Annotated in this window: 55 protein-coding genes, 1 tRNA gene, 2 pseudogenes and 1 riboswitch (1 of these 59 running past the window's edge); of the genes and pseudogenes, 22 read left to right on the forward strand and 36 right to left on the reverse strand. The window is 59.5% G+C overall.

All coding sequences use genetic code 11. The annotated features are described in order from the left end of the window. The 11 genes from AC2FLX_RS13755 to AC2FLX_RS13805 form a co-directional block, all read right to left on the reverse strand. A partial coding sequence (locus AC2FLX_RS13755) for a phage tail tape measure protein (protein ID WP_496875447.1) occupies nucleotides 1-360 on the reverse strand: 360 nt, incomplete at its 3' end. After that, complete coding sequence (locus AC2FLX_RS13760) at nucleotides 347-556, reverse strand: rcc01693 family protein (RefSeq protein ID WP_496809671.1); 210 nt, start codon at nucleotides 554-556, stop codon at nucleotides 347-349. The genes AC2FLX_RS13755 and AC2FLX_RS13760, both read right to left, overlap by 14 nt. Next, the gene (locus AC2FLX_RS13765; RefSeq protein WP_480748316.1) at nucleotides 553-873 is read right to left on the reverse strand and encodes a gene transfer agent family protein; all 321 of its coding nucleotides are present in this window, start codon (nucleotides 871-873) and stop codon (nucleotides 553-555) included. Before AC2FLX_RS13765 ends, AC2FLX_RS13760 begins: the two co-directional genes overlap by 4 nt. Nucleotides 874-877: 4 nt before the next feature. Continuing rightward, nucleotides 878-1,291: a phage major tail protein, TP901-1 family gene (locus AC2FLX_RS13770; protein ID WP_480748315.1), complete on the reverse strand. Its 414-nt coding sequence runs from the start codon at nucleotides 1,289-1,291 to the stop codon at nucleotides 878-880. Nucleotides 1,292-1,316: 25 nt separating this feature from the next. Next, nucleotides 1,317-1,730, reverse strand: coding sequence for a DUF3168 domain-containing protein (locus AC2FLX_RS13775; protein ID WP_480748314.1), 414 nt, complete (start codon nucleotides 1,728-1,730; stop codon nucleotides 1,317-1,319). Then, nucleotides 1,727-2,065 (reverse strand): head-tail adaptor protein, encoded by a 339-nt coding sequence (locus tag AC2FLX_RS13780; RefSeq protein WP_480748313.1) that lies wholly within the window; start codon nucleotides 2,063-2,065, stop codon nucleotides 1,727-1,729. Before AC2FLX_RS13780 ends, AC2FLX_RS13775 begins: the two co-directional genes overlap by 4 nt. After that, complete coding sequence (locus AC2FLX_RS13785) at nucleotides 2,062-2,661, reverse strand: head-tail connector protein (RefSeq protein ID WP_480748312.1); 600 nt, start codon at nucleotides 2,659-2,661, stop codon at nucleotides 2,062-2,064. The genes AC2FLX_RS13780 and AC2FLX_RS13785 overlap by 4 nt, the downstream gene beginning before the upstream one ends. Before the next feature lie 170 nt (nucleotides 2,662-2,831). Beyond that, nucleotides 2,832-4,010 carry a phage major capsid protein gene (locus AC2FLX_RS13790; RefSeq protein ID WP_496875448.1) on the reverse strand — a complete coding sequence of 393 codons (1,179 nt, stop codon included), beginning with the start codon at nucleotides 4,008-4,010 and terminating at the stop codon, nucleotides 2,832-2,834. A 34-nt stretch (nucleotides 4,011-4,044) separates the two neighbouring features. After that, complete coding sequence (locus AC2FLX_RS13795) at nucleotides 4,045-4,590, reverse strand: HK97 family phage prohead protease (RefSeq protein ID WP_496810700.1); 546 nt, start codon at nucleotides 4,588-4,590, stop codon at nucleotides 4,045-4,047. Between the two features lie 26 nt (nucleotides 4,591-4,616). After that, nucleotides 4,617-4,835: a GTA head formation protein, RCAP_rcc01685 family gene (locus tag AC2FLX_RS13800; protein ID WP_480748309.1), complete on the reverse strand. Its 219-nt coding sequence runs from the start codon at nucleotides 4,833-4,835 to the stop codon at nucleotides 4,617-4,619. Beyond that, nucleotides 4,828-6,000, reverse strand: coding sequence for a phage portal protein (locus AC2FLX_RS13805; RefSeq protein ID WP_496810699.1), 1,173 nt, complete (start codon nucleotides 5,998-6,000; stop codon nucleotides 4,828-4,830). Before AC2FLX_RS13805 ends, AC2FLX_RS13800 begins: the two co-directional genes overlap by 8 nt. Before the next feature lie 167 nt (nucleotides 6,001-6,167). Here AC2FLX_RS13805 and AC2FLX_RS13810 point away from each other — a divergent pair, with 167 nt between their 5' ends. From AC2FLX_RS13810 to AC2FLX_RS13845, 8 genes are all read left to right on the forward strand, one after another. After that, nucleotides 6,168-6,503: a hypothetical protein gene (locus tag AC2FLX_RS13810; protein WP_496810698.1), complete on the forward strand. Its 336-nt coding sequence runs from the start codon at nucleotides 6,168-6,170 to the stop codon at nucleotides 6,501-6,503. A 184-nt stretch (nucleotides 6,504-6,687) separates the two neighbouring features. Further along, complete coding sequence (locus tag AC2FLX_RS13815; protein ID WP_480748306.1) at nucleotides 6,688-8,022, forward strand: adenylate/guanylate cyclase domain-containing protein; 1,335 nt, start codon at nucleotides 6,688-6,690, stop codon at nucleotides 8,020-8,022. A 286-nt stretch (nucleotides 8,023-8,308) separates the two neighbouring features. Further along, on the forward strand, nucleotides 8,309-8,815 hold the full coding sequence (locus tag AC2FLX_RS13820) for an Lrp/AsnC family transcriptional regulator (RefSeq protein ID WP_496810697.1): 507 nt from the start codon (nucleotides 8,309-8,311) through the stop codon (nucleotides 8,813-8,815). A gap of 147 nt (nucleotides 8,816-8,962) precedes the next feature. Continuing rightward, nucleotides 8,963-10,105 (forward strand): glycine cleavage T C-terminal barrel domain-containing protein, encoded by a 1,143-nt coding sequence (locus AC2FLX_RS13825; protein WP_496810696.1) that lies wholly within the window; start codon nucleotides 8,963-8,965, stop codon nucleotides 10,103-10,105. A 24-nt stretch (nucleotides 10,106-10,129) separates the two neighbouring features. Next, complete coding sequence (locus AC2FLX_RS13830) at nucleotides 10,130-10,630, forward strand: OsmC family protein (protein WP_496810695.1); 501 nt, start codon at nucleotides 10,130-10,132, stop codon at nucleotides 10,628-10,630. Further along, nucleotides 10,617-11,402, forward strand: a complete 786-nt coding sequence (locus tag AC2FLX_RS13835; protein ID WP_496810694.1) for an enoyl-CoA hydratase — start codon at nucleotides 10,617-10,619, stop codon at nucleotides 11,400-11,402. Before AC2FLX_RS13830 ends, AC2FLX_RS13835 begins: the two co-directional genes overlap by 14 nt. 4 nt (nucleotides 11,403-11,406) lie before the next feature. Next, nucleotides 11,407-13,041 (forward strand): acyl-CoA synthetase, encoded by a 1,635-nt coding sequence (locus tag AC2FLX_RS13840; RefSeq protein ID WP_496810693.1) that lies wholly within the window; start codon nucleotides 11,407-11,409, stop codon nucleotides 13,039-13,041. 168 nt (nucleotides 13,042-13,209) lie between these two features. Further along, the gene (locus AC2FLX_RS13845) at nucleotides 13,210-15,072 is read left to right on the forward strand and encodes an adenylate/guanylate cyclase domain-containing protein (protein WP_496810692.1); all 1,863 of its coding nucleotides are present in this window, start codon (nucleotides 13,210-13,212) and stop codon (nucleotides 15,070-15,072) included. 37 nt (nucleotides 15,073-15,109) lie between these two features. On the opposite strand, the gene AC2FLX_RS13850 is transcribed toward AC2FLX_RS13845, so the two are convergent. The 16 genes and pseudogenes from AC2FLX_RS13850 to fabD form a co-directional block, all read right to left on the reverse strand. Further along, the gene (locus AC2FLX_RS13850) at nucleotides 15,110-16,480 is read right to left on the reverse strand and encodes a DNA-packaging protein (protein WP_496810691.1); all 1,371 of its coding nucleotides are present in this window, start codon (nucleotides 16,478-16,480) and stop codon (nucleotides 15,110-15,112) included. Continuing rightward, nucleotides 16,389-16,733 carry a hypothetical protein gene (locus tag AC2FLX_RS13855; RefSeq protein ID WP_496810690.1) on the reverse strand — a complete coding sequence of 115 codons (345 nt, stop codon included), beginning with the start codon at nucleotides 16,731-16,733 and terminating at the stop codon, nucleotides 16,389-16,391. Before AC2FLX_RS13855 ends, AC2FLX_RS13850 begins: the two co-directional genes overlap by 92 nt. Before the next feature lie 453 nt (nucleotides 16,734-17,186). Further along, nucleotides 17,187-17,697 (reverse strand): annotated as a pseudogene (locus tag AC2FLX_RS13860) (ABC transporter ATP-binding protein); the annotation flags it as partial. Next, nucleotides 17,694-18,743: a FecCD family ABC transporter permease gene (locus AC2FLX_RS13865; RefSeq protein WP_496810689.1), complete on the reverse strand. Its 1,050-nt coding sequence runs from the start codon at nucleotides 18,741-18,743 to the stop codon at nucleotides 17,694-17,696. The gene AC2FLX_RS13865 and the pseudogene AC2FLX_RS13860, both read right to left, overlap by 4 nt. Next, on the reverse strand, nucleotides 18,740-19,750 hold the full coding sequence (locus AC2FLX_RS13870) for an ABC transporter substrate-binding protein (RefSeq protein ID WP_496810688.1): 1,011 nt from the start codon (nucleotides 19,748-19,750) through the stop codon (nucleotides 18,740-18,742). Before AC2FLX_RS13870 ends, AC2FLX_RS13865 begins: the two co-directional genes overlap by 4 nt. A gap of 149 nt (nucleotides 19,751-19,899) precedes the next feature. After that, nucleotides 19,900-20,092: riboswitch (cobalamin riboswitch) on the reverse strand. 42 nt (nucleotides 20,093-20,134) lie between these two features. Further along, complete coding sequence (locus AC2FLX_RS13875; RefSeq protein ID WP_496810687.1) at nucleotides 20,135-21,871, reverse strand: Mur ligase family protein; 1,737 nt, start codon at nucleotides 21,869-21,871, stop codon at nucleotides 20,135-20,137. A gap of 9 nt (nucleotides 21,872-21,880) precedes the next feature. Then, a complete protein-coding gene (cphA, locus tag AC2FLX_RS13880; RefSeq protein ID WP_496810686.1) occupies nucleotides 21,881-24,685 on the reverse strand; it encodes a cyanophycin synthetase in 2,805 nt (934 codons plus the stop codon). 23 nt (nucleotides 24,686-24,708) lie between these two features. After that, entirely contained in the window at nucleotides 24,709-25,596 is an 888-nt protein-coding gene (locus AC2FLX_RS13885) for a cyanophycinase (RefSeq protein WP_496744056.1), read from the reverse strand. Between the two features lie 54 nt (nucleotides 25,597-25,650). Next, nucleotides 25,651-26,817 (reverse strand): beta-aspartyl-peptidase, encoded by a 1,167-nt coding sequence (gene iadA / locus AC2FLX_RS13890; RefSeq protein ID WP_496810685.1) that lies wholly within the window; start codon nucleotides 26,815-26,817, stop codon nucleotides 25,651-25,653. A 316-nt stretch (nucleotides 26,818-27,133) separates the two neighbouring features. Next, a complete protein-coding gene (gene mltG / locus AC2FLX_RS13895) occupies nucleotides 27,134-28,294 on the reverse strand; it encodes an endolytic transglycosylase MltG (protein ID WP_496744052.1) in 1,161 nt (386 codons plus the stop codon). Then, entirely contained in the window at nucleotides 28,295-29,560 is a 1,266-nt protein-coding gene (fabF, locus tag AC2FLX_RS13900; RefSeq protein ID WP_480748289.1) for a beta-ketoacyl-ACP synthase II, read from the reverse strand. 336 nt (nucleotides 29,561-29,896) lie between these two features. After that, nucleotides 29,897-30,640 carry a 1-(5-phosphoribosyl)-5-[(5-phosphoribosylamino)methylideneamino]imidazole-4-carboxamide isomerase gene (locus tag AC2FLX_RS13905; protein WP_480748288.1) on the reverse strand — a complete coding sequence of 248 codons (744 nt, stop codon included), beginning with the start codon at nucleotides 30,638-30,640 and terminating at the stop codon, nucleotides 29,897-29,899. Nucleotides 30,641-30,763: 123 nt separating this feature from the next. Beyond that, nucleotides 30,764-31,303 carry a GNAT family N-acetyltransferase gene (locus AC2FLX_RS13910; RefSeq protein ID WP_496744048.1) on the reverse strand — a complete coding sequence of 180 codons (540 nt, stop codon included), beginning with the start codon at nucleotides 31,301-31,303 and terminating at the stop codon, nucleotides 30,764-30,766. Between the two features lie 143 nt (nucleotides 31,304-31,446). Continuing rightward, nucleotides 31,447-31,680, reverse strand: a complete 234-nt coding sequence (locus tag AC2FLX_RS13915; protein ID WP_480748286.1) for an acyl carrier protein — start codon at nucleotides 31,678-31,680, stop codon at nucleotides 31,447-31,449. Between the two features lie 205 nt (nucleotides 31,681-31,885). Continuing rightward, nucleotides 31,886-32,623: a 3-oxoacyl-[acyl-carrier-protein] reductase gene (gene fabG, locus AC2FLX_RS13920; protein WP_480748285.1), complete on the reverse strand. Its 738-nt coding sequence runs from the start codon at nucleotides 32,621-32,623 to the stop codon at nucleotides 31,886-31,888. Nucleotides 32,624-32,680: 57 nt separating this feature from the next. Further along, complete coding sequence (gene fabD, locus AC2FLX_RS13925; protein WP_496810684.1) at nucleotides 32,681-33,619, reverse strand: ACP S-malonyltransferase; 939 nt, start codon at nucleotides 33,617-33,619, stop codon at nucleotides 32,681-32,683. A gap of 158 nt (nucleotides 33,620-33,777) precedes the next feature. Here fabD and AC2FLX_RS13930 point away from each other — a divergent pair, with 158 nt between their 5' ends. After that, nucleotides 33,778-34,995: a cytochrome b/b6 domain-containing protein gene (locus AC2FLX_RS13930; RefSeq protein WP_496810683.1), complete on the forward strand. Its 1,218-nt coding sequence runs from the start codon at nucleotides 33,778-33,780 to the stop codon at nucleotides 34,993-34,995. 79 nt (nucleotides 34,996-35,074) lie between these two features. Here the strand turns inward: AC2FLX_RS13930 and AC2FLX_RS13935 are convergent, their stop codons facing one another. Further along, on the reverse strand, nucleotides 35,075-35,647 hold the full coding sequence (locus tag AC2FLX_RS13935) for a YceI family protein (RefSeq protein WP_480748282.1): 573 nt from the start codon (nucleotides 35,645-35,647) through the stop codon (nucleotides 35,075-35,077). Nucleotides 35,648-35,774: 127 nt separating this feature from the next. Next, the gene (locus AC2FLX_RS13940) at nucleotides 35,775-36,293 is read right to left on the reverse strand and encodes a hypothetical protein (RefSeq protein ID WP_480748281.1); all 519 of its coding nucleotides are present in this window, start codon (nucleotides 36,291-36,293) and stop codon (nucleotides 35,775-35,777) included. A 272-nt stretch (nucleotides 36,294-36,565) separates the two neighbouring features. On the opposite strand from AC2FLX_RS13940, the gene rpsF reads away from it, so the two are divergent. From rpsF to AC2FLX_RS13970, 6 genes are all read left to right on the forward strand, one after another. After that, a complete protein-coding gene (gene rpsF, locus AC2FLX_RS13945; RefSeq protein ID WP_480748280.1) occupies nucleotides 36,566-36,919 on the forward strand; it encodes a 30S ribosomal protein S6 in 354 nt (117 codons plus the stop codon). A gap of 28 nt (nucleotides 36,920-36,947) precedes the next feature. Continuing rightward, nucleotides 36,948-37,175 (forward strand): 30S ribosomal protein S18, encoded by a 228-nt coding sequence (gene rpsR / locus AC2FLX_RS13950; RefSeq protein WP_005608650.1) that lies wholly within the window; start codon nucleotides 36,948-36,950, stop codon nucleotides 37,173-37,175. A gap of 13 nt (nucleotides 37,176-37,188) precedes the next feature. After that, a complete protein-coding gene (gene rplI / locus AC2FLX_RS13955; protein WP_496810682.1) occupies nucleotides 37,189-37,797 on the forward strand; it encodes a 50S ribosomal protein L9 in 609 nt (202 codons plus the stop codon). A gap of 162 nt (nucleotides 37,798-37,959) precedes the next feature. Then, nucleotides 37,960-38,451 carry a transglycosylase SLT domain-containing protein gene (locus tag AC2FLX_RS13960; protein WP_496810681.1) on the forward strand — a complete coding sequence of 164 codons (492 nt, stop codon included), beginning with the start codon at nucleotides 37,960-37,962 and terminating at the stop codon, nucleotides 38,449-38,451. A gap of 268 nt (nucleotides 38,452-38,719) precedes the next feature. After that, the gene (locus AC2FLX_RS13965) at nucleotides 38,720-39,421 is read left to right on the forward strand and encodes a helix-turn-helix transcriptional regulator (RefSeq protein ID WP_480748277.1); all 702 of its coding nucleotides are present in this window, start codon (nucleotides 38,720-38,722) and stop codon (nucleotides 39,419-39,421) included. A gap of 95 nt (nucleotides 39,422-39,516) precedes the next feature. Beyond that, complete coding sequence (locus AC2FLX_RS13970) at nucleotides 39,517-40,380, forward strand: acyl-homoserine-lactone synthase (RefSeq protein ID WP_496747288.1); 864 nt, start codon at nucleotides 39,517-39,519, stop codon at nucleotides 40,378-40,380. A 385-nt stretch (nucleotides 40,381-40,765) separates the two neighbouring features. Here the strand turns inward: AC2FLX_RS13970 and tig are convergent, their stop codons facing one another. The 3 genes from tig to AC2FLX_RS13985 all read right to left on the reverse strand — a co-directional run bounded on the left by tig (nucleotide 40,766) and on the right by AC2FLX_RS13985 (nucleotide 43,928). Beyond that, entirely contained in the window at nucleotides 40,766-42,097 is a 1,332-nt protein-coding gene (tig, locus tag AC2FLX_RS13975) for a trigger factor (RefSeq protein WP_496810680.1), read from the reverse strand. 190 nt (nucleotides 42,098-42,287) lie between these two features. Continuing rightward, complete coding sequence (locus AC2FLX_RS13980) at nucleotides 42,288-43,388, reverse strand: porin (protein WP_480748274.1); 1,101 nt, start codon at nucleotides 43,386-43,388, stop codon at nucleotides 42,288-42,290. Nucleotides 43,389-43,841: 453 nt separating this feature from the next. Further along, nucleotides 43,842-43,928: transfer RNA gene (locus AC2FLX_RS13985), tRNA-Leu, on the reverse strand. A 142-nt stretch (nucleotides 43,929-44,070) separates the two neighbouring features. On the opposite strand from AC2FLX_RS13985, the gene AC2FLX_RS13990 reads away from it, so the two are divergent. Then, nucleotides 44,071-44,727: a DsbA family oxidoreductase gene (locus tag AC2FLX_RS13990; RefSeq protein WP_496810701.1), complete on the forward strand. Its 657-nt coding sequence runs from the start codon at nucleotides 44,071-44,073 to the stop codon at nucleotides 44,725-44,727. Between the two features lie 45 nt (nucleotides 44,728-44,772). Continuing rightward, entirely contained in the window at nucleotides 44,773-45,456 is a 684-nt protein-coding gene (gene lipB / locus AC2FLX_RS13995; RefSeq protein ID WP_496747276.1) for a lipoyl(octanoyl) transferase LipB, read from the forward strand. A 352-nt stretch (nucleotides 45,457-45,808) separates the two neighbouring features. Here the strand turns inward: lipB and AC2FLX_RS14000 are convergent, their stop codons facing one another. The 3 genes from AC2FLX_RS14000 to AC2FLX_RS14010 all read right to left on the reverse strand — a co-directional run bounded on the left by AC2FLX_RS14000 (nucleotide 45,809) and on the right by AC2FLX_RS14010 (nucleotide 49,275). Beyond that, complete coding sequence (locus tag AC2FLX_RS14000) at nucleotides 45,809-46,729, reverse strand: cation diffusion facilitator family transporter (protein ID WP_496810679.1); 921 nt, start codon at nucleotides 46,727-46,729, stop codon at nucleotides 45,809-45,811. An 80-nt stretch (nucleotides 46,730-46,809) separates the two neighbouring features. After that, a complete protein-coding gene (locus AC2FLX_RS14005; RefSeq protein WP_496810678.1) occupies nucleotides 46,810-47,226 on the reverse strand; it encodes an HIT family protein in 417 nt (138 codons plus the stop codon). A gap of 165 nt (nucleotides 47,227-47,391) precedes the next feature. Next, nucleotides 47,392-49,275, reverse strand: a complete 1,884-nt coding sequence (locus AC2FLX_RS14010) for a tetratricopeptide repeat protein (protein ID WP_496747270.1) — start codon at nucleotides 49,273-49,275, stop codon at nucleotides 47,392-47,394. Between the two features lie 303 nt (nucleotides 49,276-49,578). On the opposite strand from AC2FLX_RS14010, the gene ctaD reads away from it, so the two are divergent. The 3 genes from ctaD (at nucleotide 49,579) to AC2FLX_RS14025 (ending at nucleotide 54,708) form a co-directional block, all read left to right on the forward strand. Next, nucleotides 49,579-51,237: a cytochrome c oxidase subunit I gene (gene ctaD, locus AC2FLX_RS14015; protein ID WP_496747268.1), complete on the forward strand. Its 1,659-nt coding sequence runs from the start codon at nucleotides 49,579-49,581 to the stop codon at nucleotides 51,235-51,237. 258 nt (nucleotides 51,238-51,495) lie between these two features. Further along, a complete protein-coding gene (locus AC2FLX_RS14020) occupies nucleotides 51,496-53,265 on the forward strand; it encodes an adenylate/guanylate cyclase domain-containing protein (RefSeq protein WP_496875449.1) in 1,770 nt (589 codons plus the stop codon). A gap of 183 nt (nucleotides 53,266-53,448) precedes the next feature. Beyond that, nucleotides 53,449-54,708, forward strand: a complete 1,260-nt coding sequence (locus tag AC2FLX_RS14025) for a hypothetical protein (protein WP_496810676.1) — start codon at nucleotides 53,449-53,451, stop codon at nucleotides 54,706-54,708. Between the two features lie 605 nt (nucleotides 54,709-55,313). Here the strand turns inward: AC2FLX_RS14025 and AC2FLX_RS14030 are convergent. After that, nucleotides 55,314-55,997, reverse strand: a complete 684-nt coding sequence (locus tag AC2FLX_RS14030) for a TetR/AcrR family transcriptional regulator (protein ID WP_496747265.1) — start codon at nucleotides 55,995-55,997, stop codon at nucleotides 55,314-55,316. Between the two features lie 158 nt (nucleotides 55,998-56,155). Between AC2FLX_RS14030 and AC2FLX_RS14035 the strand changes: the two genes are divergently transcribed. Beyond that, the gene (locus tag AC2FLX_RS14035; RefSeq protein ID WP_480748266.1) at nucleotides 56,156-56,377 is read left to right on the forward strand and encodes a hypothetical protein; all 222 of its coding nucleotides are present in this window, start codon (nucleotides 56,156-56,158) and stop codon (nucleotides 56,375-56,377) included. Between the two features lie 21 nt (nucleotides 56,378-56,398). Then, nucleotides 56,399-56,630, forward strand: a pseudogene (locus AC2FLX_RS14040) (sulfatase-like hydrolase/transferase) (its annotated part continues 134 nt past the right edge of the window); the annotation flags it as partial.

Genomic DNA, 56,630 nt, shown 5'->3' on the forward strand with positions numbered 1-56,630 from the left:
GGCAAAGGGCAGAATGCCCTCGACCAGACTGTTCACACCCGAGGCCAGCAAGCCGCCGAAATGATCCGTCACCGGCTTGATCGCGGCCGAATAGGTGGTCTGGATCATCGACTGCGCCACCGTTTCCAGCGCGTCCGACAGCTTCATCCCGTCAAACACCACGCCATCGAACGCCCGCCGCAGCCCCTTGGACAATCCCCGTTCCAGCGTCGCCACATCCTTGCCCGTTTCCGCCAGCGCCGAACGCACGCGCTGCAGCTCGCTGTCGAACCCTGCGGCCATGGCCGCCGCGTCGCCCAGCGCATCTCCCAGCGCCTCGCTGCGCGTTTCCAGATCGTCGAACCCGTCACTCTCCGTCATCGCTTACTCCTTGTGTCTTGTCCGGAAAGGCCGCCAACAGCGCCTCCAGACCCTTGCGGCTCATCGGCGACTGCCCCGCACCCTGCCCCAGCATCAGCCGCAACTCAGCCGGGGTCAGACGCCAGAACTGCTCCGGCGTCAGCCGCAGGCCCGAAAGCCCGGCCCGCATCAGCGCGGACCAGTCGAACCGGCTCATGCCTCGCCCGGCAGCATGAAGGCCCGCGCCAGCAACTCAGCCGCAACCCTCGCCGCCGCCATCGGTCCGCCCTCGATCTCGGCCCGCAGCAGGTCGGTGCGGCTCACATCCGCACCGCCGCCGCGCAATCCGGCAACCACCAGCGCCAGCACGTCGCGGCTGGAATAACTGCCGCCTTCGAACCGCTGCACCAGATCCACCAGCGATCCGGCCTCAAGCGCCTGCTCCAACTCGGCCAAAGCGCCCAGCGTCAGCTTCAGCACCCGCCGCTGCCCGTCGATGGTCAATGCCACCTCACCCGTCCACGGATTGGCCATCGCGTTACAGCGCCGTAAAGGTCAGCGCCCCGGCACTTGCCAGGCTCATCTCGTATGTCGCCTCGCCATTGTGCGAACCCGCATACTCGATCCCGGTCACCTGGAACGGTCCCTCGACAATGCCGAAATCGGGTATGATCACCTGAAAGGCAGGTATCTCGCCGTCAAAGAACAATTGCCGCGCGCGCTCGTCCGTGCCGGCATCCCTGAACACGCCCGAGCCCGAGATCGCGGCAGACTTCACCCCCGCTCCCGACAGCAATTCACGCCAGCCACCCTGGCTTTCCAGGCTGGTCACATCCACGCTTTCCGCGTTGAAGCTAATCCGCGTGGCACGCAGCCCCGCAATCGTCTCGAACAGGCCCGTGCCGTTCATGTCCACCTTGACCAACAGGTCTTTTCCGTTCTGGGCACCCATATGCTCTCTCCAAAAGTTTGATTGCTCAGTTGTCTTCCACGCGGGCGCGGAATCTCAGATCGATCTGGCGCATCGCGCCACCCGTTCCGGTGCGCCGGGCCGAGGCCTTTTCGAACCACAGTCCCACCAGCCGCCCCCGGCTCAGGCTCAGCGGCGGCGCCTCAAGCGCATCGCAGATTGCCCCGGCCACAGCCTTGCCCGTTGCAAATCCAGATGCCTCGGACACCACCGAAATCGTCAGGCGGTGCAGCGCTCCCGCGCCGGATTTGTCCGACGCCTCGCGCACCTCTTCCGGTCCCAGCGTCACATAGGTCTCGGGCACCGTCCCCGACGGCACCACGTCGAAGATCGCGCTTCCAACCAATGCCGCAACGCCCACGTCCGCCAGCAGATGCTGATACACCGCCGCCTGCAGCGGGGCTGCCATTCCATAACTCATGCCGCCACCTCCTCATCTACGAAACAATTCAGAAAACGCCCCTGCGCGTCATGTTCGGCCACCGCCCGGATCACGAACAACCGCGCGCCATCGCGGAACCGCTGGTCGGGCGCCGGTCGCATGCTTGACCCCTGCGGCGCGGCCCGCACCACGATGCGGTAGCCGACGCGCGATATCGCGGCCCCACCCACCGGGCGTTCGGCCCCGGTGCGGGCAGTCACCTCGGCCCAGACCGTGCCCTGCGCGATCCAGCGCTCCGTAAACCCGCCCGCGCCATCCGGGCTGCGCAGCGGCGCCTCCAACACCAGCCTTCGGTTCAGATGCGGCAGCCTCATTGCAGCACCCCCGCGCCAAACCGGACCATGCGATAGCGCTGGATCAGGCTGGTGACCCCAAAGGGCATGCACCCGTCACCCAACGCGGTCTCATGGCGGTATTCATAGTAATGCGCCGCCAGCATCAGTATCGCCTGCACCAGATCGGCAGGCAGTTCACCCCAATCCGGGGCCATCCCGGCGGTAAAGGTGATCCGGACCGACCCTCCGGTTGCGACAACGGGCAGATACGCCCCCACCGGGCACAATAGCGGCCTCTGAGTGTCCTGCACCAAACGGTACCGTGCGGCGTCCACCACCGTCTCGACACCCGCCGCATCGATCAGCACCACCGCTTCGACCGATTGCACCGGCGCGGTTGGCAATACTTCGCGGTTCCGATCCCGCCAGCCGGTCAGCGTCCAGGAAAACTGGCGCGCGATCAGCACCTTGCCGGTGCGTGCCTCAATTGCGGCAATGGCCGCACGCAGAAAACCTTTCAGCACCTCGTCCTGCACGTCGCCCTCGGCAAACCCGGTGCCCAGCCGCAGATGCGCCTTGAACTGATCCACCGGCAGCGCCGCATCCGCGATGGCGGTTTCTTCGATCAACATCATCCATTCACTCCGCAATCTCGGACCCCACCGGGGCCTCAGTCAGGAAAATGACGGGCACGCGCCGCCCCACGTTGCTCGGACGGAGGGGAGCAGCTAGACAACGCGAGGGATCTCACCCCGGCCCGCGCCCGCCACCCGAGGCAGGTCACCCCGCCCCGGCTTCGACGCGGTTACGCGGCGCCGAATTTCACCAGCTTGATCGCGGCAAAGTCGCTTACATCGCCGCCGACGCGTTTGGTCGCGTAAAACAGCACATGCGGCTTGGCGCTGAACGGATCGCGCAGCACGCGCAGATCAGGGCGTTCGGCAATGGTGTAGCCTGCCTGAAAATCACCGAAGGCGATCGAAAAGCTGTCAGGGCCCGCATCCGGCATATCCTCGGCGATCAGCACCGGATACCCCATCAGACGCGCAGGTTCGCCCGCGGCCAGACCATCCGACCACAGGAATCGGCCATCGGCATCCTTCAGCTTGCGGATCAGGCCCGCGGTTTTGGAGTTCATCACGAATGTACCATTGACCCGGTATTGCGCACCCAGCGCATAAACCACGTCGACAATCGCATCGGCGTCGACACCGCCCGCGATCCCGGTCGGCACATAACCAATGTTGCCCCAGGCCCAGACGTCATTGTCGACCGCCGGATGGTTCAGGATGCCCGTGGGCTTGTCCGCGCCATCCCCATTGATAAAGGCCGACGCCTCGGCCCGGGCGAACTTGTCGGCAATCCGCCCCGCCAGCCAACCCTCGACATCGAACGCGCTGTCATCCAGCAAACGCTGCGACGCCTTGGGCAGCGCACTCAGTTCGTTCAGCGGGATCGAGATGCGTTCGATCGACGGCGTCCCGGTCTCGGAGGTGACCGCGCTTTCATCGGCCCAACCCGCACCCAGATCGGTGTGATCGATCAGCACGTCGAACGAATTCGCCTCGACATTCACCACCGACGCGATCGACCGGATCGAGGCGGTGGATTTCAGCACCGACTTGATGATCTCGGCGGTTTGCGGATCGATCAGATAACCACCATCGCTGTTAACGGCGGTGGACAGAGATTTCGCCTCCATCTCAAGGCCGCGCAGCCCGTCATCGTCGCCCGACCGCACATAGGCGTCAAAGGCTTTTTGATGTGGCGCTCCTTCGTCGCCAAAGGCCGCCAAATGCGGGCGCGCCGCCTTGTTTGTTTTTCGATCCAGCATGGTCAGTCGCTCTTCTGTCTGTTGCAATCTCGTTTGAACTTCAGCCTTCAGCCCCTTGAATTCACTCACGAAGCCAGCCATTGACCGCTTCACCTCCTGAACCAGGGGCACACCCTCTCCGGCCAAGGCCGGGGTTTCGGTCTTGCTCATCAGCACTTCCTTTTCTGGGGGTGGTCTTACGGCGCTAGGGTCGCGCCAGCTCCAGCCGGGCATCACGGAACACCTCGGCAATCTCGCGCCAGGTATCCCCGGCCTCGGGGTCCGCTCCCTTGGCGGCAACCCGCGCGCTGGGCAACATCGGAAAGGTCACCAGCGACACCTCCCACAGCTCCAGCTCGGTCAAAAGCCGCTGACCCTTGTCATCTTTCGCGGCCCGCTTGGTTCGAAAGCCGATCGACAGGCCGTCGATTGCGCCCGCACGGATCAGTTCCGCTGTCTCGCGTCCCTTCTGTGTGCTCTCCAGCAGCCGCCCCTTGACCCGCAGTCCCTGCGCATCCTCGCGCACCTCGTCCCAGACGCCGATCGGTTGCGCGGGGTCGTGCTGCCACAGCATCTTGACCCGCCGGCCCGCCGCCGCCAACGCCGCAAGCGAGGCGCAATAGGCGCCCTTCTGCACCACATCGCCGCCTTGATCCACCTGCCCGAACAAGCTGGCATAGCCCTCGATCACCGCATCTCCGGTCACCGACAACCCTTCGCCGAACCGCGCGAATTTGTGTTCCAATTCCATGAACACCTCCTCGTAAGTCTCTGATTTCATGGCGCTGCCACCAGAAATGATTGTACCGCCTGCGCCAGGATCACCGCCGCCACGCCGTAAACAGTCAGCCACAGCCGCTTTTCCAGCCGCTCCATCATCTCTTCGATCCGGTCCAGCCTGCGACACAGATGCTCGTGCTGGATCGCCGCGACCCTTTCATGCGCCGCCAGCCGCAAGCCCGGCGCGCAGTCGAATGGCGAATATCCCTCAGCCATCCGCATCCTCCACCAACAGCGGCAGTCCCAGCAAAGACCGCTTTTCCGCGTCGGTCAGAAAATCGGCGCTGCTCACGCGCGCCCATTGCGCATCGCGCTCGGCGGCCAGTGCGGGCACCTGATCCAGATCGGGCTTCAGCATCAGATCCTCGCCGGTAAAGCCCGACAGCCACTCCGACACCGCCGCCGCCACCCGCGTCACCAGGGGCAGCACGGTCAGGCGGTAAAACGCCCGGTTGGCCTCCTGATAGTTCGAATAGGTCGCGTCGCCCTGTATCCCCAGCAGCATCGGCGGGACCCCAAAGGCCAGCGCGATCTCGCGGGCGGCGGCTTCCTTGGTCTTCTGAAACTCCATGTCCGAGGGGGAAAAGCCCATCGGCTTCCAATCCAGGCCCCCTTCCAGAACCATCGGGCGGCCAGCATTGCGCGCCCCGCGATAGTTCTGCTCGATTTCATCTGAAAGACGGCGGAACTGATCCTCGGCCATCACGCCGTGACCATCGCCCCCTTTCCAGACCAGCGCCCCCGAAGGCCGCGCCGCATTGTCCAGCAGCGATTTCGACCAGCGCGAGGCGCTGTTATGCACATCAATCGCCATCGCCGCCGCCTGCAACGGCGAAAACCCGTAATGATCATCCTGCGGATGAAACGCCTTGATGTGACAGATGACATCTGCCGCGAACCGGTGCGTCTTGCCGCCCACGCTGTAATCATACGCCCTGGGCCACCCATCCGCCCCCGGCACCACGCTCATCCGGTCGGAACGCAGAATATGCAGCTCAACCGGCAACCCGTCCTCGGTCTGTACCGCCTCGACATAGGCGTTTCCCGACAACAGCAATTGCCCGAACAGGGCCTCCATCATCTCCGCCCGCCCCTGCGCCGCATTCGGACGCCGCATCAGGGCCAGAATCGGATGCGTCTCATAACGCTGCGCCTGATCCTGCAGCACCAGCGGCAGCGCTGCCGCCGATTCAGCGATCAGCTTGACCGACCGAAACCCCACCGGGTTGCCGGAAAACCCCGTCCGCGTCAGCGAGACGGTGTCGCGCGGGCTCCACGCCACGCGCCCGCCGGTCTGCCACGCCACCACAGGCCCCGTCGCGCTCGCCTTCGCCTCGGGCGCTTTCCCAGCCGATCCACGACGCAAGAAATCGAATACCATCAGTTGATGCTCCTTTCTGCCGCCGCACTGCCCGGCTTGTTGAAAGGAGTTATGACGGGCAGAGGTTTAGGTCTTGGAAAAGGGGCGTACGGGGGTTGGGCAACGGGATGGAATTAGCCACCATTACATCCTCTTCCATCATTACCCATTGGTATTGAACCCAGACCATGCGGCGTGTAGCAACTTTGGAAAAGTTGAAAGGCAGGCCAATGGAAACAACTTTAACGGCTTCAAGTAACCGCAGTGAGTGGGAGATCATTCCAACGAACACGATTGCGGGTGTGATACTCGCAGTCTTTTTCATCTACCTATTCTTTCGGCATATGATGTTTGTTCTTATGTTCATGGATATTATCATCGGATGGTTAAGAAAGTTTCGTTGGTTCCCAAAAGAGGGAAAGCGCCTTAAAACACTCATCCACTGGGCCATCGCACTAGGTTTATTCCTAGGGTATCTCTTCGTAGCGGGCAATCTCGGCTACCTTGAATTTATTCCAAAGTAATACTCGCAGGCATCAGGATGTATCCACCCGGTCGGGAGAGCCTTGCCGTTTGATCCTTCACACCCAGATACATCCCCAAACCAAACATTGACCAAAATCCCCATCACCGCTCATGATGAACATGCACCGGCCTCATCCCGGATCCAATTCGGAAGAGCAACCAGCCTGCGATTGTGGGGGAAACATGACCGTCAACGTCGAAACCAGCTTTACCGAAAGCGAGGGGTTGTCCATCGCCTATCAGGTCTGGGGTAACGGGCCGCGCAACCTCGTGCTGGTGCCGGGAATGATTTCACATCTCGAGGCGTCGCTGGAAAACCCCGGTTATCTGCAATGGATGAACGCCCTCAGCTCCATCGGGCGGCTGGCCACCTTCGACAAGCGCGGCAATGGCATGTCCGACCGCATCCAGGGCACGCCCACGCTGGAAGAGCGCACGATGGATATCGAGGCGGTGATGGATGCCGCCGACATGGCCTCGGCCACTGTCATCGGCTTTTCCGAGGGTGCCGCGCTTGCCTGCGTCTACGCGGCCATGCGCCCCGAGCGGGTCGAACGGCTCGCCCTGTGCGGCGGCTATGCGCAGGGCCGCCTGACCCGCGGCTATCTGGATCAGGAAAGCCTTGAACAGGCGCTGAAGCAATTCCACGAGAACTGGGGAAAGCCCAACAAACCGCATCCCTTTTCCGATTTCGGCCCCGCCAGGGATGACGCCGAAGGTCAGGAAGCCTGGGCGCATTTCCAAAGAATGAGCGCCACCCCCATCACCGTCGCCAACCTGTTCGAACTTGCCGCCCATATCGACATCCGGGAATTGCTGCCCTCCATCTCACAACCCACGCTGGTCATTCACCGCGATACCGAAGAACCCAACGGCCGCGACTGCGCTCAGGATTTCCTGCGCCTGATGCCCGCGACCGAATACCGAACCGTGCCGGGCCACGAACATGTACCGTGGGAAGGCGACGTCGACCGCTATGCCTCGGCAATCGTCGAATTCGTCACCGGCGCAGCACCGGTGACGCTGCAACCCACGCGTACGCTTGCCACCGTCCTGTTCTCCGATCTGGTGGACTCGACCTCGCAACAGGCCAGTATCGGCGACGAAGGCTGGCGCGACCTGATGAACCGCCACGACAGCATCTGCTCGTCGCAGATTGCCCGCCACGGCGGCCATCTGGTGAAGTTCACCGGCGACGGCGTGCTGGCGACGTTCGGCTCTCCCACCAACGCCCTGACCTGCGCCAACTCGGTGCGCGACGCCCTGTCGGCGATCGATCTCAGAACCCGCTTTGGCGCCCATACGGGCGAGATCGTCATTCGCGGCGACGACATCAGCGGTCTGGGCGTGGTCGTGGCCGCAAGGGTGATGGACCGGGCGCAAGGCGGCCAGGTCCTCGCCTCCGATCTCACCCGCCAGCTCATGCTTGGCGCGCCGTTCCGCTTTCAGGACTGCGGCGAACATGAACTGAAAGGCGTCCCCGACAAATGGCGCCTGCACGCGGTCAGCCCCGCCTGAACCGAACGCATTTCGAACCGCCGGGATACCTGTCCCGATTTGATCCGCACAAATAAAAGTGCGCATGGGCGACCTGCTGTAATCGCGCCTGCGCGACCGGATGCTGAAATACCCTGTCATCAACGAAGCCTTGAACACACACGTGTTGTCGGCGTTCGAGCCGATGGCAACCAGCGGACCAGGACCGGCAGAACCATCCGGAAAATGAAACTTCCAAAAGGAATAAGTTGCGCCCGCGAAATTGGTGATAAATATTGCGGCACGATCCAAAGAGGGTTCCGAACGAATGAAAAAGCTTGGCCTGGATGCGACCGATATTCGCATTCTCAGCGCAATTCAGAGCCATGGCCAGCTAAGCAAAACCAAGCTGGCCGAGCTCGTGAACCTGTCCCCGACACCGTGCTGGGACCGTTTGACCAAGCTGAAAGCGGCCGGGTATGTCCGGGGGTACCACGCCGATATCGCGCTTGAGCGCATCGTCGACTACACCCAGGTCATCGTGACCGTCTCGCTGACGCAGCACCGCAAGGCCGATTTCAACCGGTTTGAGGAATGCATCAAGAAACTCGACGAGGTCACGGAATGCGTTGCGACCGGCGGCGGCATGGATTATGTGCTCAAAATCGTCACCCCGTCGCTCGCCCGCTTTCAGGACCTGATGGAAACCCTGCTTGCCGAAGAGCTGGGAATCGGTCGGTACATGACCTATATCGTCACGCGCAAGGTCAAATCCGCACAGCCGAATCTTGCGGAACTGGCGGCCGGCATCGCCCGGCCAAAGGTCACAGACTGAACGGTCTTTCCCACGCCGGATAAAAAGCCTGTTTGGCCTTTCCGGGCCTCGTTTTCAGACCGCAACCGCGCGCCATCCCACGCTAATCACTCGCCCAGTTCAAATCATCCACCGCAGATTGGCCGGTGGTGAAAAAGGGTGAAAGACATGACGCAATCAGACGATTTCGGTTTCGGCACGCAGATCCGGAAATCCCCCTATTTCCACGCAACCGTTCGCTGGGGCGCAAAGGGGTTCTCGGTTTACAACCACATGTATATCCCGCGCGATTTCGGCGACCCGGAACAGAACTTCTGGAACCTCGTCAACGACGCGATCCTCTGTGACGTGGCGGTCGAACGTCAGGTCGAAATCACCGGTCCTGATGCCGCGCGCTTCGTGCAGATGCTGACCCCGCGCGATCTGTCGAAAATGGCCGTGGGCCAGTGCAAATACGTGCTGATCACCAACGCCGACGGCGGCATCCTGAACGACCCGATCCTGCTGCGCCTTGCGGAAAACCACTTCTGGATTTCGCTCGCCGACAGCGACATCCTGCTATGGGCGCAGGGCGTGGCGGTGCATTCCGGCCTGGACGTCAGGATTTGCGAACCCGACGTGTCGCCGCTGCAGCTGCAGGGCCCGAAATCGGGCGAGATAATGCGCACGCTCTTTGGCGACACCATCATGGACCTGAAATACTATTGGCTGCGCGAAGTCGAACTCGACGGTATTCCGTTGATCGTATCGCGCACCGGCTGGTCCAGCGAACTGGGCTACGAGCTTTACCTGCGCGACAGCACCTTTGGCGATGCCCTGTGGGAGCGGATCATGGCGGCAGGCATGCCCTTTGGTCTCAAACCCGGGCACACCTCGTCCATCCGCCGGATCGAGGGCGGCATGCTGTCCTATCACGCCGATGCCGACATCCACACCAACCCGTTCGAGCTGGGCTTCGACCGCCTTGTGAACCTCGACATCGAGGCCGAATTCATCGGCAAGGCCGCGCTGCGCCGCTTCAAGGAAACGGGTGTCAGCCGCAAACAGGTGGGGCTGGTCATCGACGGCGCGCCGCTGAAAGGGCCGAACACGACCTTCTGGGCGATCAACGCGGGGGGCGAAAGCATCGGCAAGGTGACCTCGGCCGTCTACTCACCGCGCCTCAAGCAGAACATCGCCCTGGCGATGGTGTCCGTCGATGCCGCGGTGATTGGCACAGAGGTCGAGGTGATCGCGACCTCGGGGCCGACCCGCGCCATCATAGTGGATATCCCGTTCTACGACCCCAAGAAATCACTCGCCGCCGCGTAACGGATAGGCCCGGGAGTTCAAAAAATGTCGGACCTTTCGATCCAGCTGCACTGGCACCGCACGACCCCCGAGTTCAAGCCGGGGGCCTATTCCGCAGAACATGTGGTGCAATACAATAACCAGTATGACGTCCAGGTGGACGCCGCCCCGGATTGGGGCGGCGATCCCGCCAACACCAACCCTGAACAGGCGCTGGCCTCGGCCCTGTCAAGCTGCCACATGATGACCTTTCTCGCGTTGGCCGCCAAGGCAGGCTGGCCGGTGGCCAGCTATCACGATCACGCCGTTGCGCATCTGGGCAAGAACGCGCGCGGCCAGATGTCGGTGACACGCATCGACCTGCATCCGGTGGTGCGGTTCGACACCGGCTTTCAGGTCGGCGACGCGGACATGGCGCAGATGCAGGACCGCGCCCATCGCTACTGCTTCATCGCCAACACGCTGGCCGACAGTGTCGAGGTGAACATCCTGCATGCCCCGAATGTCATCCACTTCCGTGAAGGAGAGAACGATGTTGCTGCGTGATCTGGACAACCGGGGCATCCTGCGCCTGACGCTGGACGATGGCGCGCGGCGCAATCCTTTGTCCGAGGCAATGCTGCTCGCCCTTGGCACCGCCTTTGCCGAGGCGGGAACCAACCCGGAAGTTCGGGTGATTGTCCTCGCCGCGAACGGGCCCGCCTTCTGCGCCGGTCATGACCTCAGGGAAATGACCGCCGGACGCGCGAACCCGGATCGGGGCCGGGCGTATTTCACCGAAATCATGACGATGTGCTCGGCCACCATGCAGGCGATCGTGAACAGCCCCAAGCCCGTGATTGCCGAGGTCGCGGGTATCGCCACGGCGGCCGGATGTCAGCTTGTCGCCAGCTGCGATCTGGCCATCGCAGCGGATACCGCGCAATTCAGCACGCCGGGTGTACATATCGGGCTGTTCTGTTCAACACCGATGGTCGCGCTGTCGCGCAACGTTGCCGGCAAGCACGCGATGGAAATGCTGTTGACCGGCGACATGATATCCGCCGCCCGGGCGGTCGAATTCGGGCTGATCAACCGCGTGGTACCCCCCGAGGCGCTGCGGGATGCCACGACAGAGATGGCCGCCAAGATCGCCTCGAAATCCAGCATGACGCTGGCCACCGGCAAACGGGCCTTCTATGCCCAGCGCGAACTGCCCCTGGCAAAGGCATACGACTATGCCACGCAGGTGATGGTCGACAATATGCTCGCCCGTGACGCCGAGGAAGGCATCGGTGCCTTCATCGAGAAACGCAAGCCCCAATGGCAGGACGCCTGAACCGATGGACAAAAACCCCTATAACTCCGGCCTGGACCGCAACCCGGCGAATTACCAGCCCCTGACACCGCTCAGCTTTCTGGAACGCGCCGCAACCGTCTTTCCCGATCATACGGCGATCGTGCACGGCCCCCTGCGCCGCTGCTATGCCGAGTTCTATGCACGGTCGCGCCGGCTGGCCTCTGCCCTGGCCAAGAACGGGATCGGGCGCGGCGATACGGTGTCGGCGCTGCTGTTCAACACGCCAGCGATGCTGGAATGCCATTACGGTGTGCCGATGTGCGGGGCGGTTCTGCATTCGATCAACACAAGGCTGGACGCCGCCATCATCGCCTTCCAGCTTGACCACGCGATGTCAAAGCTGGTGATCGTGGACCGGGAACTGATGCCGCTGATGCAGGAGGCGCTTGCGCTTGCCGCGGTAAAGCCGACGCTGATCCAATATGACGACCCGGAATATGACGGCCCGCGGACCGAATTCGAGGTTGCCGATTACGAGGTGTTCCTGACCCGCGGCAACCCGGATTTCGCATGGCTGATGCCCGAGGACGAATGGGATGCAATCTCGATCAACTACACCTCCGGCACCACAGGCAATCCCAAGGGCGTTGTCTCGCATCACCGGGGCGCATATCTGCTGGCGCAAGGCAACGCGCTGACCTCATCAATGGCAAAACACGCGGTCTATCTGTGGACCTTGCCGATGTTCCACTGCAACGGCTGGTGCTTTCCCTGGACGATGTCAGCGATCATCGGCACCCATGTCTGCCTGCGGCAGGTCCGGGCCGAACCGATCTGGAATGCCCTCGCCGACGAAGGCGTCACCCACCTGTGCGGCGCGCCCATCGTGATGTCGCTGCTGATTTCAGCCCCGAACGACGTCAAACGCGATCTCGACCGGCCCGTGCAGTTCTTCACCGCCGCCGCGCCACCGCCGGAATCGGTTCTGGCAGACATGAAAGAGGCCGGTTTCGACGTCACCCATCTCTACGGGCTGACCGAAACCTACGGACCCGCCGTGGTCAACGACTGGCATCACGACTGGTCCGCCCTGCCTCCGGCGCAGCAGGCCGCACTCAAGGCCCGCCAGGGCGTGCGCTACCTGCCGCTCGAAGGGCTCGACGTTGTCGATCCCGACACCATGCAGCCCGTTCCGCGCGATGGCCGGACCATGGGAGAAGTCATGTTTCGCGGCAACGTCGTGATGAAGGGCTATTTCCGCAACCCCGAAGCGACGCAAGAGGCCTTTGCCGGTGGCTGGTTCCATTCGGGCGATCTGGGTGTGATGCATCCCGATGGCTATATCCAGCTCAAGGACAGATCAAAGGATATCATCATCTCGGGCGGCGAGAACATCTCGTCGATCGAAGTCGAAGAGGCGCTTTATCGTCACCCCGACGTCGCAGTTGCCGCCGTCGTCGCCATGCCGCACGAAAAATGGGGCGAAGTGCCCTGCGCCTTTGTCGAACTGAAGACGAACGCAGCGGTCGAAGAAACAGCGCTGATCGGCTTCTGCCGGCAAAGCCTGGCCGGGTTCAAGGCACCAAAACGGATCGTTTTTCAGGACCTGCCCAGAACATCGACCGGGAAAATCCAGAAATTCACCCTTCGCGAACAGGCGCGCATGTTTACCGCCTGAAAACACCACCGGGCATCCCCGACACCGGGATGCCCGGCGGCCTCAACCAGAACGACCGAACACGTATCCCGGCCTTCGCTCGCACCAGACCGCCGAAAGCGCAAGACCACCACTTTTCATTGTCTGAAAAAGAAAACTTGCTAGTCTTTGACTGAGGAGGTCCAGCCGATGGAACGCCGCCTGAGCGCTATCCTGGCTGCCGATATGGTCGGCTATTCGCGGCTTATGGAAGCCGATGAAATCGGCACACTTGAGCGCCAGAAAGCTCATCGTTCAAACCTCATCGACCCTGCCATCGACAAATTCCGGGGGCGCATCGTCAAGGAAATGGGCGATGGCTTGCTGGTCGAGTTTCCGTCGGTTGTCGATGCCGTCCAATGCGCCGTCGAAATCCAGCGCACCATGCCCCAGCGCGAGCAGGACACCGCACCCGATCGACGGATCGCCTATCGCGTCGGGATCAACCTGGGAGACATCATCGTCGATGGTGACGATATCTACGGCGACGGCGTGAACGTGGCGGCCAGACTGGAACAGCTGGCCGAACCGGGCGGCATCTGCATCTCCGGCACCGCCTACGACCACATGCGCTCTGCCGTCAAGGTCGGCTATGTGTCGATGGGCGAGCTTCAGGTCAAGAATATCGAAAGACCGATCCGGGCGTACAGGGTTCTTACCGATCCCCAAAAGGGCGACGCCACAGGCAATCCCCCCAAAAGCCTCCAACCAAGCCGCACAATGGCAATTGCAGCAATTGTCCTTCTTCTTGTTTTCGGGATGGCCGGGTGGTGGACCTTCAATCAGTCCGCCCCCCAGGCGGGCAGCGAAAACCGACCACCGCTGGCACTCCCCGATAAACCATCAATCGCCATCTTGCCCTTTGCAAATCTATCAGGTGACGCAGAACAGGAATACTTTGCCGAGGGCTTCACCGAAGACCTGACCAGCAACCTTGCCCAGTCGAAAGACCTGTTCGTCATCTCCCGCAATTCGACATCTGCCTACAAGACGCGCCCTGCGAATATCCGCGACATAGCCGCCGATCTTGGTGTCCGCTACGTTCTCGAAGGGTCGATCCGCCGCATCGACGACAAGATCCGGATCACGGCTCAGCTCATAGATGCCTCCAGGGATACGCATGTCTGGGCAAAACAATATGATGAACCCGTCTCCGGTATATTCGACGTTCAGGACGACCTCACCCGCGAAATCGCGGGCAGCCTTCTGGTCAACATGCGCAAGGCAGACCTCGACCGGACGCGCCAAAAGCGGCCAAGCGACCTGACCGCCTACGACTACGTGCTGCGCGCCCGCGCGCTCTGGGACACCCCCGGCAAGGAAGCCAAGCTCGAAGCGCGCGACCTGGCGGAAAAAGCCATCGCGCTGGACCCGAACTATGCACCCGCCTATGCCGTTCTCGGCGACACCTACAACAGCGCGTATATTCTTCAATGGGAAGGACCCGAAGCGCTCGACAAGGCCTATGACCTGGCGCGCAAGGCGGTAGAGCTGGACCCGAGATCGTCGCAATCCTACGAATTGCTCGGTCGCGTATTCCTGCGTCAGAACAAGCACAACGAGGCCATCCTGTCGCTGCAAAAGGCGATTGACCTCAATCCCAACCGATCCTTTCACTACGCAGCCCTGGCCGACGTTCTGACATTCGCCAACCGGCCGGAAGAAGCCATTGACCTTATGCAAACGGCGATCCGGCTGGATCCGTTCTATCCCGCCCGGGACAACATGTATCTCGGTCGGGCCTACTATTTCAGCAAGCGGTACGAAGAGGCGATGGTCGAACTGAGAACCTGCGTTATCCGCACGCCCCGGTATCGTCCCTGTTACATGTATCTGGCGCCGACCTACGCCCAGATGGACCTGCCGGACGACGCCGCGAACACCGTGGACGAGCTGATGCGGATTGCACCAAATTTCTCGATCTCCAAATCGGTTCGTGGCCACCTCCCGTTCGTGGAACCGGCGATGAACTTCTACATCGACGGGCTGCGCAAGGCAGGTGTTCCCGACTAGCGCCAATGCGCCTCCACAGAAGTCCTACCTCTTCCCCTCACAAGACCCGCAGCCGGGGGCGCCGATACTGCGCCGCAGGTGCCACCAGCAACTCGTGCAATGCCCAGACCAGCGCATCAACCCGGTCGGGCGAACCCTGCCCTTCAAACCCGCGCGTGGTCAACTGGCACATCTGCTCCTCCAGCGCGTCCAGCCCGGCCACATGGGACACCCGCCCCTGCTCGTAGAGCGCCGCCACCGGCTCCGCTCGCGCCACCTTCCCGCGTGACGCCCGCACCACCCGGAACGGCACCAGCGGGTCGACCTGCCGCACGACCTCTTCCACCAGCTGCCCGCCCTGATTGACCTCTGCCACCAGCCTCTCGGCCCCGAACTCGTCCATCGCGGCTATCGCCGCCCGCGCCCAGCCCGCCGGACCAACGCCCTGCACCGTCCGGTCATCCAGCACAAAGGCCCGCCAGTCCTCGGGCGGGCCTTGCACTTGCGCCCCAACCACCACGATCCCGCAGGCATCTGCATCCACCCCGCCACTCACCGCCGGGTCCAGCGCCACAACAATCCGATCCAGATCCGGCACACGCGCCGCCCGCGCCGCCTCCAGCATCGATCCGGTCCACAGCGCGCCCTCGGCATCGGCCAGCAGCACCCCGTCCAGCTCCTGCCGCCCCAGCCGCGTCCCCGCATAGCGCGCCCGCACTTCTTCCAGAAACGACGCTGCCAGGTTGGCCCGGTTCGCCTCGGTCGGCGCATGGGTCACCACCGTGGACGGTGCCGCCAGCAAATCCTTCAAAACCTTCACGTTCCGCGGCGTCGTGGTCACGCAGGCCTGGGGCTGATCCCCCAGCCGCAACGCAAATTGCAACATGTCCCAGGTCTCGCTCGGCTTCGGCCACTTGGCCAGCTCGTCCACCCAGGCGGCATCGAACTGCGGCCCCCTCAAACTGTCCGGATCATGCGCCGAAAATACCTGCGCCTCGGCCCCGTTGGGCCAGACCAGCTTGCGCTCCGACGCTTTCCAAGCGGGCCGACGATCCGGCGGTGAACACTGCAAGATCCCGCTATCGCCGAAAATCATCACTTCGCGCACCTGATCCCGGGTCTCGCCCACCAGCGCCACACGCCGCGCCACGCCCTTGTCCAGCGGCTTGGCCCCCTCGACCATCGAGCGAACCCACTCGGCCCCGGCCCGCGTCTTGCCCGCGCCGCGCCCGCCCATGATGACCCATGTGCGCCAATCCCCCTCGGGCGGCAACTGATGCGGCATCGCCCAGAACTCGAACAGGAAAGGGAGGGCACACAGCCCTCCCTCCCCGATCTCACTCAGAAACCTCTCCCGCACCGCAGCATCGGCGGAGGCGAGCCAGCCTGCACCCGATCTCAGATCGGGCCTGCTCAAGGTCGAGCGCATAGCCCCCCTGGGCAATTCCTTGTTGTCTGTGATGGTGTTCGACAAAACTCGTCTCCACTTTCTGACAGTTCCGGATCAGGCCGTCGACCTGACCAAGCTGCTTGGCTGTGCCAGCAAGATCTGCTTCCTCCCCGGTGACGATCTGCTTGCGCAGGTCTTCCGCCGCTTGCCGCAGACCGCGAATGGACGTTTCGAGCGACTGCAACAAATCAGCCGTCCGGGCGATCCTCTCTTCCGAGGTAATCATCGTCATATGTGCGTCTGACCTCATGCGTGAGTTGTTCCGCACGAGAGAAACGAAAAACGGCCACCGGATCAGATCCGGAGGCCGCCGCCCACTTCTTCTAGCATGACACAACCTATACGAGAGAAAGGTCGCAGAGTCAAGAATTTTCGCAACAGCTGCAACGGGTTGCGTACGACGCGGGTTAAGGAAACACTAACGGCAGCCCCGGTCACGGCAAATGATAGGACAGGAACCTCTCCGTCCCCTCGCCATTGTGGCTCCATCTCGCCCGCACCCCGAAAACCTCGGAAACCGTCTCCAGGGACAACGCCTCGGCAGGCGCGCCAAAGGCGACCAGCCGCCCCCCGGACAGTACCGCCACCCTGTCACAGGTCATCGCCTGGTTCAGATCGTGCAGCGCCATCACCGTCGTCACTTTAAGCGCGCGGACACAGCTCAGGATCGACAGCTGGTGGTGAATGTCCAGATGGTTTGTCGGCTCATCCAGCAGCAGCAGCCCCGGCTGCTGCGCCAGCGCGCGGGCAATATGCAGCCGCTGGCGCTCTCCACCCGACAGGGTTGCCCACTCCCTGTGCGCCATCCCGGCCATGTCCACGGTCCGCAGCGCCTTGTCGACCTGCCACGTGTCTTCCGCCTGCCAAGGCCGCAGGGCCGACAACCACGGCGTGCGGCCCAGCTCCACCACCGACCGCGCACTCACCCGCTCTGTCGTGTCGGCCTGTTGCTCGACAATGGCGACACGCCGGGCGATCTGCCGCCGCCCAAGCGCCGACAGGGGATCACCGGCCAGTTCGACCTGCCCCGAACTCGGGCGCACCAATCCCGCCAGCAGGCGCATCAGGGTCGACTTGCCCGACCCGTTGGGACCGACCAGCGCCAGCGTCTCACCGGGGTCCACGTCAAAGGACACACCTGACAACAGGCGCTTGCCGCGCACGGCGTAACTCAGGTCTCGGGCCTCGATCCTCATCGCGCGCTCCTTTGTCCGCGCACCAGAATGACGGCAAAGGCCGGCGCTCCGATCAACGCAGTCACCACCCCGATGGGCAGGACCTGACCGGTGATGATGATGCGCGACACGATATCCGCTCCAATCAGGAACACGGCACCGATCAGGGCGGCGGTCGGGATCAGGCGGCGATGCCCCGGCCCCACCAGAAATCGCGCGGCATGCGGGATCACCAGCCCGACAAAGCCGATGGACCCCACGATCGATACCATGACCGCCGTCGTCAGCGCGGTGGCAAGGATCAGCACCGCCTGCACCCGCCGGACGGGTATGCCCAGCGACGCCGCGGAATCCGAGCCAAAGGTAAAGGCATCCAGCGCGCGGGCGTGAAAACGGCAGATCAGCCAGCCGGCAAAAGCCACAGGTATCGCAAGATACACATCCGGCCAGCGCACCCCGCTCAGGTTGCCCATCAGCCAGAACATGATTCCGCGCGCCTGATCGGCATTGGCGGATTTGGCGATGATGAAGGCCGTCATCGCGTTGAACAGCTGCGATCCCGCAATCCCCGCCAGAACGATCTGCGCCGTTGCCGCCCGTCCGCCACCCGCACCCGCCGCACGGGCCAGGATGGCAACGAACCCAAAAGCCAGCAGCGCACCGTTGAACGCGCCAAAGGACAGCGACAACGCGCCGCCGCCCAATCCGGCGATGGTCACCGCCACCGCCCCGGTCGAGGCCCCGGCAGAGATGCCCAGAATATACGGATCGGCCAGCGCGTTGCGCAGCAGCGCCTGCAGCACCACACCCGCCACGGCCAGTCCCGCGCCGCAGGCCGCGGCGACCAGCGCCCGTGGCAACCGGTAACTCCACACGATCCCCTGATCGATCGGATCGACGGCCAGACCCGCCCCGGCCAGCTTGTTGGCCAGCACTGAAAACACAAGCTCGGGCGCAAGCGCGGTTTCCCCGATCATCGCGCCCGCCAGAACCGCCGCAACCAGCACCGGCACGGCAAGGCACACGGCCCCCAGTACATGCCGGGCGATTGCGGCGATCTCGCTCACTGGCTGTTACCGCCGCTGCTCAACTCCTCGGCCAGATCCTCCAGCGCCGGAATTGCGCGTATGGTGGCATCCATGGCCTGCGCGTCCATGATGACGATGCGGTCGTTCCTGACCGCATCCATCCGGCTGGCCACCGGGTCGTTGCGCAGAAACTCCAGCTTTTTCTCATAGTCATCGGCGGCAAAGCGGCGACGGTCCATCTTGGCGATCACGATGACAGTCGGATTGGCCTTGGCAATGGTTTCCCAGCCCACCGTCGGCCATTCCTCATCCGTTTCGATGACGTTGCGGATGCCCAGCGCGTTCATCATATATCCCGGCGCGCCTTTCTGCCCGGCCACGAACGGATCGCTTTCCATCTCCGGGGACGAGAACCAGAACACGGCGGACACGTCGTCAAGTTCCACCGCCTTCGCCCTGGCAATGGCTGCGGCCTCGCGCGCCCTGTAGTCCGCCACCAGTTCCGCACCCTTCTCGGACGCCCCAAAGACAGCGGCCAGTTCCTCGATCCCCTGATACAGCGTATCGGTCGAGAACATCTCGATCCGCGTCCCGTCGCTGCCGACCGAGTTGTCCTTGCCGACGCAATCGGCAGGCATCACATAGGTCGGAATGCCCAGTTCGCGAAACTGTTCTCGCGTGGCAACGATGCCTTCGGGGCCGACATGCCATTCATATTGCGCCGCCACCAGACCGGGCCGCCTGGCAACCACGCTTTCAAAGCTGGGGTCGTTGTCGGCCAGACGCTCCACCTTGGCGTTCACCTCGGCAAACTCGGGCAGAACCTCGTTGAACCAGACCGAGGTTCCCAGAACCTGCTCGCCCAGCCCCAGCGCATAAAGCACCTCGGTCGCGGCCTGACCGACCGTGACCGCCGACGCCACTGGCGCCTCGAACGTCACCGAATGGCCGCAGTTTTCGATGGTCAGCGGAAAACTTTCGCTGGCGGCCACACTTGCCGCCGACAGAGACAGGGAAAGGCCCACAAGGCCGGTACGCAAAACCATGATGATCGATCTCCATATGTCAATGACCGGAGAACGGGTGAAAGGGCATTGACCAAAGCGACAGACGCATTTCGTCTTCTGTCGGTGCAGGGCGGCGCACGGCCCCCGGCAGGATCCTTTGGCAACCTCCCCGGACAACCCCGTCCGGTGTGTTTCGGTTTTTACCGGCAGGTCTCCTGACTGACGGGTCGTCGCCTGTCCTGTCTTCCCAGACCTGAAAGGCCCAGTGACACGAACGGACAGCGCTCGCCGCCTACAGTTGCGGGGGCAGTTCCGGTTGATGCCGCGCGGCACCTCGGATTCCCTCTTAGCCCTTGCGGGACCGGTACCGCGCGCTTAGTGCAATCCTTACGGTGCGGCAAGAAAATTCTGCGCGCGCCCGGGCTAGCTCTGCAAAAGGTTCAGCACCGCATCGCGCTCTGACAGAACCAGCAACAGCGCCAGATCACCGGGCTCGACCCGATCCAGGATCATCCTGCTGGCCTCGACCGGCGAGGCCGCGCGCAGAACCTGATCCTCCCGCAGCCCGCATTCCGTGGCGGTCTGCCGGATCAGCGCCGGAATCTCGCCCAGCTCACGCCCCCGCAGATACCCTTCCAACTCGGCAGCGACCACCACATCCGGTTGAAACCCCAGCGCCGTTCTGGTGACCTCCCGGATATCCTGGTCCGACCGATCGCCCGCATGGCTCAGCACGATGAAGCGCCGCTTTGCCGACAGCCCGCCCAGCGCCTCGCACACGGCCGCAATCGAATGTGGATTGTGGGCAAAATCGACAAACACCCGCGCGCCGTTAAAGGCGAACTCGTTGCACCGGCCCGGATTGTCACGGGCATCGGGCCTGAACCCGGCCAGCCCGGCGCGAATGGCCTCAACCGGGATCTCCATCGCACGCGCAAGGCACAGCGCCGCCATCGCGTTCAGGATGTTATAGCGCGCCGCACCCCCCATGGTCAGCGGCACATCGCGAACCGATTGAATGACCTGCTCGGCCTGCCCATCGAAGAACACGATCTCTTCTCCACGCAGGAACGAACAGCACTCTCCCCGCTCGCGGGCGCGGCGGATAAGATCGTTTTCCGGGTCCAGCGAGAACCACCAGATCACACCCGGCGTGGTTTCCGCCTCGTCCCGCACAAAGGGATCATCCGCGTTCAGGACCAGAACACCGCCCTTCTTCAACGCGCGGCGCACGGCAAACTTCGCCTGCGCCAGTTCCGGCACCGTGTTGACGCCGTACTGGCCCAGATGATCGTTGGCCACATTCGTCACCACCGCGGCCGAGGCCGCGCGGGTCGGCAGCCCCCGGCGCAGGATGCCGCCGCGCGCCACCTCAAGACAGGCGATCTCAAGCCGACGGTCCCGCAACAGCATCCGTGCACCGCCCGGCCCGGAATAGTCGCCCCGGTCCAGGATATCGTCCCCCACCCGCACGAACTCGGTCGAGGTCAGCCCCGCCACCTGGCCCGACGTACGGGCAATCGCCTCCAGCAGACGGGTCGTCGTGGTCTTGCCGTTGGTGCCGGTGATGAAAGCGACGGGAATGTTGTGCAACGCGCCCCAATCCACCGCGTCGGGCGAGGGCAACGCATCCCAGGCCCATGTCCGGCTGCCGGCGCCGTGACCCAGCGAGATCTCGTCATCGTCGCACAGGATATCGACGCCGTGCTTCTCCGCCGCCTTGATCAGCGCGATCAGGGCCGGGTTGGCCTCACGCTCCATGACGCCCCTGAGGTCGGCAACCATCGCCTCGAAATTGCCCGACGCCGCCCCCGCCAACTCCGCCGCACAGAAATGCCAGGCGGTCTGGGCCGCAAAAACCGCCGAATACAGCTGATCCATCGGTGCGGAAATCGCCAGGTTCACGCCGCCGGTGAACGCCCGCCACGCCAGCGCCTCATCCTGCCAGCCCAGCGCATCCAGCACGCGGCGCGCATGCACCTGCCACAAGCCGGTGACACGCTGCGCCAGATCACCGTCGAAAAACACATCGACAACCGCCCCCGGACTGTCCCACAACAGGCCCGGCCCGGTCAGCCGGCGCGCGTCGTCCACACGAAACAGATCGCTTTGCGCGCAGGTGATGGTCAGCGCGGTTTCAAGCGCCTCTATCCTGTCCATGTCGCCCCCTCAGTCGGAGTCCTCACCAACATCCCGCGGCAGCCGCACGCCGCGTTCATCCCGGATCAGCGCCTGATCGCTGTCAAACAGCTCCTCGAACGCGCCGGGAACGGGTGCAGGCGCCGCCGCACTCGCCTCGGCAGACTCGGCATCCTCATCCGAATTGAAATAGATGATCTGCTTCCAGCACCGCGCCGTGTCATCACCAAAGATCACCAGCACGTCGCCCGGCGCCGCCATGTCCAGCGCCGCGTTGATCGCCTCGACCTCGTCGGGAATGACGCTGATCGCCTCCTCGGCAACTCCGCCCGACATCAGGCCCGATTTCAGCATCTGCGGGATTTCGTCATGGCCGCGCCCGCGGCGGTTGTCATCGGCCTTGCAGATGAAATGATCGAAATGCCCCGCCAGCGCCTTCGCCGCGTCCGCCACGTCCTGATCGCGCCGGTCACCGGGCATCGAGACGACGCACAGCCGCCTGCCCTTGACATCCATCCGGTCGGACATCGCGCTCATCGCCGCCAGCGCCGCCGGATTGTGCGCATAGTCCAGGATCACCTTGAAGGGATGCTCGTCAAACACGTTCATCCGCCCCGGCGCCTGGAAATAGCTGGTGTCGAAGGTGCGCAACCCGTGCCGGATATTGTCCAGATCGACCCCGAAACTATAGGCCATGGCTGCCGCAAACATGGCGTTCTGCACGTTGAAGATCGCCTTGCCCTCAAGTGCTGCCGGAATCAGATGCGACCACAGGATCGGGATATGCAGCCCGTTGTCATAGATGGTCAGCATGTCGCCATTCATGCCCTGTTCCAGCACGATGGCCTTGCCGCCCGCCTGAATATGCTCCTTCACAAGGCTGTGGCCCGGATTGGTCGTCACGTAAAAAATGGTCTTGGCCGGCGCATAATCGGCCATTTTCAGACAGTTGATGTCATCGGCGTTCAGCACCGCCGTGTCGGTGGCGCTTTCCACCACCACGCGCTTGACCACCGCCAACTGCTCGACCGTGTCGATGCCGCCCAGCCCCAGATGGTCGGCCGAAACGTTGAGACACGCCGCCACGTTCGAGCGCTGATAGCCCAAACCCGACCGGACAAGCCCGCCACGCGCGGTCTCCATCACCGCGAAATCCACCATCGGATCGCGCAGCACGATCTGCGCCGATTTCGGCCCCGTCATGTCACCCTTGACGCTCAGCTTGCCATCCACATAAACGCCGTCCGTCGAAGTCATCCCGACAATCTTGCCGCTGGCCTTCATGATATGGGCCAGCATCCGCGACGTCGTGGTCTTGCCGTTGGTTCCGGTGATCGCGGCAATCGGGATGCGGGTCTGCTGGCTGGCCGGGAACAGCATGTCGATCACCCGGCCCGCCACGTCGCGCGGCTGGCCCTCGGACGGGGCCACGTGCATGCGGAAACCGGGCGCCGCGTTCACCTCGACGATCGCGCCGCCGATCTTCTTGTAGGATTTGGTGATATCGTCGATCAGGAAATCGACGCCACCCACATCCAGCCCCACCGCCATGATCGCGCGCTCGGCCATGTCGCGATTGTCGGGATGCACCACATCCGTCAGGTCGATGGCGGTGCCGCCGGTCGACAGGTTCGCCGTCGAGCGCAGATAGAAAATCTCGCCCTCGGGCAGCACCGTTTCTTCGGTCACGCCCGCATTCTCCATCAGGCGCCTGGCCTGAGTGTCGATCTCCAGCATGGTCAGCACCTTCTCGTGCCCGATGCCCCGGCGCGGGTCCAGGTTCACGATGTCGACCAGCTCGGCAATCGTGTGCTTGCCGTCGCCCACCACATGGCCCGGCACCCGCTTGGCCACCGCAACCAGCTTGTTGTTGACCACCAGCATCCGGTGATCGAACCCGGTGATGAAGCTTTCGACCAGAATGGCGCGGCTGCGCGAATGCTCCTTGGCCTCGGCAAAGGCGGTCTCGACCTCGGATTCCGAATTCAGGTTGATCGACACGCCGCGCCCGTGATTGGCATCCAGCGGCTTGACCACCACCGGAAACCCGATCCGCGCCGCCGCCTTGGCCGCCTCGCGCGCGGCATAGACCATGCGCTGTTGCGGCACCGGCAGGCCCAGATCGTTCAGCAGGTTGTGGGTGTCTTCCTTGTCACAGGAAATCTCCACCGCGATATGCTTGGTTTCCGAGGTGATGGTGGCCTGAATGCGTTTCTGGAACTTGCCATGCCCGAACTGCACCAGCGAACCTTCGTTCAGGCGGATCCAGGGAATGTCGCGCTCCTCCGCCGCCCTGACCAATGATCCAGTCGAGGGGCCGAATTCCTTGCGCTGCGCCCGCAGGACAAAGCTGCGCAACTCGTCGTCCCAATCGAACTCGGGATCGAAATCGTACTCCAGCTGCTCTTTCAGCTTCTGCGGCAGCAGATGCATCAACAACCGCATCGCCAGCTTTCCGGCGGCCAGCCCCACATCGCGCTGGCGGTATTCATAGACCATGTTGTACTGGCCCGGCTGACCGGTGCCGCGGGTCCGGCCAAAGGTCACGTCCGAGCCCGCCACGTTCTGCACCTCGATGGCGCAATGCTCCAGCACATGGCCCAGCCAGGTGCCCTCATCCTCGCGCAGGCGGCGGATGAACCCGCCGGGTTCGCGATAGGAACAGCCGTGCTCGGCCAGGCCGGGCAGCGCCGCAATCAGGGCGTCGATAAACGCAGGCCCGATACGGGCCGATGGCCACTCTTCCAATATTCCCAGATCAATGACATGCCGAATGACCGGAAAACTCGCCCAGACATTCGGGCCCACAAAGACATTGGTCGAGATGATTTTCATGAGGCTCCCCGTTTATCAGATTATTATTCCCCCCCGGCGGCGGCCTTTTCCCCGGACACTTCCGGCAGGGTGCAGAACGCCAGATGCTCATCCGGCGGAAACGCCTGACGAGCCGTCAGGTCATAACGGCACCCTTCGCCCAGAACGTCAAGCCGAAGTCCAAGCAGGCTCAGCGCCTCCCCGGCGCGCGCATCCCACATTGACGAATGGCTGAGATGGCTGGCATCGACCACCGTGACCGATCCGCTGCCCACCACTTCCAGCACGTTGTCGGGTCCGATGAAGGCCGCCGTGTCCTCGTCGATACCCAATCCGATCAGAAAAGGGTTGAAGGATGAGGCGGTTAGCAACCGCCCCAGCCGGTTGCGCTGGGTGAAATGCTGATCGATGATGACGGCGTTGGTCAGCCCCATTCCCGGCGCCAGCGTGATATTGCCCTGCGCGGGGGCCGCGTTGCTACTGCCTCCGGCGACCATGTGTTCCGACATGATGGATGCCCCCGCCGAGGTGCCCGCAACAGGCACCCCCGCCGCATTCCGCCGCCGGATCTTCTGCGCCACCAGCGTGCCGCCCAGAATCGCCGACAGCCGCAACTGGTTGCCGCCGGTCATGAAAATCCCGGTCGCCCGGTCCAGCATCCCGGCAAAATCCGGGTTGTCGCAATCGGCCCGGCGCGAGATCGGCAGGAACTCGACCTTGCCCGCGCCAAGCTCGGAAAAGATGCGGTTGTAATCCGGCCCCGTCTCTTCCAGCATCGAGGCGGTGGGGATCACCACGATATCCGCCTTCGGTCCACCCGACATCTCCACGAACCTGCGGTGGATCTGCATTTCCTTCACGCGGTCTTCGCCGCCACCGATGGGGATGATGAACCCGCGCGGGGTGTCTGCAGCAACGGGTGCTGGGCACATGTCGAAAAAACCTTCCAGTCCTGAAGCGGGCAGCCGCCAGAGCCGCGCGGACGCTTATACCTGTTCATACATGCCGCGCCGGGCTATCTGGCCGTTGCGGACATGCCATTCCCCCCGTGCCATCACATGCCGCACCCCAAGGTTTTCGTCAAGAACCACCAGATCAGCGTCCATATGCACGCCCAACCGTCCCTTGCGGCGCAGTTTCAGCAAATCGGCGACATTCGAGGTGAACGGCGCCAGCGCCTCGGCCAGCGGCACCCCCATTCCCACCAGCGCGGCCAGCGTTTCCGGCAAGGTATCCGACAGGCCGATGCCAAAACGGGTCAGGTTCCCTTCGCGGTCAAAGGCAGGCAGGCATCCGCCGCCATCCGAGCTGATGGTGAACCGCTCCATCCGACCGCCCGCGTCGCGAAACCGCACAAAAGCCTCCGCAGCCGAAATTCCGGGCTCGACATGATCATCGGGAAAGGCGGTGGCGTCGATGTAACAGCCATACCGGGTCAGCGCCACGGCCTGCTCGAACAGCGGTTTGTTGCGGTTGACATGGGTCGGGTTGAACACCCGCGCAGGGATTTCGGACGTGGCAATCGCCTGTTCCAGCATCGACAGCCCCCGCTCCCCATCGCCCATGTGGCAATGCACGATCCCCGCCTTGCCGGTCATCAGCCCGGCCACATGCGCCTCGCTGGCGATGCGCAGCACCTCGTCCAGCGTCGGCTGGCTCGAGCGGTGATCGCTGATCGCCAGCTCCCCCACCCCGATCACCGGATCAAGAAACACGATATCGCCCCGCGCCGACCCGGTCAGCGTGGTCAGCGGCACATGATACCCCCCGGTATGACACCAGGCCGAAAGCCCTTCTTCGCGCAACCCATAGGCCTGCTGCACCAGCGTCTGAGTATTCCGCGTCAGGTCATCCGTACCCAGAACCCCGACAACCGAAGTCACCCCGGCGCGGGTAAAGGCCGACAGCATCATCGGCGGCACCCGGCTGGCCGGCCCGGTTTCGCCGCCACCCCCGGTGATATGCGCATGCGCATCGATCAGCCCCGGCACAACCGGCGCGCCCTCGGCATCCATCACCTCGGCCGTCAAAGCTTCCGGTATGTCGGGCAGACCCGCTCCCAGATAGACGATGCGCTCTCCGGCGATGACGATGTTGCCGATGCCAACCGGCTCGGGACTGTGGATCAGGGCGTTCTTGATGACGGTCAGCACAGGTCAGGTTCCTTGATGAAGGTGGCAGCAAAAACACTGCGTCACCTCTGACAGTTCGATTGGGCTTTGGGAAACGTTAAAGCAAAGTGACCCGCCCATTGATGATCAGATTTTGATAAGTCCTGATGCAACCGACCGCATTGGCAAGGTTGCATCACCCGGATCCGGCTCCGCCGGTCTCCAGTGGCGCGACGCAACGCAGACGGGCAAAGACGCTGCCCCGTCGAAATCGATCCATCAGACTGCCTGGGACTTGTACATTTCGCACAACACGCCCCCGAAAACCTGTACATTTCGGACAAGTCGGACAAGCGGGTCAGTCGCCCTCGCTCTTCCGCTGAGCCTCGATCTCGCGCCATTTGGCGACGTTGCGGTTGTGTTCCTGCAGTGTTTCGGCAAAGGCATGACCACCCGTTCCGTCAGCCACGAAGAACACGTAATCCGTCTTCTCCGGCGCCACTGCGGCCTCAAGACTCGCCAACCCCGGATTGGCAATAGGCGTCGGTGGAAGGCCATCTATAAGGTATGTATTCCAAGGTGTTACGCGGCGAAGCTCGCTTTGTCGCAACCCGCGCCCCAGGCTGCCCTGACCCTTGGTTATCCCATAGATCACGGTCGGGTCCGTCTGCAGTTTCATGCCTTGTTCCAGGCGGTTGACGAACACACTCGCCACCTGCCCCCGCTCTTCTGGAACGCCGGTTTCCTTTTCGATGATCGAAGCAAGGATCAGCATTTCTTCCGGCGTCTCGATAGGCAACCCATCTTGCCGGGCCTCCCAAACTGCGTTCACCCTAAGTTGCTGTTTTTCCACCATTTTAGCAAGAACTTCGGCGCGGTTCGTCCCAGGCGTCACCTCATAACTGTCCGGTGCCAACATCCCTTCGGCCGGCAGTTCCCCGACCTCGCCGTCCAGCACGTCCATCGCCTTGAGGGCCTCGACAACCTGCCACGACGTCACGCCCTCGGCCATCGCAATGCGATAGCGGGTATCTCTCTCGGCGCGTTTTTCTGTATATTCTTCAGGCACTTGACCATCAGCAGGATCGAACTCGGCAATCTCCACAAACTCCAGCGTGGCCGGGTCCAGTTCCCGCACTTCGGTCTGGGTCCGTGTCACGCCAATCCGATACACGATTTCGGTCCCGCATGTGCTGGCCCCGCTGCGCGTGATCTCTTCGACAATCTGTTCCATCGACGCACCTTCGCGGATCAGAAAACTTCCCGCCTTAAGGTGTTGAGATTTATCGGAATAATCTGACCCCAAGCGGAAGATTGTGCCACTGGTCACCGCGCCCTGCTGTTCCAGATCACGGCTCACGCGGGTCATGTTCGACCCACTTGCAACCCGCAGGCAGATGGCCGTATCCAAAGGTCCTTCAGCCGTATACTGCGACTTGCCCCACAGCACGACCCCAGCGGCCAGGAACATGCCCACCGCCAGAACAGTCAGCATGTTCGAAGCCAGACCCCGCCACATTTAGTTGGCCTTTCCGAAGATCACACTCGCATTTGTGCCACCGAACCCGAACGAGTTCGACAGGGCAACATCGATCTTGCGCTCGCGCTTGGCGTTCGGTGCCAGATCAAGCGGTGTTTCGACGGCCGGGTTTTCCAGGTTGATCGTCGGCGGGGCAACCTGATCGCGGATCGCGAGGATCGAGAAAATCGCCTCGATCGCCCCTGCCGCGCCCAGCAAATGCCCAGTGGCCGATTTGGTCGACGACATGGTCGCCTTTGCCGCGTGATCCCCCAGAAGACGCTCCACCGCTCCAAGTTCGATCGTGTCCGCCATGGTCGAAGTGCCATGCGCATTGATATAGTCGATGGCCGAAGGCTCCAGCCCGGCGCTCTTCAACGCGGCGCGCATCGAACGTTCGGCACCATCACCGTCTTCGCTAGGCGCCGTGATGTGATAAGCGTCGCCAGACATGCCGTAACCAAGCACCTCGGCATAAATCTTGGCGCCGCGTGCCTTTGCGTGCTCATATTCCTCCAGCACCACAACACCCGCGCCCTCGCCCATGACAAACCCGTCGCGATCAACGTCATAAGGACGGCTGGCAGCTTTGGGGTTGTCCGCATACTTGGTCGACAGCGCCTTGCACGCGTTGAAACCCGCGATTCCGATTTCGCAGATGCAGCCTTCGCCGCCGCCCGCAACCATCACATCCGCATCGCCAAGACGGATCAGCCGGCTGGCGTCTCCGATGGCATGAGCACCGGTCGAGCACGCCGTCACGACCGAATGGTTCGGTCCCTTGAATCCAAAGCGGATCGACACCTGACCCGACGCTAGATTGATCAGCGCACCGGGGATGAAGAACGGCGACACACGGCGTGGGCCGCGGTCCTTGATCAGGTTGGCGGTTTCCGCAATCGATCCGAGCCCACCGATGCCCGACCCGATCATGACACCGGTACGCAGGCGTGCATCCTCATCCTCGGGCAGCCAGTCGGCGTCCTTGCACGCCATTTCGGCTGCAGCGATCGAATACAGGATAAAGTCCTGGATCTTGCGCTGTTCCTTGGGTGGCATCCAATCGTCGGGATTGAATGTTCCGTTCGTGCCATCACCGCGAGGTACTTCGCAGGCATAGGTCGTGGCGACTCCGCTTGCCTCGGCGTCGAATAAGGTGATCGGGCCGGCACCTGACTCTCCGGCCAGCAGCCGCGACCAGGATTCCTCGACCCCGCTGGCCAAAGGTGTGACCAAACCAAGACCGGTTACAACGACTCTGCGCATAGACTATGCCTCTTGCCTGCTTCCTGTTTGAAAACCGCTCATACCCCGGCCAAGGGGATGGGGGCAAGAGCGAGCATTCCTTTACAATCAGCGTTTTTCAGCCACTTGGCAATCGCAGAGCTCTGATGAACTTACCTCAACACGCACCAGAGCAAGCGACTTCGCTGAACGGAACAAGACGTGCTCACCTCAAAACAGGTTCGATCTGAGGACCCGCCTCATCAACACCAACCCGACAGGTCGTCTTCCAAATGACGACCGAATTTCGCTCAATGCCAAAGGAACGCCAACCCGGAATGCTGCGTGGCAGCAATTTCGGGATGGCGCAGAAGTTTCTTATTGGAAATCAGCAACCGGCTCATGCGCAGACTGGGCGACAGCCAGCGCTTCGGACAGATCCAGTGTTTTGCGGAACAACGCTCTACCGACCATCGCGCCTGCGATATTGTGAATATACGCAAGACGCGAGATATCGTCGACCGAACGTACGACGCCGCTGGCGATGACGGGCGTCTTTGCCTCGGACGCCAGACCGGAAATCAGGCCCAGCTGCGCCTCGACGTCGACCATGTCGCTATTGATATCGGTCACCAGGATCGCTGCAAACGGCGTATCAGTGAACGCTTGGATAAAGGCTTCCGGCGTCCAGACACTCTGACTGCGCCACCCTTCGGTCATCACATAGCCCTGCCACACATCGACCGCCAGAACGATCTGGTCGGGATGGCGGATTGCCAGATCCTTGACCGTGTGTGGATCGCGCGCCGCAAACGTACCAAGAACAACGCGCCCCACGCCTTTGTCGATCCAATGGTCAACATTCTCGCGGGTCCGCATGCCACCACCCAGCTGAACCGGAACGCCGACCGCGCGAATGATCTCTTCGATCAGTTCGGCATTCTCGTGACTGCCTTCAATCGCATCGAAATCGGTTACGTGAATCCATTCCGCACCGGCCTGAGCCCAGCTGCGCGCGGTCTCGACCGGATCGACATGCCACAGCATCGCCGAATCCAGCCGCCCCTTTTCGAGCGTCACGCAGCGCCCTTTTTGCAGTTCCATCGTGGGATAAATGATCATGAGCCTGTTCCTCTGCTCAGTCGTCGTGGAAATCGAGCATAGCATATCGCAGAGAGAATCGCAGTCATCTCACAGGATCGGCATCGTTTGCGCCATTTGCGGCGCACGGGCGAAAAATGCGTTTCACATCACGGCTGGCGGCCCATTGCGGCGAAACAGATTCACCAGCGTTCCGCGATACTCGGTTTCGCGCAGCGGCTTGTAACCCAGTTTTTCTACCAAGTTGCGGGATACTTCGTTGGCGACGTCCACCAATGCAACCAGCGGGCCGGGGATCACCCTGTCAAACCAGTCATGAGCGGCCTGCGCGGCCTCGTACCCCAATCCCTGGCCTTGAGCTTCTTGGGACAAGACCCAACCTGCTTCGGGGAACCGGTCGAAATCTTCGCCAAGGCAACGATTGCTGTAGAAAAAGCCTGTCTGCCCGATCATCCTGCGGGATGCTTGCGAAACAACCGCCCATTGTCCGAAACCAGTCATCTGCCAGTGACCAGCATTGCGCAGAAACGCATCCCAGGATTCGCCGCGCGTTCGCACCTCGCCACCGATAAAGCGGACGACCGTGGGATCGCTCCAGATTTCCGCAAACCGCTGAAAATCCTCAGGTCGCATCGCACACAGCGTCAAACGTGCCGTATTTATCATCGGGATGGATCGTTTCATGTCCTGCCCGTTCTGTTTTTTTGCCTCAGGAACGAAAATTGCTGGCGGTGCAGGCGTTGCGCAAGACGGAATCTGCATCGGTCAACAAAAAACGGCGCCTCCGTTGCACGGAAGCGCCGTTTTTTTGGGGTCACTCGAAAAGCTTAGGAAGCTTCGGTGATGAATTTTACGGCGTCGCCGAAAGTCTGGATGGTTTCGGCCGCATCATCCGGGATTTCGATACCGAATTCCTCTTCGAAAGCCATCACCAGTTCCACGGTGTCAAGGCTGTCTGCACCCAGATCGTCAATGAACGACGCGTTCTCGATGACTTTGTCCTCTTCAACACCCAGGTGTTCAACAACGATCTTTTTTACGCGATCTGCGACGTCGCTCATGTCTATTCCTCATTCCTTCAGGGCGCTTTGCCCGGTTCTGCCCTTGCCCGATCGGGCGGCTTTGATATGCCCGTTCCGGGCGGTTTGGGTCCCGGAAACCCCGGGGATTCGAGGACCGACCATCGGATCAGCCCTAACAGATACGCGCCGCCTATAGCACAGACAACGCAGGAGGCAAACGCTTTCCGCCTGCCACCGCCTGCGCCTACAACATGGCCATACCGCCGTTCACATGCAAGGTGCTTCCTGTTACATAAGCCGCTTCGGGGCTGGCCAAGTATAGAACTGCCGCAGCGATTTCTCCCGCCTCGCCCATTCTGCCCATCGGAACCTGCTGTAACAGGCCTGCTTTCTGGTCTTCTGTCAGTTTTTCCGTCATCGCGGTGGTAATGAACCCGGGGGCAACGGTGTTCACGGTGATTCCCCGTGATGCAACCTCATGGGCAATCGCCTTGGCAAGCCCGACCATACCGGCCTTGGACGCAGCATAGTTGGCCTGCCCGGGATTCCCGATGGACCCGACAATCGACGAAATGTTGATGATCCGGCCCCAGCGCGCCTTCATCATGCCGCGAAGAACACCTCGGCACAAACGCATGGTCGCGTTAAGATTGACATCAATGACGCTGTCCCATTCAGCATCCGACATTCTCATGAAAAGGTTGTCCTTGGTTATTCCGGCGTTGTTGACGAGTATGTCGACCGACCCCATGATCTCGGCTGCCTGTTTCGGCAACGCAACCACGGCGTCAGAATCTCCGAGATTGCAGGGCAGAACATGGGCGCGTTCGCCAAGTTCGTCAGCCAAGGCTTGCAAGGGCTCGACGCGAGTACCTGATAGCGCCACTGTTGCGCCCGCGTTGTGCAATGCGCGGGCGATTTCCCCACCGATACCACCCGAAGCACCTGTGATCAGAGCGTTTTTGCCCGTCAAATCAAACATGATCATCCCCTTATTAGACTGCATGTCTTTTTCATACAGCTTATGTTCCTAAAACTGTCAGGTGTCGCCCGCTGTGATTTTGTTCACGTCATCGGGTGTTCCGACTGCATTGGTCGTAAGTACCCGGTCGATTTTGCGGATCATCCCCGACAGGGCTTTGCCCGCCCCGATTTCCCATAGTACGGTAACACCATTCGCCGCCATGTATTGTACGCTTTCCCGCCAACGCACAGATCCTGTGACCTGTGCGACCAAGAGCTGGCGGATCAGGTCGGGATCAGTCACAGCCTCGGCCCGCACATTGGACACCAGCGGGACGGTGGGCGCCTTGATTTCCACATCGGCCAGGGCTTGGGCCATCACATCCGCCGCAGGCTGCATCAAGGCGCAATGGAACGGGGCGCTGACAGGCAGCATGATCGCGCGCTTCGCACCCATTTCCTTGGCAATCTCGGCGGCGCGTTCAACGGCCGCCTTGGCGCCGGACACCACGACCTGTGTCGGGTCATTGTCGTTTGCCGCCTGACAGACCTCGCCCTGGGCGGCCTCATCGGCAACCTCGCGCACCGCATCCAGATCCAGCCCAAGAATGGCCGCCATCGCTCCTTGGCCTACCGGCACGGCACTTTGCATCGCCAGCCCGCGCGTACGCAGAAGGCGCGCCGTATCGGATAAGCTCAAGGCTCCTGCCGCGGCCAGCGCCGAGTATTCACCCAACGAATGACCGGCGACAAAGGACGCTTTTGATACCGGGACTCCTTCGGCCTCCAACGCGCGCATGGCTGCCATCGATGTGGCCATCAGCGCGGGCTGTGCATTCTGCGTCAGTGTCAGTTCGTCAATATCGCCTTCCCAGATCAGCGTGCTCAGCTTTTCTCCCAAAGCCTCGTCCACTTCATCAAAGACGGCCCTTGCAGCCGGATAGGCATCAGCCAGCGCCTTGCCCATTCCGATCGTCTGGGCGCCCTGCCCCGGAAAAACGAATGCGATTGTCATTGCGACCTCTTACCTGACGTTGGGTTGCCGCGCGGTGTAAACTGCACAGGCGCGCGGCACAAGCTCTGCATAAAGACACGGAACCTGTGCGCTCTAAACAGTTGCACCTTGAGACGCGTCACATAGGTTTTCCGTAAGACTAGCAGGAGAGCCGCACAGTGCCTTTTACCAACTCGTCGAGCCAATATGGAAGTATTGCCAAAACTTTCCACTGGTTGATCGCGTTGATGATTCTGACCGCCATTCCCTTGGGATGGGTCGCAAGCGAAATGGCCAAGGACGTCTATGATCCGTCCGTTCAAACCACGATCGAGGACATTAGCCGTACCGTAACCGTGTTTTCCATCCACAAAACGCTGGGCGTTTCAATCTTGTTCCTGGCGCTCGCGCGAATCTTTTGGGCCTTGACCCAAACCAAGCCGGGCTTGCTGAACGCGGATAACAAACCCGAAGCTTACGTTGCGGAACTCGTGCATTGGGTACTTTATGGGGCTTTGGTTCTGGTCCCGTTGACCGGCTGGATGCACCACGCCGCCACCGAAGGTTTTGCCCCGATCGTCTGGCCGTTTGGGCAAAACCTGCCATTTGTGCCCAAATCCGAATGGCTTTCCAGCTTGACTGGCCGGCTGCATTGGATTTTTCATTGGGTTCTGGTTGTTGCCGTGGGGCTGCATGTGCTTGGCGCTTTCAAGCACCACGTGATCGACCGGGACGGCACATTGCGGCGCATGTTGCCCGGTCGGCCCATCGCCCCCGAACCGCCACAACAATCGCACAGCCTGCTGCCTGCCGCTACTGCTGTAGTCCTTTGGGCGACCGCACTGGGATATGGCGTCTGGAGTGGTGGTCAAGCCGCTGAACCGACGCCCGCCTCGAACCTCGCCCAGGTGCAATCGGACTGGCAGGTCGAAAGCGGGACACTCGGGTTCACGATCACACAGATGGGAAATGCCATCAAAGGCAGGTTCGCCGACTGGAACGCATCCATCACATTTGAAGATCCGGCGCAGTCTGGCCCGGCGGGGACCGTCAACGTGACGGTCTCGATCGCGTCCGTGACCATCGGTTCGGTTACCGACCAGGCAAAAGGCCTCGATTTCTTTGACGCCGCCAACTTCCCGACCGCGACATTCCAAGCCGAATTGTTCAAGACAGAGACTGGCTATGAGGCGCGCGGACCTCTGACAATCCGTGACCAGACTCACGACGTAGTATTGCCGTTCACACTTGATCTAAAGGGCGACCAGGCGACCATGTCCGGGAAACTGGCGCTTGACCGCATGCAGTACGGGGTCGGTTCGAACATCAAAGATGAAGCGTCCCTGAAATTCGAGGTTGATGTAGACATTGAATTGACCGCACACCGTTCGCAGTGACAACACGGCTGAGCCAAGATTGGTTACCTAAAAAACGGCGGCCATGCAGGCCGCCGTTTTTTTTGGAAAGGGTAGATCCTTACTCGACCTTCTGCGCCTCGACCGAAATTTTGATCTCGACTTCATCGCTCACGTAGGGCGCGAACATACCCAGGTTGAAATCCGAGCGCACAACTGTTGTGGTTGCATCGAACCCGGCCCAGGGCTTGCCAGCCACCGGATGCTCACCCAGCTGGTTCAGCGTGGCATCCAGTTCGACCGGTTTGGTGACCCCGTTCATAGTCAGCTCGCCCACAATCTTGGCCGAATTCTCGCCAGTGATTTCAATCCCTGTCGAGTTGAAGGCAATCATGTCACCCTCCTTGGCGCCAAAGAAATCGCCCGACATGAAATGTTCTTCGCGTTTTTCCCATCCAGTAAACATGGACAGGACCGGCATCGAGACCGAAACACTTGATGTTGCGGGGTTTTCGGGGTCGAACAAGATCTCGCCCTCGAACCCCGAGAACATGCCGGTCGTGGTCGAGAACCCCAGGTGGTTGTAAGTGAAAACCACTTGGCTGTGGCTTGCATCCAGAACATATTTGTCGGCAGTCGCCAGCGCCGATGTCGCGGTCAACGCCAAGACGGCGGCAAGAAGGGTCGTTTTCATAAAGTCTGCTCCACGTTAAGACGATGCGACCAATCGGGCCGCCCATCAAACGAAAATGTGCCGCCCCAGGGCGGCACACAATCTTCGAATTTTCACAGAACCTGTTAGAGAATGAACAGAGGCAGACTCACGCAGCGATTGCAATGGATCCGCTCAACTGTCCCTTGAGCGCATTCGCGACTTCTTTCGACGCCAATGGAAGTTTCATCAAAAGGCTACCATCGAGATCGAACAACTCCACCTGCTTGTCCGAAAAGCGGGCGCCGCCCAGTGTTTCATAACCGCGACGCAGCACGGTGTGCGGACGGCCGTTTTCGTTTTTCTGCAGAACCCGCACTTCGCGACGGATCGGATCGAAATATGCGTCGGGGCGATCGTTCACATGCTTAAGGGTCAGCAAGGCTGTTCCCATTGCCAGAACCAGCATCGATGGAACCGCCTTGAAGGGCAACATGTCGGCATCGAAAGTCGAACCCGGCATAAACCAAAGGGCTAGAACACTGACGATCATCAGCAAACCGATCGCCTTGAGCAGCACAATGCGCGCAGGCCAGTTCGGAGCGAATGTGATCTTGACCGGCACGGCTTTGTCAAAGGCCGACACGGTCATCGGCTGCGAGAATGTGTTGGTCTGGGTCGCGGTCATCGGTCTCAAGGTCCTTACAATGCGGTTACTCTTATGCGGTTCAACTCGCGGTAGTCAGAATTTCGACTGAAAAAGCGTCAGCAATTGGGCGCACGCAGGGTATTTGGGCGGCGGGGTGGTGACATTATTCGGGACTTGTCCCTGACGCTCAAACGTGTATATGGGGCCATCCTTTCGCAGTGATTTGTGAACCGCGCAGCCTCTCGTGGCAGGGTCGCGAAAGGGAAATGGCCCCGCCTATGAAATGCGCCTTGATATAAACAGGAGCACACATGCCGTTCTATGAGCATGTCATGATTGCGCGTCAGGACCTTTCCAACGCGCAGGCGGAAAGCCTCGTCGAACATTTCGGCACCGTCCTCGCGGACAACGGCGGCAAGATCGTCGACAGCGAGTACTGGGGCGTCAAGACGATGGCCTACAAGATCAACAAGAACCGCAAGGGGCACTATGCCTTCCTCAAGACCGATGCCCCCGCTGGAGCGGTCCAGGAAATGGAGCGCCTGATGCGCCTTCATGACGACGTCATGCGCGTTCTGACCATCAAGGTCGACGGTCACGAAGACGGCCCGTCGGTTCAGATGCAGAAGCGCGACGAACGCGGCGATCGCCGCGAACGCCGTTGATCAACGCCTGAGGAAAGGACATAAAACCATGGCCGCAAAACCGTTTTTCCGCCGCCGCAAGGTCTGCCCGTTCTCGGGTGAGAACGCGCCCAAGATCGACTACAAGGACACGCGTCTGCTTCAGCGCTACATTTCCGAGCGCGGCAAGATCGTCCCGTCCCGCATCACCGCCGTTTCGGCCAAGAAGCAGCGTGAACTGGCTCGCGCCATCAAGCGCGCCCGCTTCCTCGCCCTGCTGCCCTACGCCGTGAAGTAAGGAGAACAGGATCATGCAAGTTATCCTTCTCGAACGCGTTGCGAAACTGGGCCAGATGGGCGACGTCGTTGACGTCAAGCCCGGCTTTGCCCGCAACTTCCTGCTGCCGCAAGGCAAGGCGCTGACCGCGTCCGAAGCAAACGTTGCTTCTTTCGAATCCCAGAAAGCGCAACTGGAAGCCCGCAACCTTGAAACAAAGAAAGAAGCCGAAACGCTGGCTGAAAAGCTCGACGGCCAGCAGTTCGTCGTGATTCGCTCCGCATCGGATGCCGGTGCGCTTTATGGCTCTGTTACGCCGCGTGACGCGGCGGACGCTGCCACCGAAGCAGGTTTCTCGCTGGACAAGAAACAGGTTGCCCTGGTCGCTCCGATCAAGGAGCTGGGTCTTCACACCGTCGCGGTCATCCTGCACCCGGAGGTTGAAGTGGCAATTAAGCTCAACGTAGCGCGTTCGGCTGAAGAGGCCGAATTGCAGGCTTCGGGCAAGTCGATTCAGGAATTGGCCGCTGAGGAAGAGGCTGCCGCCGAATTCGAGATCTCGGAATTGTTCGACGACATCGGCTCGGCCGCATCCGAGGATGAAGGTCTTTCCGACGAAGAAACTTCTTCCGACGCTTCCTGAGACTGAACTCAAAAAACCTGAGGGCCGCGCATTTATGCGCGGCTTTTCTTTTTCTATATCGGCGGAAAAAGGACGACGTCGGCGGGAAACAGCACACAAACTCACAGAGGTTTGCAGCGACAAAGTCCTCCGCTTATACGGATTCCGATACGGAGGTGCCCGATGACAAACCTGACACGCCGGACAATCCTGTTTGCGTTATGCTCAACTGCATTAACTGCCTGTTCCGGTTCAGATGATCGGCTGAGCACCCGAAACCAGCAATTAAACCCTCCGCTTTATCCGAACGAAACGCCGGAATTACGGGGCCTGATCAATAAATGGGCCGACCATTACGAATTGCCGCGCGAGTTGGTCCACAAGCTTGCGATCCGCGAAAGCACCCACCGTCCTTGGGCGGTCAACAGGCCCTATTACGGCTTGCTGCAAATCTATCCGGCCACGGCCCGTACGATGGGCTATCAGGGGCCGCCAAACGGGCTTTTGGATGCCGATACAAACTTGAAGTATGCGGGAAAATACCTGCGTGGCGCCTGGCTGTTGGCAGATGGCGATCAACACCGGGCAATACAGCTTTATGCCAAAGGCTACTACTATGAGGCGAAAAGGCGTGGGATGTTGGTGGAAACAGGGTTGGCCAAACCAAATACATGAAGGGGTGTCGCATAAGGCATTCAAGAAATTGACTTGGTGCGACCAGCCTAACTGACTATTTGGACTCCTTAAGTCTATTGGTATTAGGTGTTTCGGGACACTCCTGTCACAAAATGGACAAAGTGTTGCCGATCAAGCGCGCTTAATTCCTGATTATGATCAACGTACTTGTCTATATGACGCCATTTGACGCAACGTGCGGGCGTGGATATGGTAATAGCCGCAACTTGAACGGACAGATGCACCGTCCGCAGCCGAGGTGTGCAAGGTGAAGTTAATTGACTTAGCAGCGGTCGATCAAAAAGAAACGACCGCAAGTGAAATCATAGACTCCGTCTGTGATTTGCTTGGTTTTGACTTTGCCTCTTATGCGACCATGAATCCGATTCATGGTGATGTTCAGGGGTACGCAAACTATCCCGAAGAATGGAAGCATCACTATGCCCGGCAAGGCTTTCACCATTTGGATCCCACACTCTATCAAGCGGCATTGAGCGTGGCTCCCGTTGATTGGGGGCGTTTCAATCACGACGACAAATTCAACACGGTATTTCGCGACGCGAGTGATTTCGGCATTACAGATCGCGGCCTGACTGTTCCAATCCGCGGCCCCTATGGCGAATGCGGTTTGCTCAGCGTGACGCGCGACTGTTCTGACAGAGAGTGGGAATCCCAGATCAAGGATGTCATGGGAGAGCTGCAGATGGCCGCCGTACATATTCATGACACTGTGATGCGTTCGGGACTTCTGGCAAAGGCACTGTACCTGCCACCGCTGTCATCGCGGGAGAAGGAAATCCTGCAATGGGTCGCCGAGGGCAAATCCCAGCAAGATATCGGTGATATTCTCAGCATCTCGCACCGAACGGTCGAGGTTCACATGCGTTCGGGCCGGGACAAACTTGGTGCGTTGACCACTGCGCAGGCTGTCGGGCGCGCGATAAGTCTGGGCTTAATCTACCCCGGGTAAAAAAATTGAAATCTACGGGAATCCCCCAATAGATTTCATAGTCAAGTCTCTCTTAACCTAATTGTTACGGACAATAGAGATTAGAGGGGGATGACATGATCATTGTCATTGATGGGCTGAACGCACCAAAGTTCAGCTGTGTTTTGGACGAAATGTTCAAATTGCGCGCTCGCGTCTTCCAGGATCGCCTGGGTTGGGACGTGAAAGTCGAAGATGGGAAAGAGCGGGATAAGTTCGACAACCTGCATCCTGCACATGTTGTAAGCATCAACGATGATGGGGAAGTCGTTGGATGTATGAGATTGCTTCAAACGACCGGGCCACACATGCTGGCGGACGTCTTCAACGACATCCTTGATGGTGAGCCGCCCCTGCGAAGCGCGCAAATCTGGGAAGCGACCCGCTTTTGCGTCGACACCAACAAGTTGGGTCATGGACGTGGCAAGAATACTATTTCATATGTCACGAGCGAAGTTATGATCGGGTCTTTTGAATACGCACAAAAAGCAGGCGTTCTGGACGCTGTCGCTGTGATCGATCCGGTTATCAACCGCGTCCTAAAGCGATCCGGGAATGCTCCATGCGACTATCTCGGAACACCGAAACCAATGGGAAAAGTCACGGCTATGGCCGCCTTGATGGACTGCTCCGACGAACGGATCAACAGCATTAGGGAGTATGCTGGTATAGACCACGACGTCTTCCTAGAAGAAGAAGAGGCACTTACCCTGTTCCATGGTGCAACATCGAAAGATGTTACCAAACAGCATCCGGCGAACCGTGATCACCAACCGCTCAGCGTTCTGGAAAGGTATTTCGTCGAACAAATGAACTCGGCCCGAACCGAAAGTGAAGTCCAGGCAGTGCTCAAGCTCATTGAGGAGCTTTCGGACAAGTTCACACCGGCGCAGAAGGAGGCGCTGCGACGAACACCCCGTGCTTTTGCTCAAAAGGCCTGACCCCCTCACCTTTTGAGACAGAAAGCCACTCAGGCGGAGCTGCCTTCTATACCCGGCGGCTCCGTCCCAAACCCCCCGTGCTTTTGTTGGCAAGACCTGACCCCCTCATCTTGCATATCAGAAGCCACCCAAGCGGAACCGCCGAATTACCGGCGGTTCCGCCCAAATTCCCCGGTGCTTTTGCCTGTGAGGCTCCCCCCCTCGCCTCGCGGGATCAGAAGCCACTCATGCGGAGCCGTCTGTTTTCGACGGCTCCGCCCAATTTCCCCGCGCTTCCGCGAACGAGGACCGACCCCCTCACCTCGGCCTGCGGAAGCTAAAAAAACGGAGCTGCCAGTTTCCCGGCAGCTCCGTTTTTTAGTTTTCACGAGTGCCCGGAAGAGGATTATTCCTCTTCCAGCGCCTCTACGGCCTTTTGCAGATCGTCCTTGCTGACTTCCTTGTCGCTGACGTTGGCCAGTTCAAAGACATAGTCCACAACTTTATCTTCGAAGATTGGCGCGCGCAGCTGTTGTTGCATCTGGGCGTTTTTCTGGATGAATTCAAAGAATTGGCGCTCCTGGCCCGGATATTGGCGCGCCTGCTGCATAATCGCCTGGGTCATTTCGGCGTCGGTCACCTCGACCTCGGCCTTCTGTCCCAAATCCGCCAGCAACAGGCCCAGACGTACGCGACGCTCAGCCAGCTTGACATGTTCGTCGGTTGCTTCAATCTCACCGTGGTTGTGGTCGTGCACATCGGGGTTTTCTTCGTGCCACAACTGATGAGCGATCTGCTTGGCTTCTGAATCGACCAGCGAAGGCGGCAGGTCGAAAGAGACGACATCGTCCAGTGCATCCAGCAGGCCGCGCTTCATCACTGCGCGGGCAGCACCAGCATATTCTGCCTCCAGACGTTCCGCGATGTGACCTTTGAGGGCAACCAGATCCTCGGCGCCGAATTTCTTGGCCAGTTCGTCATCAATCTCCGCGGCTACCGGTTCTTTCACCTCTTTGATCGTGCAGGTAAATACCGCTTCTTTTCCAGCCAGGTGCTCGGCGCCGTATTCTTCGGGGAAGGTGACGTTGACGTCTTTTTCCTCTTCGGCCTTCACGCCAACCAGCTGTTCTTCGAAACCGGGAATAAAGCTGTTGGAACCGAGAACCAACGGGTAATCCTCGGCCGAGCCGCCTTCGAATGCCTCGCCATCAACCTTGCCCACGAAATCGATGACAACCTGATCACCGTCCTTGGCTTTGGAGCCCTTGCGGCGTGATTTGAAGTTCTGTGCGGTTTCCGCCAGGTTGGCCAGCGCCTCGTCAATTGCCGTATCGTCCGCCTTGACCACCAGCTTTTCCAGCGCAATCGACTTCAAATCGACTTCGGGGATATTCGGAAGCGCTTCATAGGACATTTCGACATGAACGTCATCGCCTTCTTTCCAGTCCTCGTTGGTCATCTTGACCTCTGGCTGCAGCGCCGGGCGGTCACCGCTGTCCTCGAAATGCTTGTTCATCGCGCCGTCAATGGTTTCCTGCATCGCTTCGCCCAGCAGACGCTGGCCGAACTGCTTTTTCAGCAGCGCCATCGGCACCTTACCCTTGCGGAAGCCCTTCATCTCGATTTCCGGCTGCGCTTCTGTCAGCTTTTCGTTGACCTTATCGTCCAGCTCGGAAGCGGTGACGACGATGTTGTAGCCGCGTTTCAGACCTTCGTTCAGCGTCTCGGTAACCTGCATTATGGTAGTCCCCATAGGATTCGGGGCGCACGAAACCGCGCGCCAGGAAAATTTGATGCCTTCTATTTTGCCCGCCGCCCGCGTGCAAGGGTCATATCCCGAAACGATCCGGTTTCGGCACGATTTCTACCAACAAAAACGCCCCAACCTGGGCCGGGGCGCTAAAAACCTGCATTGTCAGGCTGTTAAATCAGAACTTCCAAAGAGCGCCTAAAACCCACGTTTCGTTCTTCTGGAATCCGGTGGTGCCGTCGTCGAAGTCGTGATTGCGGTATTTCAGGTACACATCGGTGTTGATGCTTTCGACCTTCTGAACCACGGCCACGCCCCAAGCTTTGGTGTCCGAGCCGTCATTTACGAAATCGGCCCCGCTATAATAGTCGACGCCAACACCGGTTTTACCCCAGGACACCCAGTCCCCTTCATAGGCAATCTTGCCATACCAATAACTGGGATCGCTCGCACCGGCGCTTTCGTCATCCCGTGTGCCTGCCGCAGCGGTGAAGCTCAGCCCGCTTGGTAACAGAACGGATGCAGACCCGATCGTATCTTTCCGGTCGCCCGAATTGTCGTCCCGTTCGCGTACGGCATAGGCGACGCCGGCGGAAAACTCGACACCACCAGCAAAGGTGTTTTCATAGTAGACCGCGACGTCGTAGTAATCGTCATCGTCGCTGGACGACAGAATGTTCTGCCCCCAGGCGACACTGGCTGAAAACCCGTTGAAATCCGGAGTGTCATAGCGAATGCGGCCGCGGCGGGAGCCGTCAAAATCATCACTGGTGTCGCCAATCGTGATACCGCTCAGCGCACCGCCCAATTCGCGATAGAAAAAGCCTGAGTTCTCGTCGTTCGTAAAGGAATATAGTGCCGTTCCGACATATGAGAGGTCAACCTCGGCGGCGCCATCCGAAGCCATGCTGCCTTGACCTGCAGACGCCCTGCCCCAGTCGCCTTTGAGCGAAAAGTCGACAAACCGGATATCAGTGCGGGTCCATCCACCGAAATCCGTACCCAATTGGCTCCACTCGGTCGAGTTCGGAAAACCCAAGGCCGATTCAAACCGGAACTGAAAGTCGTTAGCCCCGAATGGTTGGAAAACACGCAAGCCTACACGACTGTTCGACAGATCGTTGTCCAGCAAGCGGGTATCCGTCTCTTGCCCGTCATCAACGGAAATGATGGCAGGGTGCAGTTGTCCATACAACAGAACATAGCCGCCCGAGCCGTTCTCGTATTTCAGTTCGGCCGCAGCCGGAAATGCTGCAGTTGCAGCAACGAGCGCAGCCAATGATGTATTTCTTGAAATATCTAGCATAACCTTCACCATCCAGCGTTTTTGGTTCCTTTGTGTCATTCACTTGTGTGCAGCTGCAGAAAAAACCAGAGCGCGCCCGGAGAGGCTGTTTGAGAATGGCAAATCGGTCACATTCCTGCAGACATTTGCATATGAGTCTCTCGTGTTTTAAGGCGCTTGGTAGAAAAATTCATGTGCATCGAAAACGACCCCAAGAAAATTGTGCCGTATTACACATGCATTGAGCAAATACCGGGTCTGCATAGTTGCACACAAACTGGCGAAATCCCGCCGAGATTTTGACTTCCAACTAGAATTGAGCCAACACCTGAGATTGCAGCGGCGACAATGCAGAACACATATTGAAAGAAGTGTAGGCTTTGCGTGAGCCTGCAAATCAGCAGGCCTTTGAATGTCCGCCTTCACACATTCAGGCAGTATTGCCAATGGTGCGGTCGAGAAGACTCGAACTTCCACGGGAGTTACCCCACAGCGACCTCAACGCTGCGCGTCTACCAATTCCGCCACGACCGCACGCCTGTGACTTGGTGAGGGGCGTATAGACGCTCATGCCAGCGATGTGAAGAGGCAAAAACACTTCAGTTTGATTTCTTGGCACCTTCACATATCTGGTAAGAAACCTGTATTCATACGACCGACAAAGGAGCGTCGATTGATAACTCCAGAAGACCGTCCAGTCATTCAGATCGATATTGTTTCGGATGTCGTCTGCCCGTGGTGCATTGTCGGGTTCAAACAACTTGAGAAAGCGCTTGCCCAGTCGGGTGCCATTGCCCGTCTGCGATGGCACCCGTTCGAATTGAACCCCGATATGGGACCCGAAGGCCAGAACCTGAGGGAACATATCATGGAAAAATACGGCTCGACCGCTGAGCAGAGCCAACAGGCGCGCGACAGACTTGCCGAGCTAGGGGCTGAACTTGGGTTCACCTTCAATTTCAATAAAGAAAGCCGGATCGTGAATACCTTCAAGGCGCACCAGTTGCTGGATTGGGCAGAAGGCGATGGTCAGCAGCATGCTTTGAAAATGGCGTTGTTCAATGCATATTTCACCGACCAAAAGGACGTATCCGAACCGACCATCCTGATCGCTACTGCACAAGCTGCTGGTTTGAACAGTCAAGCCGCCCAAGATGCGTTGGAATCAGGCGGAAACAAGGCCCGGGTTCGCGAAAAGCAGCGTTTCTGGTCCACCAGGGGTATTTCAGGCGTGCCCGCAATGGTGTTCGGAGGAAAATACCTGGTGACAGGCGCGCAAGGTGAAGAAAACTATGGTCGGATCATACAGCGCTGCCTGACCGAAGCGGCCTGATCACTGCCCCTTTTACCCGCGACCACATCGGGGTATTGATCGGCCATGGAATGGAAGATCTCAGACGGTTTGACCGACTACCGAGAGGCGGTCGAGTTCATGGAGCAACGCTCGTCGGCCATTGCGATGGGCGAAGCAAATGAATGCATCTGGCTGTTGCAACACCCGCCTCTCTACACGGCGGGCACCTCGGCAAGGCGCGAGGATCTTACCGACCCGAACCGTTTTCCGGTCTATGAAAGCAAACGGGGCGGCCAGTACACTTATCACGGACCTGGCCAGAGAGTCGTCTATGTCATGCTGGATGTCGGCAAACGCGGTCATGACGTGCGACAGTTCGTGAAGCAGCTTGAAAACTGGGTCATCTCGGCACTGGCCGAGTTCAATGTAACCGGCGAGATTCGCGACGGACGGGTCGGTGTCTGGGTTCGCCGGAGTGACAAGCCATTGACCGCTACTGGCCAAAACGCTGAAGACAAGATCGCGGCCATCGGGATCCGGTTGCGCAAATGGGTCAGCTTTCATGGCATATCGATCAATGTGGAGCCGGACTTGGAGCATTTCTCGGGAATCGTCCCTTGCGGCATTAGCGAATATGGAGTGACGTCGTTGGTGGATTTGGGCCTGCCGGTCACGATGGCAGACGTGGACAACGCGCTGATAAGGACGTTCGATGACGTTTTTGGCGAGCGTCCGATCCACGTATTCAAAGCGGACGCCGGTCTGTAAAAGCCAATTGACGACAACGTTCGGCACTGGTTCGACTCAGGTTGAGGTATTGCCCAATTCGCACCGAAAACTCCGGTCTGGAAAACAATCTGCAAAATTTGACGGCTATGTTTCGCGACCTGGAGAAAATTTTCCTTTGATATTGTCATCTAATGCGAGTTTTAATCCATTTTTTCAGAATCCCGGTGCGGACGTTCTCAAAATACCTTAGAGTGGAATCACCATTCGAAGAGTGAGTGGGATGTTAAACCGGGATACCTGGATGACCGTCCGAGTTGACCGTTCAGTGTGATTAGTACGAGTCCGCCGCTCCGACCCAAATCGGAGCGGCAATTAATTTTCGACTCAAAACTTAGCCGTGTCCGAACCGATTGGGTTCAATGCAGGCGTGATGGGCGCATTCCACTTCAAGCGTCGCATGCTCGATGCTGAACCGGTCATGAAGAGTCACTTTAATTTGGCTTTTGATACTGTCGGCCCGCCCCCAATGACCCTGCTCCACGACCACATGAGCTGTTAGCGCTGCTTCGTTTTCCTGCATGCTCCACAGGTGGATGTGGTGTACGCTCTGCACTCCGTCTGAGGCTTCGATGGCCTCGGCCACCTGTTCCGGGTTCAGATCGGGGGGTGTTCCCAGCATCAGAACGCGGATGGTGTCTCCGATTTCGGCCTTTACGTGCCACAAGATGTAGATGGCGATCAGGAGCGTCACGGCGGGGTCGACCCATGTCCAGCCGAACACAATAACCGCGATGCCGGCCACGATGACCGCCACAGACCCCAGGGCATCGGCCACGTTGTGAATGAATGCCGCGCGGATGTTCATGCTTTGCCTGGACATGGTATAGGTCAAAGCCGCAGTGATCAGATCAACCACCAATGCAAAAACTGCAATCCAGACCACCATCCAACCGTTGATCGGTTTAGGCTCAAAGAACCGCATAATACCTTCATAAATAAGGTAAAATGACAGAACGACAAGCGTCGTATAGTTGACCAGCGCGGCGATCACCTCGGCGCGACCATAGCCGAAACTCATCCGCGCGTCCGCTGGTCGGCGAGCGATCTTGCGGGCGAAGAAGGCAATGATCAACGCGATGGCGTCCGAGAAATTGTGCAGCGCGTCGGCGATCAACGCCAGCGATCCCGACAGAATGCCCCCGATGACCTGGGCCAGGGTCAGGATCATGTTGACGGCGATGGCCAAGGCGACTCGGGTGTCGCCGGTTTGGGGGTCTATGTGGTGGTGTTTGTGCGAGTGATCGTGCGGCATGCGGCGGCGCCCCTTTTGTGATGTGTCGCAGTTCCACCTAATTGCTCCAGTAACTGGAGCTTCAAGAGGGGCGGCAAAAATTAACCAATCGCCGCCCGGATTTTTTCCGCGTGACCGGCAATCTCGGCCATGTCCCCCATGTTTCCCGGTGGCCGCAAACGGTCGCCCTCGTGACGCGGGAGGACATGGAAATGCAGGTGAAACACCTCTTGCCCACCCGCGGCCTCGTTGAACTGCTGAACCGTAACCCCTTGAGCATCAAAGGCTTTCATGACGGCATGACCCATCTTTTGAACCGTCTGCATGACGGCGGACAACTGCGCGGGCGAGGCGTCCAGAACATTGCGGCAGGGGGTTTTCGGGATCACCAGCAGATGCCCGTCGGCGCGCGGCATGATGTCCATGAAGGCCAGCGTGTCGTCGTCTTCGTAAACCTTTGAGCAGGGAATTTCGCCGCGCAGGATCTTGGCGAAGATGTTGTCGGGATCATAATCCATGTGGGCCATCCGTTCTGTGTGGGGCTTTTGACCGAGTTGTGGTCCACCTGCCTTGCCGGGTCAAGCCGGGGGTTTGTACAGCAAACTGTACGAATTGTACCGGTTTTCGAGGGGGGGTTGTTCGTTTTGTACTGGTGGATTGCGGATGGATTGCAATCACATCGGTCAGTCGGGAAGTCCACCGGCGCGCATCGCGTCAAAATATCGGTCTTGATCTTCCTTGTGCTGAAACGGCGTATTGCGGTGGGTGGAAATCCTGAAATTCGGGTTGATAGCAAGTAGATTCTCAGCCTCTGCCTGAGCTTCTTCCAGCCGACCCATTTCGGCCAATGTCGCGACAAGGATTCGGCGAGGCGGCAGAGCCTTTGGATAAGTGGCAATTCCTGTCTTTGCCAGAAGGAGAGCCTGATCGTAGTTCTTCACGAAGAAATTCGAAAGCGCCGCGTTGAAGTTATACCAACCGGGATAGCGTGGGTTGACCCTTTTGGCTTTGTTGTTCCATTCGATGGCTTCTGCGGCCTCTCCCATCAACGAGCGCAAGAAACCCATATCGTAAAGGACTTCGGGATCGTTGGGATTGCTAGTCAGCGCACGTTGATAAGCGCTGTACGCCAGTTCGTGATCGTGATCGGCAAACAGGTGAATTTGGCCCAACCGGTGTTGGACCCGGTAGTCCGTCTGATCAAGCTCCAGAGCACGGGCAACATGATGTCGGGCCAGATTCAGCGTCTCTTCGGGGGTGTCTGTTCCATTGAAACGCCAGAGGCCGAGATAGCGAGCGCCCAACTCAATATGCGCGGACAGAAAATCCGGGTCCTGAGCGATGGCTTTCTTCAGTAGATCAATCGCCTCTTGTCGGCCTGCAGTGTTCAGAGAATTGCTCTTTGCTACCGCTCTCAGATAAAGGTCATATGCCTCCAGATTGTCAGTTGGAGTTTCCCTCAGGGCTGCAATCTCTTTTGCTTCGATGACCCCCTTCAGTGTCGTGGTGATTTCCTGAACAAGCGCAGCCTGAGCAGAGAACACATCCTCGACCTTGAACTCATATTGCTCCGACCAGATCGCGTGTTCGTTCTCGGCTTCAATGAGGGTCGCATTGACCGAAAGAATGTCGTCTCGGCTATGAATGCTGCCGACCAACACATATCGAACCCCCAGTTCGCGACCAATATCCCTTGGCCTGCCCGGATCTTCTGCGAAGGTGATCGCCGTTGACCCTGCAATTACGAAAAGTTGAGGAAACTTAGAAAGCTGCGTTGTTAACGCCGTGCCGAACCCTTCGGCGAGATAACCAATGTCAACGTCATCCGACCTGTTTTCAAAAGGTATTATCACTATGGAAGGTTCAGGCGGCAACGGATGAGCCAATACATTTGTGGCAACAACTCCGTTTTCTTGTCTCCACAGCTGCAACAATGCAACAACAACGAGGATCAGAAACGCGCACGCTGCGGAAATAAGCATTCTCCGTCGCATGTGACCGCCGTTTGAGGAAGGCGCTTTCTTTTGAGAAACACCCAGCGCATTGGCTTTGGCATCAAGGACAACTTTGAATGCGCGAACCGGCCTTTCTATGTTTTTGACCTGAATTTCGCCCAGATCCTCAAAATTCAAGTCAAGCTTTCCACTGATCTGATCGTGAACGCTGCGGTGGATGCAGACACCGCCCGGATCCGCCAATCCCTCCAACCGTGCAGCCAGGTTGACCCCGTCACCGTGCAAATCGCCCTTTTCGGCAATAACGTCACCGACATTCACGCCTATCCGAAACACGATACTTTGGTCGCTACCGGCCCCCGCATTCCGTTCATGCATCCCAAGCTGAACCGCCACGGCGAAGCGGACGGCATCAACGGCGCTGGCGAACTCCATCAACGCGCCGTCGCCCATCAATTTGATCGTTTTGCCGCCGTAGAGCTGGGCGCAAGGTTCAATCAATTCTGCACGGTGGGACTTCAGCGCGCGAAGCGTTCGGCTTTCGTCGCGTTCCATAAGGCGCGAATATGCAACTACGTCGATGCTTAGAATTGCGGCAAGTCGGCGCGACATTCATTTCTCCTATTTCGAGAATAGCGGCCCTTTCGCAGCATCGCTATATTTATTCGCCTACACGGAGCTGACGGCAATCGAAGAATGGGAAGCGACGGAAGGCAGCGACGGCACCGCAACGTGAAATCAAGCTTGGCTTGCCATTCTCTCTCCTCCTCTCTTCAAGGGGGGTGCGGCCATTTATCTTGATCCAGATCAAACTCCGCCATTGAAGGCAGGGCCTTCGCATTCTAAAACCGGCAGGAATCCCCGCGCGCCGGAGCGTTTCGGCTGCGCGGTTAAGTTGCAACAGGAGGCACCTAAATGGCAGACGCAGCCATTCACGGTCATGACCATGAAGACCAGCGCGGGTTCTTTACCCGGTGGTTCATGTCGACCAACCACAAGGATATCGGGATTCTGTACCTGATATTCTCGGCGATCGCCGGTCTGATCTCGGTCATGATGACCGTCTACATGCGGCTTGAGCTGATGCATCCGGGCGTTCAGTACATGTGCCTGGAAGGCTTCATGGCCGACCCCTGCACCCCAAACGGGCATGTCTGGAACGTGATGATCACCTATCACGGCGTGCTGATGATGTTCTTTGTGGTCATCCCGGCGCTGTTTGGTGGTTTCGGCAACTATTTCATGCCGTTGCAGATCGGCGCGCCGGATATGGCGTTCCCGCGGATGAACAACCTCAGCCTCTGGCTTTACGTTGCGGGCACCTCGCTGGGTGTTGCGTCGCTGCTGTCTCCGGGTGGCAATGACCAGCTTGGGTCTGGTGTGGGCTGGGTTCTGTACCCGCCGCTGTCGACGACCGAGGGCGGCATGTCGATGGATCTGGCGATCTTTGCCGTGCACGTATCGGGCGCCTCCTCGATCCTCGGCGCGATCAACATGATCACCACCTTCCTGAACATGCGTGCGCCGGGCATGACCCTGTTCAAGGTGCCGCTGTTTTCCTGGTCGATCTTTGTCACCTCGTGGCTGATCCTGCTGAGCCTGCCGGTGCTGGCGGGCGCGATCACCATGCTGTTGATGGACCGCAATTTCGGCTTTACCTTCTTTGATCCGGCCGGTGGCGGCGATCCGATCCTGTATCAGCACATCCTGTGGTTCTTTGGCCACCCGGAAGTGTATATCGTGATCCTGCCCGGGTTCGGCATCATCAGCCATGTCATCGCCACCTTCTCGCGCAAGCCGATCTTTGGCTATCTGCCGATGGTCTGGGCGATCATCGCGATCGGCGTGCTGGGCTTTGTCGTGTGGGCGCACCACATGTACACCGTCGGCATGTCGCTGCGTCAGCAGGCCTATTTCATGCTGGCCACGATGGTCATCGCGGTGCCCACTGGCGTCAAGGTGTTTTCGTGGATCGCGACCATGTGGGGCGGTTCGATCGAGTTCAAGGCCCCGATGATGTTCGCGATGGGGTTCCTGTTCCTGTTCACCGTAGGCGGCGTGACCGGCGTGGTGCTGAGCCAGGCGGGCGTGGACCGGGCCTATCATGACACCTATTACGTGGTGGCGCATTTCCACTATGTGATGAGCCTGGGTGCGGTGTTTGCGATCTTTGCCGGGGTCTACTTCTACTTCGGCAAGATGACCGGGCGGCAGTATTCCGAGTTCTGGGCGAAGATTCATTTCTGGCTGTTCTTCATCGGCGCCAACCTGACCTTCTTCCCGCAGCACTTCCTGGGCCGTCAGGGCATGCCGCGCCGCTATATCGACTATCCCGAAGCGTTTGCGAAATGGAACCTGGTCTCGTCCTGGGGCGCGTTCATCTCGTTTGCCTCGTTCCTGCTGTTCTTCGGCATCGTGTTCTATGCGCTCAAGCGCGGCGCACGGGTGACCCAGAACAACTATTGGAACGAGTACGCCGATACGCTGGAGTGGACCCTGCCCTCGCCGCCGCCGGAACACACGTTCGAGATCCTGCCCAAGCAGGAAGACTGGGACAAGGGCCACGCGCACTGATCCCTGTCAGGTGAAACAGACAGAAAACCCCGCCGATTCCGGCGGGGTTTTTCTTTGCGGGGTGTGGCCTGGTGATGCAATTTGGCGGTTGGTGGCTTTGAGTCCCAAAGTGGATAGTTTCATAACCGCACGCTCGCTTCGCGGCGCAGCATTCTCACTATAGTGCCGCGCTCAACATTCCGGGCAAACCTCCTGGCGGGTTGATGTCCTGCTGTTGTCGATGCCAATATGCAGGAGTTCGGTTTCGCGGGGCTTGATATGAAGCGGCACCTTGCTGCAATTCTGGCACTGGATGTGGTTGGGTACTCGCGCTTAATGGCCGAGGACGAAGAAGGTACATTACGCAAACTCAAATCGGTTCATTCGGAAATCCTTGTGCCGGCAATCAGGGCACATGGCGGGCGTGTCGTTAAGGTTATGGGCGATGGGTTGCTGGCGGAGTTTCCAAGCGTCGTCGAAGCCGTTGAGGCCGCGACCGAGATTCAGATGAAACTCATGGGACAGACTGCGGACAATCAGGCAATGGACCATGTCCAGCTTCGCATCGGCGTGAACCTCGGCGACATTATTCACGAGGGCCGCGATATCTTTGGCGATGGCGTCAATGTCGCGGCCCGGATTGAGAGCCTGGCCGATCCCGGCAGTGTTTTTGTGTCCGGTACGGTATTCGAGCACGTACGAATGAAGGCTGAGTTTGTTTTCGAAGACCTCGGCGAGCAAACGCTCAAGAACATTGACCGTCCCATCCGCGTCTATCGTGTAGTGATCGAAGGAAATGGCATAAGTCAGAGCAGAAATACCACACGGAATCCCGGGGCAGTGAGCTTTCGCAAACCGACAATCGCGGTTCTGGCCTTCGAGAATATGTCCGGAGACGTCGATGACGAGTACTTCTCTGACGGCTTGACAGAGGACCTTATTACCGCACTCGCAAGGTTCAAGGAACTGGCGGTGATCTCAAGGAATTCTTCCTTTGCATTCAAGAACAAGGCTGTTTCACTTCGCGAGGTTGGAAAACAGCTTGGTGCCCGCTACGTCGTTGAAGGCAGCGTCCGACGGGCTGCAAACCGGGTCCGGGTCACAGCCCAGCTGATTGACACCTCGGACGACAGCCATATCTGGGCTGATCGCTATGATCGCAATCTTGAGGATATATTCGAGGTTCAGGATGATCTGGTCCGGCGCGTGGCGAGCACCCTCGTCAACCGGCTGGAATATTCAGATCGCAAGCGCGTCGAAAGATTGTCAGAAAATCAGATTCACGCATATGACCACTATCTTCGCGGAAGGGAGCACTTTTTCAGCTGGTCTATCGAGTCAAACCGCCTCGCGCGGGAATCTCTCACGGCAGCTTTGGGAAAAGATCCAGATTCTGCGGCAGCGTTGGCGCTCTACGCGGAAGTCCTGCTTCGGGATTGGCTGAATGGCTGGAGCATGGAGCCCGAACATGACCTCGCCGAAGCCTACCGCGTGGCGAAACACGCCGTTTCGATCGACGATCAGGATAGTCGCACCCAGATTGCGCTGGCGATGCTTCATCTGTTTCACAGGCAATATGATCAGGCAAAACTGCACTTTGAGCAAGCGCATGAAGCCAATCCAAATGATACAAGAGTGCCGATCTACTTCTCTCGCTACGAGGTTCTAACCGGAAGCCCTGAGCGTGCTGTCGAGCTCTGCGAAAGCGCCCTCGAACTGAACCCATTTGGAAAGTACAACTGGAATATTGCCATCGCGAACTTCGCAGCGCGTAAGTATCAAGATGCAATCACGGCATGCGAGAGCATTCGCAGCCCGCCTGAAACTGCCCTGGCCCTGCTTGCGGCGAGCTATGCGATGATTGGCGACCAGGAAAGATCGTCGGAAGTGACCTCCAATCTTTTGCGTAGTGCTAAAACGTCACCAATGATGTCCAGCTTCAACAATTTGGCGGCTTGGGAGGCATTCTTTGTGGCGAGATGGCCGTTCAGGCAGGCGTCAGACATGGAGCACTTTCTTGAGGCCATCAGAAAGTCAGGTATCTCATAAAGCTTGCCAAGCCTGGACCTGTCACTTGCAACAGACAGAAAACCCCGCCGGTTCCGGCGGGGTTTTTCTTTGCGGGGTGTGGCCTGGTGATGCAATTTGGCGATTGGCTGCTTTTAGCCCCGTTGTTGACAAATTGCAGCGCGGCGGCGAAATTCGGCTTTCACCTAACCTAGAGGCAGAACGATGGCGGGCAAAGTAATTTGGTCGGTGCTCCGCTTCTTGACAGGCAAACGCACAGGCCAGGATGAAGAAAAGAAAAGAGCCGAGTTCAAGGCGCGGGTCGCCAGAATAGAAGCCTTCGATAAAAGAGCATCGCGAGAATGGGAAAGTTACTTTGCAGAAGGAGCGCTGGAAAATGCCGATCCGCTAGCAAAATCCTATCACGCCTTTGTCCGAACACTGATGGAGCAGTTTCAAAAGGGCCGCCGACACCCTGAGCATGACCGCGCCATCAAGGACGGCGCGGTGATATGGCAAAAAGTCCAACGCTTGCGTGTGGAAGCTGGTCTTCCGAGAACTCTGCCACGCGATCCATCGACCGAACCTCCTCCCTCCGGAGAATTGGCTGCCGCGCTTTCAGCTTTTGAAAAGGCAAATGTTGAGACTGAACGGACATCACGTTTGCCTCTGCCCGAGGTGAAGACCGAAGACCTGAAATCGATACTATACGAGGACCAATGTCGGTGTGGCTGGGCTGCGCGTGTGTTGCCTTCAGCCGAGTTCGAAGACCTCATTCTCGATTTTTGGAATCGGTTCGGTCCTACACATTCCAAGATTATAGCCATGCGCGCTGTTGTCGATGACCTACGCCCGCTTCGCAGGTTCCCGCGGCTGGAACTGGCCCTTGAGCGCTGGCCCGACTTACCCTTCTCCTACGATCCGCCAACACAAGAAGAATTATTGCGTGCAGAGTGGAAAGCAGCCGAGCCATTGGTCCGTGACAGCGACTCGATAGAAAAAATCGAAGCTATTTTCGCTGACTTCTCTGCAGATGATCTTCACGCAGTGGCGCATGGGCAGGATCTCAATTCAGCTCCCTTTATCCTCACTATCGCTCGGCATCCACTTTGCGATTGGGCATCAGCGCTTGAAATATTGCACAGCTTTAGTGCTTCTGCGTATCAGAAGTACTGGTCTCAAGGTAAAACTGAGAGTGATTTTGACGACCAAAATGAGCGCATGCTCTTTGAGGCATTCGACATCATTGCGCAGCGAGCGAATGGGATCGGGTTCAGCAGCCGATCGTTCGCAACTAATTTCGAGAACTGGTTGGTGACGAGCAATGGCAAGCCTAACCCGTACCATCCGCAGAATTGGGAAAAATGGGCGATACCGGAAAAGAAATTGCTTCGCCCAATGGGCAAGGTCCACAAACCAGCTATCGACTTTCAAGGTACCGTGATCCGTCCCACTTTTGAGACTTGGCAAAAAGCGCGTGGTTAGCTGGGATGGTGCTAAATTTCTTACGATACAATTTCGCCGTCAGCCGGACTCGATCCCATAATGATATTCTCTCCTGTGGCCCACTGAAGCAGACATTCATTTGTTGGCGGGTTATAACCGTTTAGTCCCGCGGAGCCGCCCTTCCCGAATGCACGTTCCAGATCCTGCCCAAGCAGGCAGACCGGGACAAGGGCCACGCGCACTGATCCCTGTCAGGTGAAACAGACAGAAAACCCCGCCGATTCCGGCGGGGTTTTTCTTTGCGGGGTGTGGCCTGGTGATGCAATTTGGCGGTTGGTGGCTTTGAGTCCAACCCGTGAATTTTTTTTCGCCGCGTGCGCACGCGGCACGAATTTTGCTGCGACTGCGTGAACAGGTGTGCGCGCCGCGATGCAAAAAGGCGCCGTTCATGCAAGGCGCGGCAAATCGAAGGGGACCAAATCACAGATTGCGGACGAAGCGGACCTGGATCATCTTGACCTCAACTGCCTTCGATACGCCATCAAAGCCATTCGTCCTGGACACCGCTGGGGCCTTGGTCGATCCTTTGACCGGCCTTCGGATCCGGCAAGTCGCATGATCGGCGGCGACATCTGCGATCGATGTCACTCTACAAGCAAGCTGTCGCGCAGAAGTCTGATGATCTCCTCCTCTGGTGCCCTGTAGATACCGGCACTCCTTCGGTCTTGACCAATGAACAGGGTCAGGCCTTCGATCGATGCCGTGATGTGAAGGGCCAGAGCCGAGCAGGCATCGGGATCCCAATCGCGCCGCGTGGCGCCGATCAGGCCCTCTATCAACTGGCGCTCCATCTCATGGAGTTTGTCGGTCCAGATCGCGATGTCTGGATCGTGCAGGGACATCGCCCAGAGCTGCGGAAAGAATGCGATATCCGGCCGTCGCAAGTCCTGCACCAGCATGACGATGGTCCTTTCGAGCGCGTCCTGCGGGGAGCCCTCGGAAATCTGCAGGAGCGAGAGAATCTCTTGCGCGTAGTCCGCCATCCGGTCGCGCACCATGGACTCAACGAGATCGGACTTGGAAGGGTAGTAATATGTCAGGTTGCCCAGCTTTATGCCGACCTCTGAGGCAAGGTTGCGCATCGTGAATTTCTCCAGCGGCACGCTGATGAACAGCTTGAAGGCGCCGTCGAGTATCCGGCGCTGTGTCCTGATCCCCTTCGCCTCCGATGGATCAGCAAGCGCGATAGGGCGCTGGGCGACCAGATCCTGAAGGAGTTTCGTCGTCCTATCGGGAACGAAAGTAGCGATCCGGTTCTCCAACTTCACAGTTCAGTCCTCTGCCTCGGCTGTCCACGAGCTTCTACAACCATAGCAATCAAATAGTACGATCGTCCTAAAAATTTGCTTTCTGTATTAAAAGCCGCCGTCGATCACGCATGCAGGACTTGCCATTCGACGGGCAAAACGAGACCGGGGAGGAGACAATGCACTTACTTTCATTGCGGGTGTTGGGCGTTGCGGCTGCAGCAGTGCTTACGGCAACGGCGTTAGGTGCTCAAGAGACACAGAAGCCCAACGTCGTTGTCATGATGACCGACAACCTCGGTTGGGGTGAGATCGGGACCTATGGCGGCGGTATCCTGCGCGGCGCCCAAACACCTCGGCTCGACGGGCTGGCCGAAGAAGGATTGAAGCTTCTCAACTAGAATGTCGAGCCCCAATGCACGCCGTCCCGCTCAGCCTTCATGACCGGACGACATCCGATCAGATCAGGCACGACCAAGGTGGTCTGGGGGCTGCCCTATGGCATGGTTGGATGGGAAGTAACGATTGCGGAGCTGTTCTCGCAGGCAGGCTATCGGACGGGCATGTTCGGCAAATGGCATCTCGGCGATCAGCCGGGACGCTTTCCGACCGATCAGGGCTTCGACGTCTGGTACGGCATCCCGAACACCACCG

The sequence above is a fragment of the Ruegeria sp. YKSF57 genome (assembly GCF_059612585.1).

Excerpts from the sequence above, each read along its gene's own strand:
- AC2FLX_RS13760 (WP_496809671.1), bottom strand. The coding sequence starts at position 556 with ATGAGCCGGTTCGACTGGTCCGCGCTGATGCGGGCCGGGCTTTCGGGC.
- AC2FLX_RS13765 (WP_480748316.1), bottom strand. The coding sequence starts at position 873 with ATGGCCAATCCGTGGACGGGTGAGGTGGCATTGACCATCGACGGGCAG.
- AC2FLX_RS13770 (WP_480748315.1), bottom strand. The coding sequence starts at position 1,291 with ATGGGTGCCCAGAACGGAAAAGACCTGTTGGTCAAGGTGGACATGAAC.
- AC2FLX_RS13775 (WP_480748314.1), bottom strand. The coding sequence starts at position 1,730 with ATGAGTTATGGAATGGCAGCCCCGCTGCAGGCGGCGGTGTATCAGCAT.
- AC2FLX_RS13780 (WP_480748313.1), bottom strand. The coding sequence starts at position 2,065 with ATGAGGCTGCCGCATCTGAACCGAAGGCTGGTGTTGGAGGCGCCGCTG.
- AC2FLX_RS13785 (WP_480748312.1), bottom strand. The coding sequence starts at position 2,661 with ATGATGTTGATCGAAGAAACCGCCATCGCGGATGCGGCGCTGCCGGTG.
- AC2FLX_RS13790 (WP_496875448.1), bottom strand. The coding sequence starts at position 4,010 with ATGAGCAAGACCGAAACCCCGGCCTTGGCCGGAGAGGGTGTGCCCCTG.
- AC2FLX_RS13795 (WP_496810700.1), bottom strand. The coding sequence starts at position 4,590 with ATGGAATTGGAACACAAATTCGCGCGGTTCGGCGAAGGGTTGTCGGTG.
- AC2FLX_RS13800 (WP_480748309.1), bottom strand. The coding sequence starts at position 4,835 with ATGGCTGAGGGATATTCGCCATTCGACTGCGCGCCGGGCTTGCGGCTG.
- AC2FLX_RS13805 (WP_496810699.1), bottom strand. The coding sequence starts at position 6,000 with ATGGTATTCGATTTCTTGCGTCGTGGATCGGCTGGGAAAGCGCCCGAG.
- AC2FLX_RS13810 (WP_496810698.1), top strand. The coding sequence starts at position 6,168 with ATGCGGCGTGTAGCAACTTTGGAAAAGTTGAAAGGCAGGCCAATGGAA.
- AC2FLX_RS13815 (WP_480748306.1), top strand. The coding sequence starts at position 6,688 with ATGACCGTCAACGTCGAAACCAGCTTTACCGAAAGCGAGGGGTTGTCC.
- AC2FLX_RS13820 (WP_496810697.1), top strand. The coding sequence starts at position 8,309 with ATGAAAAAGCTTGGCCTGGATGCGACCGATATTCGCATTCTCAGCGCA.
- AC2FLX_RS13825 (WP_496810696.1), top strand. The coding sequence starts at position 8,963 with ATGACGCAATCAGACGATTTCGGTTTCGGCACGCAGATCCGGAAATCC.
- AC2FLX_RS13830 (WP_496810695.1), top strand. The coding sequence starts at position 10,130 with ATGTCGGACCTTTCGATCCAGCTGCACTGGCACCGCACGACCCCCGAG.
- AC2FLX_RS13835 (WP_496810694.1), top strand. The coding sequence starts at position 10,617 with ATGTTGCTGCGTGATCTGGACAACCGGGGCATCCTGCGCCTGACGCTG.
- AC2FLX_RS13840 (WP_496810693.1), top strand. The coding sequence starts at position 11,407 with ATGGACAAAAACCCCTATAACTCCGGCCTGGACCGCAACCCGGCGAAT.
- AC2FLX_RS13845 (WP_496810692.1), top strand. The coding sequence starts at position 13,210 with ATGGAACGCCGCCTGAGCGCTATCCTGGCTGCCGATATGGTCGGCTAT.
- AC2FLX_RS13850 (WP_496810691.1), bottom strand. The coding sequence starts at position 16,480 with ATGCGCTCGACCTTGAGCAGGCCCGATCTGAGATCGGGTGCAGGCTGG.
- AC2FLX_RS13855 (WP_496810690.1), bottom strand. The coding sequence starts at position 16,733 with ATGACGATGATTACCTCGGAAGAGAGGATCGCCCGGACGGCTGATTTG.
- AC2FLX_RS13870 (WP_496810688.1), bottom strand. The coding sequence starts at position 19,750 with ATGGTTTTGCGTACCGGCCTTGTGGGCCTTTCCCTGTCTCTGTCGGCG.
- AC2FLX_RS13875 (WP_496810687.1), bottom strand. The coding sequence starts at position 21,871 with ATGGACAGGATAGAGGCGCTTGAAACCGCGCTGACCATCACCTGCGCG.
- cphA (WP_496810686.1), bottom strand. The coding sequence starts at position 24,685 with ATGAAAATCATCTCGACCAATGTCTTTGTGGGCCCGAATGTCTGGGCG.
- AC2FLX_RS13885 (WP_496744056.1), bottom strand. The coding sequence starts at position 25,596 with ATGTGCCCAGCACCCGTTGCTGCAGACACCCCGCGCGGGTTCATCATC.
- mltG (WP_496744052.1), bottom strand. The coding sequence starts at position 28,294 with ATGTGGCGGGGTCTGGCTTCGAACATGCTGACTGTTCTGGCGGTGGGC.
- fabF (WP_480748289.1), bottom strand. The coding sequence starts at position 29,560 with ATGCGCAGAGTCGTTGTAACCGGTCTTGGTTTGGTCACACCTTTGGCC.
- AC2FLX_RS13905 (WP_480748288.1), bottom strand. The coding sequence starts at position 30,640 with ATGATCATTTATCCCACGATGGAACTGCAAAAAGGGCGCTGCGTGACG.
- AC2FLX_RS13910 (WP_496744048.1), bottom strand. The coding sequence starts at position 31,303 with ATGAAACGATCCATCCCGATGATAAATACGGCACGTTTGACGCTGTGT.
- AC2FLX_RS13915 (WP_480748286.1), bottom strand. The coding sequence starts at position 31,680 with ATGAGCGACGTCGCAGATCGCGTAAAAAAGATCGTTGTTGAACACCTG.
- fabG (WP_480748285.1), bottom strand. The coding sequence starts at position 32,623 with ATGTTTGATTTGACGGGCAAAAACGCTCTGATCACAGGTGCTTCGGGT.
- fabD (WP_496810684.1), bottom strand. The coding sequence starts at position 33,619 with ATGACAATCGCATTCGTTTTTCCGGGGCAGGGCGCCCAGACGATCGGA.
- AC2FLX_RS13935 (WP_480748282.1), bottom strand. The coding sequence starts at position 35,647 with ATGAAAACGACCCTTCTTGCCGCCGTCTTGGCGTTGACCGCGACATCG.
- AC2FLX_RS13940 (WP_480748281.1), bottom strand. The coding sequence starts at position 36,293 with ATGACCGCGACCCAGACCAACACATTCTCGCAGCCGATGACCGTGTCG.
- rpsF (WP_480748280.1), top strand. The coding sequence starts at position 36,566 with ATGCCGTTCTATGAGCATGTCATGATTGCGCGTCAGGACCTTTCCAAC.
- rpsR (WP_005608650.1), top strand. The coding sequence starts at position 36,948 with ATGGCCGCAAAACCGTTTTTCCGCCGCCGCAAGGTCTGCCCGTTCTCG.
- rplI (WP_496810682.1), top strand. The coding sequence starts at position 37,189 with ATGCAAGTTATCCTTCTCGAACGCGTTGCGAAACTGGGCCAGATGGGC.
- AC2FLX_RS13960 (WP_496810681.1), top strand. The coding sequence starts at position 37,960 with ATGACAAACCTGACACGCCGGACAATCCTGTTTGCGTTATGCTCAACT.
- AC2FLX_RS13970 (WP_496747288.1), top strand. The coding sequence starts at position 39,517 with ATGATCATTGTCATTGATGGGCTGAACGCACCAAAGTTCAGCTGTGTT.
- tig (WP_496810680.1), bottom strand. The coding sequence starts at position 42,097 with ATGCAGGTTACCGAGACGCTGAACGAAGGTCTGAAACGCGGCTACAAC.
- lipB (WP_496747276.1), top strand. The coding sequence starts at position 44,773 with ATGGAATGGAAGATCTCAGACGGTTTGACCGACTACCGAGAGGCGGTC.
- AC2FLX_RS14000 (WP_496810679.1), bottom strand. The coding sequence starts at position 46,729 with ATGCCGCACGATCACTCGCACAAACACCACCACATAGACCCCCAAACC.
- AC2FLX_RS14005 (WP_496810678.1), bottom strand. The coding sequence starts at position 47,226 with ATGGATTATGATCCCGACAACATCTTCGCCAAGATCCTGCGCGGCGAA.
- AC2FLX_RS14010 (WP_496747270.1), bottom strand. The coding sequence starts at position 49,275 with ATGTCGCGCCGACTTGCCGCAATTCTAAGCATCGACGTAGTTGCATAT.
- ctaD (WP_496747268.1), top strand. The coding sequence starts at position 49,579 with ATGGCAGACGCAGCCATTCACGGTCATGACCATGAAGACCAGCGCGGG.
- AC2FLX_RS14020 (WP_496875449.1), top strand. The coding sequence starts at position 51,496 with ATGAAGCGGCACCTTGCTGCAATTCTGGCACTGGATGTGGTTGGGTAC.
- AC2FLX_RS14025 (WP_496810676.1), top strand. The coding sequence starts at position 53,449 with ATGGCGGGCAAAGTAATTTGGTCGGTGCTCCGCTTCTTGACAGGCAAA.
- AC2FLX_RS14035 (WP_480748266.1), top strand. The coding sequence starts at position 56,156 with ATGCACTTACTTTCATTGCGGGTGTTGGGCGTTGCGGCTGCAGCAGTG.